This is a genomic window from Arthrobacter sp. FW306-07-I, from assembly GCF_021800405.1.
In the GTDB taxonomy this organism is placed as follows: Bacteria; Actinomycetota; Actinomycetes; order Actinomycetales; family Micrococcaceae; genus Arthrobacter.
In genome coordinates this window covers 2678683-2735811 of record NZ_CP084550.1, presented here as the reverse complement: position 1 = coordinate 2735811, position 57129 = coordinate 2678683, and the positions used below count along the sequence as shown (strand labels likewise).

Genomic DNA, 57129 nt, shown 5'->3' with positions numbered 1-57129 from the left:
GACACCGAGCCCGCGATGGCGGCCACTGCCGCCCGCAGGCACACCAGCGCTGTGGCGTCGTTGACCAGCGATTCGCCTTCCAGGATGTTGACGATCCGGCGCGGCATTCCCACTTTCCGGGCGATGGCGGTGGCCGCCACCGCATCCGGAGGCGCCACCACCGCGCCCAGGGCGAAGGCGGCCGCCAACGGGATCTCCGGAAACAGCCACCACACCACCAACCCCACGCCCAGGGTGCCGAAAATGACGTATCCCACGGACAGCAGCCCAATGGAGCGGCGGTTGGTCTTGAAGTCGAACAGCGACGTGCGGAAGGCGGCCGCGTACAGCAACGGCGGCAGCAGGCCAACCAGCACCAGCTCCGGGTTTAGCACAACCGGCGGAATGAGCGGCAGGAACGATCCCGCCACCCCGGCCAGGACCAACACCAGGGGAACCGGGATATTCAGTTTGCGGCCCAAGGCACTGCCGGCGCACACCACGGCAACGATCACCAGCAAACCCAACGCGATGTCCATTCCGTAAGTCTCGCACCCCGCGGAGCTGGCCCGCGGACTAGGCTGGCACCATGACTGCTCCGACACCTGGCCCGGCGCCGAGTTCCGGCCCAACGGCGGCCCTTTCCCTCCGTGGGCTGGCCAAACGGTTCGGCGGGAAAATCGCGGTGGACGGCATCAGCCTGGAGGTGCCTGCCGGTTCGTTTTTCGGCATCGTCGGACCCAACGGTGCAGGCAAGACCACCACGCTTTCCATGGCGACGGGCCTCCTGCGTCCGGACTTCGGCACCGCCGTGGTGCACGGCGTGGACGTGTGGCAGCACCCGCTGGAAGCCAAACGGCTCATGGGCATCCTGCCTGACGGCGTCCGCCTGTTCGACCGGCTCAGCGGAGAGCAGCTGATCACGTATGCCGGGCTGCTGCGGGGCATGGACAAGGCGGTGGTGGCGGCCCGGGTGGGCGAGCTGCTGGCAGCCATGGACCTTACCCAGGATGCCGGCACGCTGGTGGTGGACTACTCCGCAGGCATGACCAAGAAGATTGCCCTGGCGTCGGCCCTGATCCATGCGCCGCGGCTCCTGGTGCTGGACGAGCCCTTCGAAGCCGTCGATCCGGTATCGGCCGCGAACATCCGCTCCATCCTGGACCGGTATGTGGCCTCCGGCGGAACCGTCATTGTCTCCAGCCACGTGATGGACCTGGTGCAGCGCATGTGCGACCACGTCGCGGTGGTAGCCCGGGGCAGGCTCCTGGCCGCAGGAACCGTTGACGAAGTGCGCGCCGGCATGTCCCTTGAGGACCGGTTCGTGCAGCTGGTCGGCGGACACAGCCACACGGAGGGGCTGGAATGGTTGCGCACCTTCTGAGGCTCAAGCTCACGCTGCTGCGCAACGGACTGCGCCGCAGCCCCTGGCAGCTGGTGGGCATGGCCATCGCCGGGCTCTACGCGCTGGGAGTCGTGGCAACGCTGGTCCTTGCCCTGATCCTGCTCCGGGGCGCCGGACCAGCGACCGCCCATACGGCGGTGGTCCTGGGCGGTTCCGCAGCGGTGCTGGGCTGGGGTGTGGTTCCGGTGGTGGCCTCGGCCACGGACATGACCCTCGACCCGGCCCGCTTCACCACCTTCGCCATACCCATGAAGCAGCTGCTCGCCGGCCTGGCGCTTGGCGGGCTGATTGGCATCCCCGGCCTGGCCACCGCGGTCGTGGCCTTGTCCACCGTGGTCACCTGGTCCCGCGGGGTGCTGCCCGCGCTCGCAGCCCTGCTCGGCGCATGCCTTGGCGTCATGACCTGCGTGGTCCTCGCCAAGGTGGTGACCACAGCTACGGCAAGCCTGGCTGCTTCCCGCCGGTTCAAGGACATCAGCGCCATCGCGTTCATGGTGCCCCTGGTCCTGCTGGGCCCCATCGTGGCCGGCGTCGGGCGCGGCATCTCCGCATCCACGGGGTTCCTGCCGGAGTTCGCCCGGACCCTGTCCTGGACGCCGCTGGGCGCCCCGTGGGCGCTCGGCGGTGATATTGCGTCGGCCCGGCCCGCTGAGGCCGGGGTGAAACTGCTGCTTTCGGTGGCTGTCCTGGGTGCCCTCGCCTGGTGCTGGAAGCTGCTGCTTGAGCGCGCCCTGGTCACCCCGCCCTATGCCGGTGCAGGGAAGCGCAGGAGCGGCAGGCTGGGGCTGTTCGGTGTGCTGCCTGCCACCCCTGCCGGTGCCGTGATGGCAAGGTCGCTCACCTACTGGTTCCGGGACCCGCGCTACTCAGGTTCCCTGGTGGTAATCCCGCTGCTTCCCGTGGTGCTGGCGTTCCAAGGGACACAAACCGGAAGCTACGGCAGCCTGGCCTTCCTGGCGCCGCTGGCCGCCTTCATCCTGGCCTGGTCAATCTCAGCCGACGTCTCCTACGACAACACCGCTTTCGCGCTGCACCTGGCCACTGGCGTCCGCGGCGTGGCCGACAGGCTGGGCAGGGCATTGGCGTGCCTGGCGTTCGCCCTGCCGGTGGTGTTGGTGTTCTCGGTGGGCTACGCGGCGTTCACCGGCAATTGGGCGGCGTTGCCCGGGCAGCTGGGGCTCAGCCTGGGCATCCTCTTCACCGGCCTGGGCCTGTCCTCGGTGGTCTCTGCCCGTTATGCAGTCATCGTCCCGCTGCCCGGGGACAGCCCGTTCAAGAAGCCTCCCGGAAACGTGGGGCAGACCATGGCCGTGCAGTTCGTCGGCATGCTGGTCCTGATCGTTTTGGTCCTGCCCGAGGCCGCGCTGCTGGTGGCAAACGCTGTGACCGGGAACATCCTGTTCGGCTGGCTCACCCTGGCGGCAGGCATCGTCCTGGGCCTGGTCCTCTTCCTGGCCGGTGTCCGGCTGGGCGGCAAGTGGCTGGACGCGCGCGGACCCGAGCTTCTGGCACAAGTCACCGTCAACCGCTGACTTCAAGGAAAGGAACACCATGGAGATTGTGATCCTTGGCGGCAGCAGGCAGATCGGAAAGCTCGCTGCCGACGCCATTGAACAGCTGATCCGGAGAAAACCCGACGCTGTCCTGGGCCTGGCCACGGGCTCGTCACCGCTGCCCGTCTACAACGAGCTCGCGGCGCGGCATGACCAGGGCCTGGACTTCAGCAGGGCCTCGGCATATGCGCTGGACGAGTACGTGGGCCTGCCCGCCGGCCACCCCGAGTCCTACCGCGAGGTGGTCCGCCGGGAATTCACCAACCGGGTGAATATCGCGCCGGAGAACGTCCATGGCCCCGACGGAACCGCGGCCGACATCCCCGCTGCCTGCGAAGCCTATGAACAGGCCATCATCGCGGCAGGCGGAGTGGACCTGCAGTTGCTCGGCGTGGGCACCGACGGGCACATCGGCTTCAACGAACCGGCCTCTTCCTTCGCCTCCCGGACGCGGATCAAAAGCCTGATCGAGCAGACACGCCGGGACAACGCCCGGTTCTTCAACAGCCTTGCCGAAGTGCCCCACCACGTCATCACCCAGGGCCTGGCCACCATCATGGCGGCGCGCCACGTGGTCCTCGTGGCCACCGGCGCGCAGAAGGCCCAGGCCGTCCGCGACTTCGTGGAGGGGCCGGTGGCTGCCATCTGCCCGGCATCCGTGCTCCAGTTCCATCCGCATGCCACGGTCCTGTTGGACGAAGCCGCTGCCTCGGCCTTGAAACTGGCGGATTTCTACCGCCACACCTACGAAAACAAGCCCGCCTGGCAGGGACTGTAGCAACGCCTGCGGGTGCGCCGCCAGGGAGCAAAAAGTACGGCGGCGGCCGGTGCCGGACCCCGCTGCGGGCGTGCCGCCGTCGAACGTCCGGCCGACGGAACGGCTAAGATGGATGGCATGACTAGCATGACGGACCCTCTCGAAAACGACCCGATGCGCGAGCTTTCCGGGGCTGGAACGTCCACGGCCACCATTGAGCGCGAGGAACTGCGCCAGGAAGTGGAGCCGGGCGACCGGGAGCGCTTCGCACACTATGTGCGGAAGGAAAAGATCATGGAGTCCGCCATGACCGGGGAACCTGTCATTGCGCTGTGCGGCAAGGTTTGGACCCCGGGCCGGGACCCGAAGAAGTTCCCGGTCTGCCCCGAGTGCAAGGAAGTCTATGAAGGCCTCCGGCCGGGCAACGACGGCGGAAAGGGTCCGGGCGGCTCGGGCAACGACAAGTAGTGACGGAGACGCTCTTTGGCGGCCCCACCCTGCCTCCGGCCTACCCGGAACGTGCAGCCTGGGGAACCGCCCCGAAACTCCGTGCCTGGCAGCAGGAAGCCCTCGATGTCTACCTGAAGAACAGTCCCCGAGACTTCCTCGCGGTGGCAACCCCCGGTGCCGGTAAAACCACCTTTGCGCTGCGGATCGCTTCCACCCTGATCGATTCGGGTGCCGTGAACCGCGTGACCATCGTTGCGCCCACGGACCACCTGAAGCGCCAGTGGGCCGACGCGGCCGCCAAGGTGGGTATCGCCATCGACCCCAACTTCAAGAACTCCGACGGCCAGCACGGCCGTGGCTTCATCGGCGTCGCCGTCACCTATGCCCAGGTAGCCAGCAAGCCAATGCTGCACCGCGCCAAGACAGAGGCTGCCCGCACCCTGGTGATCCTGGACGAGATCCACCATGGCGGCGAAGCTCTGTCCTGGGGTGACGGACTGCGCGAAGCGTTCGATCCCGCCGTGCGCCGGCTGTCCCTGACCGGTACGCCGTTCCGCTCGGACACCTCGCCCATCCCGTTCGTGGAGTATGCGGAGGACCGGGACGGCATCCGGCGCTCCAAGGCCGACTACACCTATGGTTACGGCAACGCCCTCCGGGACCACGTGGTGCGTCCTGTGATGTTCATGGCCTACTCGGGCCAGATGCGCTGGCGCACCAGCGCCGGCGAGGAGATGGCGGCGTCGCTTGGCGAGGCGGCGGTAACCAAGGACATCACGTCCCATGCCTGGCGGACGGCGCTGAACCCCGCGGGGGAGTGGATTCCCGCCGTCCTGGCCGGCGCCGACAAACGGCTCAGCGAGGTACGACGTACCGTGCCCGACGCCGGCGGCCTGGTCATCGCCACCGACCACGAGGACGCCCGCGCCTATGCCGGGCAGCTGAAAAGGATCACCGGCGAATCACCCACCGTCATCCTCTCCGACGACGCCAAGGCGTCCAGCAAGATCGAGGAATTTTCCGCCGGCGACAAGCGCTGGATGGTGGCCGTGCGCATGGTGTCCGAAGGCGTTGATGTGCCCCGGCTCTCTGTCGGTGTTTACGCCACCTCGACGTCCACTCCGCTGTTCTTCGCCCAGGCCGTGGGCCGCTTCGTGCGTGCCCGCAAAAGGGGCGAGACGGCGTCGGTCTTCCTGCCTTCTGTCCCGCAGCTTATGGCGCTGGCCAACTCCATGGAGATGGAGCGGGACCACGCGCTGGACCGGCCGGAAAAGGAGGACGGCGACGGCCTGTTCAACCCGGAAGATTCGCTGATGGACGAGGCCAACCGGGAGGAGAAGGCCTCGGACAGCCTGACCAAGGGCAAGTTCGAGGCGCTCGACTCGCAGGCCTCCTTTGACCGGGTCCTGTTCGACGGCGGCGAGTTTGGCACCGGCGGCGAGGTGGGGTCCGACGACGAGATGGACTTCCTGGGCATCCCGGGGCTCCTGGACGCGGAGCAGGTGGGGATGCTCCTGCGCCAACGCCAGCACGAGCAGTTGAACCGGAGGAACCGGAAGGCTCCTGCCGCGGCCGCCGAGAGTTCGGTGCCGGCCGTGCCTGACCACAGGATGCTGATGGACCTGCGCAACGAGTTGGCCAAGAACGTGGCCGCCTGGTCTGCCCGGACCGGAACGCCACACGGCGTGGTGCATACCAAGCTACGGACCGTTTGCGGCGGCCCTCCCGTGGCCCAGGCCAACGAGGAACAGCTGAAGTCCCGGCTGCGCAAGCTTCAGGACTGGTTCGTGGGCCGCAAGTAGCGGCTCAGGCGATATCGGCCCCGCCGAGTTCCAGTTCGGCAACGGTGTCCTCCAGGTCCTCGGCGATGCCGGCGGTCAGCGACCGCACCACCGTGACGCCGTAGCCTGCCTGGACGGCGTCAAGGGCGGTGGCCTTGACGCAGTAGTCGGTGGCGATGCCAACCACCACCAGGTCCTCCACGTCGTGGCTCTGGAGCCAGTCATCAAGGCCGACGGCGTCGTCATCCGGCTCCAGCGACTCCGCGTCCATGTCAGCGGCGCCACCGGCCTTGCGCTCCCCGGTGGGGACGGCGTCTTCCGGAGCCAGCAGGCCCTCGAATCCTGAGTAGGCGGCAGCGAACTGGCCTTTCCGGAAGTACGCGTCCACATATTCGGTGTCCAGGTCCGGGTGGAGCTCCGCTCCGCGGCTGCCTGCCACGCAGTGCCGTGGCCAGCTGTCCTTGTAGTCCGGCGTCTCCGAGAAGTGGCTGCCGGGATCAATGTGCCAGTCCTGGGTGGCCACCACATAGTCGAATTCCCTGTGGTGGGAGTCCAGGTACTCGCTGATGGCCCCGGCGACGGCCGCCCCACCCGGAACAGCGAGCGAGCCACCCTCGCAGAAATCGTTCTGGACATCCACGATGATCAAAGCGCGGGCCATCAGTGCTCCTCAGTTGTCTTCATAGAGAGTGGGAATTGCGGCTTCGCCGCGCTGCAGGCGGTTGACCACGGGCGGCAGTTCCGCCATGGAGTCCTCATGGCGCTGCCGCGCGCGGAGCACGCCCTCGTGCCCGGTCCAGCCCGGAATCAGCTCGCCATTTTTCATGAACTGCTGCAGCAGTGGACGGTCGTTGCCGTCGTCCTCCGGGCGGTGGCCCACGCCCACCACCTCGGTGGTGGCCCTGCCGCGTTCGTCCAACTTCCGCAGTGCGTACTTGCGCCCGCCCACGCTTGCCTTGTTCTTGGCCGCTTTGGCCACGGACACGAAGTTGCCGTCATCGTCCGTGCGGCTGACAAGTTTGTAGACCATGCTGGCCGTGGGGGCGCCCGAACCGGTCACCAGCGAGGTGCCTACCCCATAGGAGTCCACGGGGGCTGACTGCAGCGCCGCGATGGCGTACTCATCCAGGTCGGAGGTGACCACGATCTTGGTGTGCTCGTTGCCGAGGTCGTCCAGCAGTCGGCGCACCCATTGCGCCTGGGCCACCAGGTCGCCCGAGTCCAGCCGGACGGCGCCCAGCCGCGGCCCTGCCAGGTCAACGGCCGTGCGGACTGCCTTTTCGACGTCGTACGTGTCCACCAGGAGGGACGTTCCCTCGCCCAGCGAGGCAATCTGGGCCTCGAACGCCTCCCGCTCGGTATCGTGCAGCAGGGTGAAGGAGTGGGCGGCGGTGCCCACGGTCTTCACGCCGTAGCGGATGCCCGCCTCAAGGTTGGAGGTGCTGTCAAAGCCCGCGATGATGGCGGCCCGCGCCGATGCGGTGGCGGCTTCCTCATGGGTGCGCCGTGAACCCATTTCGATGCAGGGCCGGCCACCCGCCGCGCTCACCATCCGCGAAGCGGCGGAGGCGATGGCGGTGTCGTGGTTGAGTACGGACAGCAGGTAGGTCTCCAGCATGCAGGCCTCCGCGAATGACGCCTCCACGATCAGGATGGGGGAGTTGGGGAAGTACGCGTCGCCTTCGGCATAGCCCCAGATGTCGCCGGAGAATTTGTAGTTGGCCAGGTAGTCCAGCGTCTCCCGGTTGACCACGTGCGTACGCTCCAGGAATTCCAGTTCGGCCTCGCCGAACCGGAAGTTGGCGATGCCCTCCAGGAGCCGCCCGGTGCCGGCGACGATGCCGTAGCGCCGGCCGTCGGGCAGCCGCCGCGCGAAAGCCTCGAACACGGACCTGCGGTGCGCGGCCCCCGAGTGGAGGGCTGCCTGCAGCATGGTCAGCTCATAGTGGTCGGTGTAAAAGGACGTGCGGGGATGGTCCCAGCCGGCTGAGGTGCTCACGAAAGTCACTCTAGTAGCCAGCCCCATAGAATGGACAGATGACCATAAGCGTTGCGCCCGGCCCTGATACACAGGAGGGCATCCGGACCGGCACAGCAGAGTCCACCGACTCCCTGACCGCGCCGGACATCCCCTGGAACCTGGTGATCTGGAACGATCCCGTCAATCTCATGAGCTACGTCAGCTACGTGTTCCAAAGCTACTTTGGCTACTCGGAGACCAAGGCGAACAAGCTGATGATGGAGGTCCACAAGAAGGGCAGGTCCATCGTCGCCTCGGGCAGCAAGGAACAGGTGGAGCGCCACGCCGTGGCCATGCACGGGTTTGGGCTTTGGGCCACGGTGGAAAAGGCCAGCGGAGGCTCCGGCGGCAACTCGGGCAGGTCCGGCGGTTCGGGCCAGGGTAAGGGGAAGCGTGGCTAAGGCATTCAAGTACGGACTCAAAGGCATCACCGGTTACCTGGAACCGGCCGAACGGGACCTGCTGCGCAGCCTGATTGACGATGTCATTTCCATGCTCCAGCCGGAGGACCGTGCCGGGCAGGACCCGCTGGCGGCCCTGATCGGACTCGACATGGACGTCGCGGAGCCCACCGACCGTGCCGTCAAGCGGCTGCTGCCCAACGTGGTGAAGGACGACGGCGGTGCGTCCCTTGAGTTCCGCCAGCTCACCGAGCGTTCACTGCGGGAAACAAAGATCGGGGCGCTGCGTGCGGCGGCGCTGGACCTGGACAAGGACGAGATCGTGCTGACGCCCGAGGGCGCAAGGCACTGGTCCATGGCGCTGAATGACGTCCGCCTTGTGCTGGCAGAGCGGCTGGATATCAGGGATGAGGCCGACGCCGAGCACGTCCACCGCATGCAGGACTGGTCCCAGGCCGAGGACGTGGAGAGCTACCTGGCGCTGGTGTACAACTTCACCACCTGGCTGCAGGAGTCCCTGGTCCAGGCCATGCTGCAATCGATGGAATCCCGCCGGTGAGCGACGGCGGCCAGGGGGAGGCCGTCCTTGTGACAGAGCAGACACGAGTCGCTGGACACAAGATGATGACTGACGCTTCCGGCACCGCCTATCCTCGAATAACCATGACAACAGCCTCGAGCGCGGACCCGTCGGCGGAAACACAGCCCGCGGCCGCCGCAAGTGACCTGCCGGCCGCCGCCCCCGAAGCCCGGCCCATCGGCGTCTTCGATTCCGGCGTTGGCGGCCTCACCGTGGCGCGCTCCATCATCGACCAGCTTCCAAACGAGTCGATCCTCTACGTGGGGGACACTGCGCACGGCCCTTACGGGCCGCTGCCCATCGCAGAGGTGCGGGCCAACGCCCTGGGTGTGATGGACGAACTCGTGGACTCCGGCGTCAAGTTGCTCACCATCGCCTGCAACTCGGCGTCGGCCGCTGTCCTGCGGGATGCCCGTGAGCGGTACACCGCCAAGTACGGCATTCCGGTCATCGAGGTCATCCAGCCCGCGGTGCGGCGCGCCGTTGCCGCCACCCGCAGCGGGAAAGTCGGCGTGATCGGAACCTCCGCAACTGTCGGCTCGCGGGCGTACGAGGACACCTTCGCAGCAGCTCCGGACCTGGACATCACCTCGGTGGCCTGCCCCGAGTTCGTCAGCTACGTGGAAGCCGGCATCACCACAGGACCGGCGCTGCTCGCCGTTGCGGAGGAATACCTGGCGCCGCTGAAGGCGGCCGGCGTGGACACCGTGGTGCTGGGTTGCACGCACTACCCCCTGCTGACAGGCGTTATCTCCTTCGTCATGGGCGCCGACGTCACCCTCGTCTCCAGCGCAGAGGAAACCGCCAAGGACGTCTACCGCGCCCTGGCCACCCACAACCTGCAGCGGACCTCTGATACCCCTCCCGAGCACCACTTCGTGGCCACCGGCGACGCCGGGCAGTTCGAGGCGCTCGCCCGGCGGTTCCTGGGCCCGGAGGTGCTGTCCGTACGCCACGTGGACCACGTCGCGGCGCAGTACCCCACCGGCAGCCTGGCCCGCATCACCCCGGAGATGATCGCCGCCGCGCAAAGCGCACGGAACCGGCCCAGGATCTCCAACTTCGTAGGCGGCGGATTTGCCAACGCGCGGCGCACCGGAGGTCCCGGCCTGTGAAGCTGACCATCGTGGGATGCACGGGCTCGTTCCCCGGGCCCGGCTCCCCGGCGTCGTGCTACCTCCTGACCGCCACCGACGGCGACCGGACCTGGAAGGTGGTGATGGACCTCGGCAGCGGTGCGCTGGGGGCGATCCAGCGCTACACGGACCTGGAGGACATCGACGCGATCTTCCTCACCCATTTGCACCCGGACCACTGCATGGACCTCTGCGGGCTGCACGTGGCCATCCGCTGGAAGCCCGGAGGCTGGGGCCGCGGCCGGATCCCCGTCTGGGGCCCCGCCGCCACGGCAGACCGGATGGCCACCGCCTACGGGCTTGAGCTGGACCCGGGCATGCACGAAGAGTTCGACTTCACCAACTGGACCGAACGCGAACCGGTGACCGTGGGCCCCTTCACCGTCACCCCATTCTCCGTCAACCATCCCATCGAGGAGGCCTACGCCCTCCGGGTGGAAGTGGTTGAACCCGGCAAGGACGGCACCCCGGTGTCCCGCGTCCTGACCTATTCCGGCGATACCGATTCCTGCGCGGGGCTTGAGGAAGCTGCCAAGGACGCAGACCTGTTCCTGTGCGAGGCAGCCTTCGAAGAGGGCCGGGACGACGGCATCAACGACGTCCACCTCACCGGCAAGCGGGCCGGCGAGGCGGCAGCAGCTGCCGGTGCGCGGCGGCTCCTGCTGACCCACATCCCGGTATGGACGTCGCAGACCACCGTCATGGCTGAAGCCCGCCCGGTGTTCCCGGGCGACGTTGCCGTCGCCGTGGCGGGCGTGCACTACACCATCTAGCTGCACCTGCCGTCTGTGTGCTGGGGACGTCCGGCGGAGCGGCACTCGATAAGCTAAAGGCATGACATCTGAAGCAACTGCAGTGCCCATCGTGCGCGCCGACGGCCGTGCCCCCGACCAGCTCCGGCCCATCAGCATCACCCGCGGATGGTCCAACCAGGCTGAAGGTTCGGCACTGATCGAATTCGGCAACACCAGGGTGCTCTGCACCGCATCGCTGACACCAGGCGTCCCGCGCTGGCTCAAGGGCGAGGGCAGAGGCTGGGTCACGGCGGAGTATGCCATGCTGCCCCGCGCAACCAACACCCGCTCCGACCGCGAGTCCGTCAAGGGCAAGATCGGCGGCCGCACGCACGAGATCTCGCGGCTGATCGGCCGTTCGCTGCGCTCCATCATCGACACCAAGGCCCTGGGCGAGAACACTATCGTTCTGGACTGCGACGTCCTGCAGGCCGACGGCGGCACCCGCACCGCAGCGATCACCGGCGCCTATGTTGCCCTGGCGGATTCCATCCGGTTTGCCCGCGACAACAAGCTCATCGCCCGGAACGCGCAGCCGCTGATCGATACCATCGCCGCCGTTTCCGTGGGCATCATCGACGGCGTCCCCATGCTGGACCTGCCGTACGTGGAGGATGTCCGGGCCGAGACCGACATGAACGTGGTGGTCACGGGCTCGGGCAAATTCGTGGAGGTGCAGGGAACCGCGGAGGGCGCCCCCTTCGACCGTGACGAGCTGAACCAGCTCCTGGACCTGGCGCTGTTGGGTACGGCCCAGCTCGCTGCCATCCAGCGCGAAACCCTGGCGGACACCCTGTGAGCAGCGTGGCGCCCCGCCTGGTGCTCGCCACGCACAACAAAGGCAAACTCCGGGAGCTCCGCGAACTGCTGCGCGGGCAGGTGCCAGGGCTCGACGTCGACACCCAGGTGGTGGATGCCGCCGCGGCAGGTGCGCCGGACGTCGTCGAAACCGGCGTGACGTTCGCCGAGAATTCGCTGCTGAAGGCGCGGGCGGTGGCCGGCGCCACCGGCCTGGTGGCCATCGCCGATGACTCCGGGCTGGCCGTGGACGTCATGGGCGGGGCCCCCGGCATCTTCTCCGCCCGGTGGGCCGGACGGCACGGTGACGATGCCGCCAACCTGGAACTCCTGTTGAACCAGCTGTCGGATGTCCCGGACGAACACCGTGGGGCCGCGTTCGTGTGCGCTGCCGCCCTGGCCCTGCCAGCGGACGCGGATGGCCCCGGCCGGGAAGTGGTGGAGTACGGGCAGCTGGAAGGCATCCTCTTGCGCGAACCGCGGGGAGCCGGCGGATTCGGTTACGATCCGGTGCTGCAGCCGGCCGGCGAGGACCGCAGCTGCGCCGAACTGTCTGCTGAGGAAAAGAACGCCATCAGCCACCGCGGCAAGGCGTTCCGGGCGCTGCTGCCGTCGATCGTGGCAGCTTTGGAAGCGGCGGGCTAGGAGAAACACGCAAAAAAGGTGCGCACCCGCGTGGGTGCGCACCTTTTTTGCTGCCGCTGGAGGCTGGAGCGTTGCTACTCCGGCCGGCTGCCGCGGATGTTGCGGGGCGTCTTCTGATCCTCTTCCGGGCCGTGTTCCTCGATGAACTCATCCACGGCATCGGTGCCGTAGGCCTGCGCCTGGCGCCTGGCGGACAGGCCGCGCAGGACTTCGATGCCGATGGGAATCACCGAGACCAGCACGATGGCGATGAAGATAATGTCCAGGTTGTCGCGGACCCACGGCACCTTGTCGCCCAGCAGGTAGCCGAGGAGGGTCACGCCGCCGCCCCACAGCACCGCGCCGATGACGTTGAACACGAAGAACTTCCGCTTGCTCATCTGGGCAACACCGACGATCACGGGAACAAAGGTGCGGATGATCGGCACGAACCGGGCCAGGATCAGCGCCTTGCCGCCGTGCTTTTCAAAGAAGGCGTGGGCGTTCTCCACGTTCTCCCGCTTGAACAGCCGGGAGTTTGGCTTGTTGAAGATGGCAGGGCCCGCCTTGGACCCGATGAGGTAACCGGTCTGGTTGCCGATGATGGCCGAGACCACGATCAGCAGGGCCAGGAGCCAGATGTTGAACTTGATGGTGTCCGTGGCCACCAGCAGGCCGGCGGTGAACAGCATGGAATCGCCCGGCAGGAAGAACCCCACCAGCAGGCCGGTCTCGGCGAAGACGATTCCGCATACCAGCAGGACCACCCAGGGGGCGAGGGCAGGATCGGCCAGGAAGACCTGGGGGTTCAGCCAATCGGGCAGGAACGACGCCATTTTCGGCTGGACCGGTCCCGCACCGCCCAGCATGGACACAGCGAGGTCATTCATCACAGGAAAGTTCACCCCTCAAGGGTACTTGACGGGCCTGTCCCGCCCAGGGTGGGGCGCGTGCGGCGGTAAGGTAGGGGCCGTGGGTTTGGACTTTACGGCGATCGACTTCGAAACGGCCAACGGCTTCCGCGGCTCCCCTTGCTCCGTGGGACTGACGAAGGTGAGGGGCGGCAGGATCGTCGAGGAGGCCTCCTGGCTGATGCGCCCACCCTCCGGGTACGACCACTTTGACCATCACAATGTCAGGATCCACGGGATCACTCCTGCCCACGTTGCCGGTATGCCCCGCTTCGGTGAGCTGTTTCCTGAGATCGGTGCCTTCATCGGCGGGGATGTACTGGCAGCCCACAACGCCGCGTTCGACCTGGGCGTGATCCGCTCGGCACTGGAAGTGTCCGGCCTGCCGGGCCCCGCCTATGACTATGTGTGCACCGTCATGCTGTCCCGCCGCTGCTACTCGCTGGTCTCCAATTCGCTCCCGTTTGCCGCCGAGGAAGCGGGCGTCCCGCTGGTCAACCACCATGACGCCACGGAGGACGCCCGTGCCTGCGCAGGCATCCTCATTGACATCGCCGCCCGCAACGGCGCCAACAGCATCGCCGAACTCTATCTCTCCCTGGGCCTGGACATGCCCCGCCAGCAGGCCTTCGATCCGGCCACGGGCGAGCTGTCCAAGCCCAGCCTCGCGGCCGTGGCCGGTGCTTCCGGGAACGGCGCCGCGCTGGTCCGCCGGTTCCAGTCCGGCTGGCCCGAGGAAGGGGCCAACCCCGAACCGAACGCGGACGCCGAGCCCGGCCACCCCCTGTACGCGCAGACGGTGGTGTTCACAGGGCAGCTCTCCATCGAACGCCCGGAGGCGAAGCTCCGCTCGGCCCGGTGCGGCGCCCGCACCGAAAGCCGCGTCACCGCCCGGACTACCGTCCTGGTGGTGGGGGACGGGTTCGTTGCCTCGGACCTGCGCTCGGGCAGGCTCACCGGCAAGGCGCGGCGCGTCCTGGAACTCCACGAGCGGGGACAGGCCATCGAGGTGCTCTCCGAGGGCGAGTTCCTCCAGATGGTGGGCGGGGACATTCCCGGCGGCCCGCAGGGTGCTGGCGCGGACAGCTGGAAGGGCGCTTTGGCACCTGCGGTCAGCGCCTGAGCCCCATGCCCTGACCTCAGGCCCCCTGAGCATCTGCCCTGACCCGTCATGCCCTCCGTTGCCCGCAGTCACGCGGCGCAACAAAGCTTGGCCGCCCGGGCAACAGGCTCCTAACCTTGCGTCATGTCCTCCCTGTTCGCTTTTCCCAATCCCGTCAATGAGTACGCCGCCAGGGTCACCGCCGCGCTGGTGGTGCTGCTCGCCGTCGTCACCGCCGTGGCAGGTTCCGCGTGGGGGCTGCTGGCCATTGCCATCGGGTTCTGGCTCCGGCTGCTTTTCGGCCCGCGGATTTCACCCCTGGCGTTGCTGTCAGTGAAGGTCATCACTCCCCGGCTGGGAAAGGTGCGGCTGGTTCCCGGGCCGCCCAAGCGCTTTGCCCAGGGGATCGGTGCGGCAGTGTCCACCGCCGCCCTGCTCCTGTTCGCTGCAGGCGCGGCACCGGCAGCCTGGACGCTCCTCGGCGTCCTGGTGGTCGCAGCGTCGCTGGAAGCCTTCGCCGGATTCTGCCTGGGCTGCACCATCTTCGGGTTCCTGCAGCGCCGTGGACTCATTCCGGAGGATGTCTGCGAAGCCTGCAACAACATCAGCCTTCGCCGGTCGTAACCTTTACCAACTGATCGGCCATGCCCCGGATGACCTCCGGTGCTTCGAGGTCATTAAGCCATTCCGCCGGCAGGCAGGCCTCCCCGTACAGGGCGCCCAGGATGTTTCCCGCCAGGGAGCCTGCCGTATCGCTTCCGCCGCTGTGGTTCACGGCCACTGCCAGGGCATCCCGGAAATGCTGGTCCGGCTGCCCGTCGGCAGCGCCGGCCGGGAGCGTGGCAAGGACGGCGTAAAGCGCGACGGCGAGGGCCTCCTCCGCGGTCCAGCCCCCGCCCAGTGCCTGGACCAGTTCCTCCGGGCCGGCCAGTTTCCCCACGGCACCAGGTGACTTCTCCGCCAGGCGGATGGCGGCCTCCAGGCGCTCCGGCAGTTCCGGTGCGGCCTCCGGAAGGGTGGCGGCGTGGGCAGCGACTGCGGCCGCAGCGTCCCGCAGTGGCTCCCCGGACACCAGCCGGTGGATCAGCAGGCTGAAGATTCCGGCGCTCTGGTGGGCCACGGGATGCCCGTGCGTCAGGGCGGCGGCATCGGCACTCAGTTTGTAGACGGCGTCGGGCGTGATGTGGGGAATCAGCCCAAAGGGCGCTGAACGCATCACCGTACCGGGGCCCTTTGCGCCGGCATTAACGGGGCGCACCGCGGTTCCCATTTCGCCGGTGGCCAGCCCGCTGATGCAGTCCCTATCGGGGTGCCGGCGCTGCCGGAGCACCTCGTTGCCGTCGATCCAGCGGGGCTGGGGTGCCGGCGCAGACGCCCCGGCGTCCTCGCCCTGCGTCGCCAGCCAGCGCAGGTAGGCCAGCCAAAGGCAGGCGTTCACGTCCGCGCCAACCCCCGCGTTGGCCCATTCCAGTGCCTCCACCAGGCCGTCAACGGTGTAGAGCGTCAATTGCGTGTCATCCGAAAAGTGGCGGGGGCCGGACAGCTCGCCAAGCCCGGTCAGCCCCCGGGCACCGAAGCGTTCCCGGATGTCGTCGATGGAATCAAACTCCACGGCGTAGCCCAGCGAATCTCCCAGCGCCCCGCCCAGCAGGCAGCCGTGGATCCGGGATTTGAGGGTGGGCGCGGGAATACCGCGGTCAGTGCTCATGCTGTCAATGTACCGTCCCCCGCACAAACTCCGCCCAACCCAAGGAGTCCCGGCGCACCGCCAACAGCTGGTGCCCAGCAAACGTACAGCCTGGGCTGGAATACTGCTCGGGTTGCCGTGGCCAGACGGCCAGCACGCACCTGCCTCCCACACGTAAGGTTTCCCCATGAGCACCCCAGCACCAGCCCGCGACGCACTGCAGCCCGGCGGTACTGACACCGCCCCCGGCTTGCTGCCCCGCCTGGTGGCCGAGGCCTTCGGCAGCCTCTTCCTCGCCGTGGCCGGGCTGGGTGTGCCGCTGTTCAGCATTCCGCAGTCCAGCCCAGTTCCTGCCGCGCTTGCTGCCGGCCTGGCCATCACCGCCGCCATGCTCGCCTTCGGGCATGTCTCCGGCGGCCACTTCAACCCGGCCATCACCCTGGGGCACCTCCTCGCCGGCCGGATCCGTGCCGGTGCCGCCGCGGCATACGCCGCCGCCCAGGTGGTGGGTGCCCTGGTAGGCGCCCTTGCCCTGTTCGGGATCCTCCGGACGCTTCCCAGCATCCCGGACAGCCGCACGGCCTTCGACACCGTGGCAGCCGGTTTCGCTGCGCACTCCATCATCCAGGCGCCGCTGGCCGCCGTCGTGCTCCTGGAACTGCTGGGCGCCGCGATCATCGTGGCAGTCTTCCTCGGCGCAGCCGGCCGCAGCGGCAACCGCACCGTGGCCGCCGTCGCCGTCGGCCTGTCCTTCGCGGCCCTGCTCCAGGTGGGCCAGTCGGTGGGAAACCTGCCGTTCAACCCCGCCCGTGCCGTGGCCTCAGCCGTTTTCAGCTCGGGCTGGGCCATGGAGCAGCTGTGGGTCTTCCTGGTGGCGCCGCTGGCCGGCGCTGCCATCGCCGGCCTGGCGTTCCGGATCACCTCGGGCGCTGAGCCTGCCGCGGCCGCTGCGCACCGGGCCTCCGACGACGGCAAGGCCGGTGGCAACCGGAAAGGCACCGACGTGACGGAGGCGGGCCACGTAGACGCCGGTGGCCTCGACGCCGACGGTGTAAACCCGGACGGCCTGGACGGGGACCTCGCGCGCAATGACGACGACGGCGCCGCGGCCCCCAAGGCAGGTGCGGGTACGCCCGCCACGGCCCAGCGCCAGGCCAGCGCGCGGCAGCAGGAAAGGATCCGCGTCAGCGAGGCCCAGGAATTCTTTGACGGTAAACAGCCCTGAAGGCTGCACCGCCACACTGCGTCGCGGCTATTTTCTGAAGTGTCAGTGGCTGCCGATAGCTTAGTAACATGCGGTTACTTCACACCTCGGACTGGCATCTTGGCCGTTCGTTCCACGGCGTTGGCATGCTGGACGCCCAGCGTGCCTTTGTTGACCAGCTGGTGGCAGCGGTCCAGCGCGACGGCGTCGACGTCGTCCTGATTGCCGGGGACGTATACGACCGCGCCCTCCCGGGCGTGGACGTGGTCCACCTGCTTGACGACGCGCTGGTCCGGCTCACTGCCGCAGGTGCCAAAGTGGTCCTCACCAGCGGCAACCACGACTCCGCCATCCGGCTCGGCTTCGCGTCCCGGCTGCTGGAGCGTGGGGGAGTGCACCTGCGCACCAGGGTGGAAGATTTGGCCCAGCCTCTCCTGCTTCCGCTGGGAACCGATGCGGCCGGCAAGGACGCCGTGCTGGCGCTCTACGGTATTCCGTGGCTGGAGCCCCGGCTCGTCAGTGAGCAGCTCGGGGTGGAGACGGCGAGCCATTTCGAGGTCACCCGTGCAGCAACCTCCCGGATCCGGGAGGACATTGCCCGCCGGTCGGAGTCCGCCATCGTCCACTCGGTGGTCCTGGCCCACACGTTCGCCAGCGGAGGCATCAGTTCGGACAGCGAACGGGACCTCAGCATCGGTGGGGTCGGCGCAGTGCCGCTGGACCTGTTTGACGGCTTCAGCTACACGGCGCTGGGTCACCTGCACGGCCGGCAGGAACTGTCCGGCTCCGTCAGGTATTCGGGCTCTCCGCTGGCCTATTCCTTCTCCGAGTCCACCCACCGGAAGGGGGCATGGCTCGTTGACATCGGTCCGGAAGGAGTCGCCGCTGTGTCGGAGGTCCAATGGGAAGCCCCGCGCGCCCTGGCTGTACTGCGGGGAGAGCTGGAGGACCTCCTGGCTGAACCCGCCCACACCTGGGCCGAAGCCGCCTATTGCCAGATCACCCTGACCGACGCCCAGCGTCCCGCCCGCGCGATGGAACGGCTCCGCACCAGGTTTCCGGACACGCTGGTCCTGGCATTCGATCCGCAGGGCGGGGCGGCCACCGCGCAGGCCAGCTATAGCAGCAGGCTTGCCGGGGCACCGGATGACCTGTCTCTCTGCTGCGGCTTCCTGGAACACGTACGGGGACGGAGCGCGGACCAGGCGGAAAAGGCTGCGCTTGCCGCCGCCCTGGAAAACGTCAGGCTGCAGGAGGCATCGCGGTGAGGATCCACCATCTGCGCATTTCGGGGTTCGGCCCTTTCGCGGGCACCGAGGACGTCGACTTCGACCGGCTTAGTGCCCATGGTCTTTTCCTGCTGAACGGGCCTACGGGTGCGGGAAAGACCAGCGTGCTGGATGCCATCTGCTTTGCACTGTACGGGTCTGTTCCCGGGGCCCGGCAGGACGGCAAGCGGTTGCGCAGCGATCACGCAGAGCCCGGGCAGGAACCGGCCGTCACGTGTGAGTTTTCCGCGCAGGGCCGCCGCTTCGAGGTGACACGCTCCCCGGCCTGGGAGAAGCCCAGTGCCAGGGGTAGGAACGGCTTCACGGTTCAACAGGCCAAAACACTGCTCCGGGAGCGGGTGGACGGAACGTGGGTGGAAAAGTCGGCCCGCAACGATGAAGCGGGTGCCGAAATCATGGCGCTCCTGGGCATGGACCGTGAACAGTTCACCCGCGTGGTAATGCTGCCCCAGGGTGACTTCGCTGCCTTCCTCCGCTCCAAGGCTGCCGACCGACTGGACCTGCTGCAGAAGCTTTTTGGTACCCAGCGGTTTGAGGCCCTGGAACAGGAACTGTCCCGCCAGTCCGCTGCCGCCCGCGAGGACGTGGCGGCACTGTCCGGGCAACTCGGACTCCTGGCCTCCCGGGCGGAAACCGAAGCCGCCCCGTTGCAGCTTCCGGAGGACGACGCACCGCCCGCCGAAGATGTTCCCCGCCGCCTTGCATGGCTGCAGGCTTCCGCCGCGCGGCGCCTTGAGGAACTGAGGGACCGCGCCGCTGCCGCGGAGGCCGCAAGCCAGGACCGCCGCAACCAGGCGGATCAGGAGGCCGCGCGGCAGGGGAGGAACCGGAAACTCCAAGCTGCCATGGAGCGGCAGGAGGCCGTGAAGGAAGGGGCCCAACGGCAGGAGGAGCTTCTGTCCCGGCTCAGGCGCCACCGCCAGGCCGAAGTCCTCCAGGGACAGCTGCAGGTGGTGGACGCCGCATCGGCCAAGGTGCGCAGTGCTGCAGCCGGCGCCGAATCCGCCATGACGCTGCTCCGGCTCGCCGTTGGCGATGGCGGGGAACTGGCCCAGCTCGGCCTGGAAACGGCGGCGGAAGCTGCCGATGCGGTGCTGGAGTCCTTCACTTCCGCCGAAACCGCCGGAGCCGGTGAATGTGGCGATGCCGCCAAGGACGGCATGCCCGGGGCCGCGGAAGAACTCGGCCGGCTGCGTTCGCTGCTGGCGGTGGTCGAGGCGCGGCTGCCGGACGAGGACAAGCTCCGGGACCTCCGAAAGCGGCACCAGGCACTGTCCGGGAAGCAGGCAGAACTCCAGCAGGCCGCGGAGACGCTGGGCAACACCGTCTCGCAGCTGCTGGTGGAACGCGAACAGCTGGTGGACGGCATGGACCGGCTGGAAACCCGGTCCACCGATGCCGCACTTCGCCGCAAGGAAGCTGCCGCCGCCGCGGAACTGCTGGACGTGGTCCGGCGCCACGGTTCCGCCGTTAGGGCCCTGGGCCTCGTCAGGGGCCGTCACGGAGACTCGCGGGAGAACCTGTTGGAGGCCAAGCGCCGCTGGTTGGACGTGAGGGAGGCACGCCTGGCCAATGCGGCATCCGAACTGGCCGCGAAGCTGGTTGATGGAGAACCCTGCGCCGTCTGCGGCAGCGGCCACCATCCCAGCCCCGCAGATGCCGGCAGCGGAGGCCCCGGCCTGGCCCAGGAAGAGGAGAAAGCCCACGACATTTACGAGGCTGCGGAGGCAGCCCACGCCTCGGTTACCGCCGAACTTACCCAGGCTGAGCAGGCGGTGGCTGTCCTCGCCGGACAAGGCGGAAACACCCCCGAGGCAGAAGCCCGCGCTGCCGCGGACGGTGCCCTCGCTGCGGCAAACGACGCCGAGCAGGCAACGGAGGAACTCCAGGGCAGGCGGCAACGGCTCGAAGTACTGGATGCGGGCATTGGTCAGGCCCGGTCCGGCATGGCCGAAGCCGAGGCGGACCTCTCCCGGGTCGCTGCCTCCCTTGCCGAACTGGCTGAACAGGCTGCTTCATTGGACAAAGGCCTGGCAGGGCTGCGCGGCGGCCACCTTAGCCTGGACCGCCGGTTGCGGGTACTTGAGGAAGCCGTAGCGGTCCTCGATAAAGCGGTCGAAGCGCAGGCGCGGCTGGATGCTGCACTGCTGCAGGCTGCTGAAGCGCGCGAACACCTTGAGCGTGCCCTGCCGGAGGCCGGCTTCGCCACAATCGCCGACGTCCGTGGCCAGCTCCTCGGAGCCTCTGAAGCCGCGGCCCTGGACGCCGCAATCCGTGCTTTCCAGGACGAAGCCGCCCGGGTGGCCGGATTGTTCGAGTCCGAGGACATCGTGTTGGCAATGGCTGAAGCCGCGGAGGGCTTCCAGATGGACGAGGAACGGCTGGCAGAAATGCGTGCGGGAGCGGCGGCTGCCCAGAACGACGCACGGGAGGCGGATTTGGCGGCGGGTCTGGCGGACCGTTGCCTGGCCTCGCTGACGTCAATTGCTGCTGAATACGAGACTCTGGTCTGCTCGTCACGGGAGCCCGCGGAGAAGGCACAAATGCTCGCCGGACTGGCTGATGCGGCGTCCGGTCGGGGCGAGAACACCTACCGGATGAGCCTCAACAGCTACGTCCTGGCCGCCCGGCTGGAACAGGTGGCCCTCGCCGCGTCGGAACGGCTGGTGGCCATGAGCGATGGTCGCTACCTGCTCCAGCACACGGACGCCAAAGCCGCCCGCGGTGCCAAGTCAGGGCTGGGGCTTGAAGTGGTGGACCAGTGGACGGGCTTCCGCCGGGATACGTCCACCCTGTCCGGCGGCGAGTCCTTTATGGCGTCGCTGTCCCTGGCCCTGGGCCTGGCGGACGTTGTCCAGCAGGAGGCCGGAGGAGTTGAAATCGAGACCCTGTTCGTGGATGAGGGCTTTGGAAGCCTGGACGAACAATCGCTGGAACAGGTGATGGATGCCCTTGAAGGGCTTCGCGACGGCGGCAGGGTAGTGGGCCTTGTCAGCCATGTAGCCGAGATGAAACAGCGGATCGGCACGCAGCTGCAGGTACTCAAGAGCCGGAACGGCTCCACGCTCCGGATCTCCGAAAGCCTGGACGCGCTCGTCTGACCGGGGCCGATATACTGTAACGCGTTACCGGGTTGCGCGCATCGGGAGGAGGGACGGTGCGCACCGACTGAACGAGCCCGGAATTGACCACACAATCTACTCCTTCAAGCACCAGCGACACCCCTGCCCGCGTCACCGCCGCGAACCCGGCGGATGGGAAATCGCGCGGACGCTTTTCGCGCCTCCCGCAGCTGGCAGGCCGGAGCTTCATCCCCCTGGGACTCTTCGCCCGGCTTCCCCTGGCGATGCTCACCATGGGCACACTCACCCTCGTCACTTCCGTCAGCGGCTCCGTTGCCGCGGGCGGAACAGCCGCAGGCGCGGTGGGCATCGGCTCGGCGCTTGGCGCGCCGCTGCTGGGATCCTTGGCAGACAGGAGGGGACAGCGTCCAGTCCTGTTGCTCGCAGCTGCGCTTAATACCCTGGCGGTACTGGCCCTGGTGCTCGCCGCCAATGCCTCTGCGGCAGCCGAAGGTTTTCCGCTTGCTGTGCTGGCAGTTGCCTTCGCAGCCGGCGCCACCAGTCCCCAGGTGGGCCCCCTGGCGCGGGTGCGGTGGATGTCCCTGACGGCCACCGCGGACGCTACGGCTCCGCGCCCCGATCCTGTCCGTGACCTGGATACGGCACTCTCCTACGAAAGCACCGCGGACGAGGTGACGTTCGTCCTGGGACCGGCACTGGTGGGAATCCTGGCCAGCCTCGTTGCGCCCTGGCTTCCGCTGGCACTGGCCGCGGCCATGACCATCACGCTTGTACCGGCCTTCGCAGTCCATCCCACCCACCGGGCGGTTCCGGCCGCCCGCCGGTACCGCCGTGGGCAGCGCCATGCTGAAACGGGCCGGGGCGCAGCAAAGCTGCCGTGGGTGGTGGCCCTGCCCGTCTTTGCCATGGTGTGCATGGGGACCTTCTTTGGCTCTACCCAGACTGCCCTCAGCGCCTTCTCCGCTGGGCTCGCCGGCACCGAAATCGCGGGGCTGCTGTACGCCGTCATGGGGCTCAGCTCGGCTGCCGCGGCACTCTCGGTTGCCTATTGGCCGCGCCGCGCCGGGCTCGCGCTGCGCTGGGTGCTCTGTGCTGTCCTGATGGCGGGACTGGCCGTCCTGCTGCTGGTGCCGTCGTCGCTTTCCATGATGGCGGCGGTCCTGCTGCTTCTCGGGCTGCCCGTGGGCCCGGTGATGGTCACGGTCTTTGCCGTGGGCGGAAGGGTGGCTCCCGCCGGCATGCTGGGCACCGTCATGACCGCGCTGGCCAGCGGGATTGTCGCCGGAACCGCCCTTGGGTCCTCTGTTGGCGGGCAGTTGGCGCAGCTGCACGGGCACGGTGCCGCGTTCCTTGTCCCGGTCGGCGCCGCGCTGGCGCTGGCGCTGCTGGGTGCGGCAGCCGCCGTCGTGCTCCGCCGAAAGGCCTGACAGCACACCCGGCACGGCGCATCCCGGCCCGTCCGGCCGCTGGTTCGACCTGTTCTGCTACGCGAGCTGGCTCTCGATCCGTGCCGCGCTTTCGGCGATGGCCGCGCCCACGGCTTCCGGGTCCTGGGCGGAACGGATATAGACGACGGCGAGTGCGGCCGGACGTCCGCCGGGCACCCGGACCGGGGCTGCGAGTGAGGAGACCCCGGCAATGACCTCGTCGTGGCTGGCCGAGTAGCCCTTCCTCCGCGCTTCCACCGCCTCCGGCCGGTACGGGATCCCCGTGTCCAGCCGGTCCCACTCCGGCTCGGTAAGGGCCGATTGGATGGCAATACCGGGCGCCCCGGCGTTGATGGGGTGGCGCGTGCCGGGACGCTGGGCCACGCTGGCCCCCGAGTGCCTCGGTTCGACCGTAACGAGCGTGATGCAATCGTGGTGGTCCCACACCGCCACGAAAGCCGTCATGTCCAGCGAGTTTGCCAGCTGGGTGAGCTCCGGGAGGGCGGCGCTCTGAAGGTTGCGGGAGACGCCGCGGGCCAGGACCGCCAGACCGGGTCCAGGCTGGACCCGGCCGGCGTCGTCGCGGACCAGGAGGGAATGGTCTTCGAGAGTGCGCAGGATCCGGTATGCCACCGAACGGTGGACGCCCATGGCCTCGGCCAGCTCGGCGATGGTCAGCGGTCCGGAGGCAGCTGCAAGGATTTCCAGCGCACGGATGCCGCGCGACAAAGTCTGGGAGGGCGAAGCCTGCGGCACCGCTCCGGCCTGTGCTGCGGCTGCTGGAGGAGTCATGTGTCCATCCTAGGTTGCGGGGCCACCGGGTGACCCTTGTCTCACTTCGCGTGAAGCGGTAGTGTCCTGTATACGAACTCGCAGTTCAAATATAGAACATCTATTTCGAGTGCGCATGCCTCGTAGAAATCCCCGGAGTTCGTGTTCCGCATCACAATTTCGTAGTACCCTACTAACTAACTGACCGTTCTGTCGGTAATTCTGAAGGCGTCCGGGTGGCATTGCTGCCCAATAAACAATGGAGTTTCAATGACCACACCTTCCAAGGTGGATACCCTCGCTGGTCCCAGCAGCCGGCGTGAGGAGCGCAAGGTCCTCGCCGGCACCCTGGTCGGCACCACTATCGAGTGGTACGACTTCTTCATCTTTGCCCAGCTGACCGCAACGCTGCTGTCACCGCTGTTCCTCGCACCCTTGAACGAATCAAACCCCGGCCTGGCCCAGATTCTCTCCTTCGCCCTCATCGGCATCAGCTTCCTGTTCCGCCCCCTCGGCGCCGTCATCGCAGGGCACCTGGGCGACCGCCTGGGCAGGAAGGCCATGCTGGTCTTCACCCTGGTAATGATGGGCGCGGCCACTGCCCTCATCGGCATGCTGCCCACCTATGCGCAGATCGGCGCCTGGGCTCCTGTGCTGCTGATCCTGCTGCGGGTCATCCAGGGCTTCTCCGCCGGCGGTGAATGGGGCGGTGCAGCCCTCATGGCCGTGGAGCACGCACCAATCAACCGTCGTGGCCTGTTTGGCGCCTACCCACAGATTGGCGTGCCCGTGGGCATGATCCTGGCCACCGGCCTGCTGTTCTTCCTCAACACGGGCATGTCCAAGGAAGACTTCGCGGCCTGGGGCTGGCGCGTGCCGTTCCTGCTCTCCATCGTCCTGATCGTGGTTGGCTACCTGATCCGCCGGGCCGTCGCCGAGAGCCCGGTCTTCCAGGAAATGGCCCTGCGCAAGAAGGAGAGCAAGGCGCCCCTGGGCGAGCTGATCCGGAACCACAAGCTGCCGGTGCTGTACTCCACCCTGATCTTCATCGGCAACAACGCGGCAGGCTACCTGCTTATTGCGTTCTTCATCTCCTACGCCACCAAGACCCTGAAGATGCCCACCCCGCAGATCCTCCTGGCCACCACGCTGGCGTCCTTCGGTTGGCTGATCTTCACGCTGGTGGGCGGATGGCTGTCCGACCGCATTGGCCGCGTCAAGACCTTCCTGATCGGCTACGCCATCGTCTTCGCATGGATGATTCCGATGTTCGCCTTGATCGACACCAAGAACATCATGCTCTACGGCATCGCCCTGTTCGTCCTGACCGTGGGCCTGGGCCTTTCCTACGGACCCATGTCCGCCATGTACGCAGAGATGTTCCCCGCCAACGTGCGCTACTCCGGCATCTCCATCGGGTACGCCTTCGGCGCCATCCTGGGCGGAGCCTTCGCGGCCACCATCGCGGAATCGCTGCTGCAGGCCACCAGGTGGACCGGCTCGATCGGCATCTACATCATGATCCTCTGCGTCATCTCCGCCGTCGGCGTGGTGCTGGCCAAGGAAACCAAGGGCCGTCCGCTGGGGGTCAGCAGCCACCACTAGTCCCCGCCGTCCCCAACTGAAGCAGACCCGGACCCCTTTGGGTCCGGGCCTGCTTCGTATCCTGATCGGTCAGGTAGCCAGCAGCCTGACCGCGTCGGCGTCGCTCAGTTGCGGAAAGTGCCGGTAGTAGCTGCCCACGGCCCGGAACTTGCCGGGCAGGTGCAGGCAGATCACCGCGTCGCACACCCGCTCAAGCGATGCCTGTGCGTCAACCGAACCCACGGGGGCGGCAGCAACCACCGCAGCAGCACCGCCTTCCCGCAGGGCCTCGACGGCGGCGCGCATCGTAGCGCCAGTGGCCAGGCCGTCATCCACCAGGAGCACGGTCTTGCCCGCCACGTCCATGCCGGCTCTCGGGTACAGCTCCGCCCGGCGAAGCAGTTCGGCCCGCTCGCGGTCTTCCACGGCGTCCAGCGCTTCCTGGCGAACCCCGTGTTCAAGGACCCGCTCCAGCAGCGGCTTGTTGATCAGCCGGACCGTGCGGCCTCGAGCCAAGGCCAGGGCACCGTACGCGGTTTCCTCGTGCCCGGGGATCCCCAGCTTCCGCACCAGGACCGTGCCCTGGGGCAGGCGCAGCTCCGTTGCCGCGGCCGCCGCGACGGCAATGCCCCCGCGGGCCAGGCCCAGGACCGCGGTGTCAGGGCGTTCCCGGAACTGGGCCAGGGCAGCGGCAAGGCGTTGTCCGGCCTCCGTACGGTCTTCGAAACGCGTCCCCATGTGTCCTTTCCGGCGCTCTGTCCCTCACCGCTGCGGCCTGCCGTCGGCGTACCGTTCCCAAGGCCGCCGTCGGCAGCCCGCGTGCCGCTTAGGCAGCCAGGAACGAAATCGCGGCCTGCTTGAAGGCCCGGCTGGTGATGGCGTTGGTGTGGTTCCGGCCCGGGAGGATCACTTGCTCAGCCGTCGCCCCTGCACCGCGGGCCAGTTCGGCAAGCTTGGGCAACGTGGCAGCGCGTTCGTCCTTGTCTCCCGCAACCAGCAGCATCGGAACACGCGGGACCGCTTCGGCCGGGTCATAGGGCTCCGCCTTGATGGCCTCCACGAGGGACAGGAGCGCGAAGACGTTGTTGCTGGGCAGCAGCAGCGCCATCTTGAGCAGCTGGGCGGTGGACTCGTCCTTGATCGGAGTGCCGTCGGCGAGGTAGTCCTGGGCGGCTACCAGGTCGAAGGCCGCCAGCGGATCAGAATCGTTGGGGCCGCCGAGCACCAGCCGGTGCACCAGTTCGGGCTGGGTTGCGGCGAACTCCCAAGCGAGCCGGGAACCCAGGGAATAGCCCACCACGTCCAGCCCGCTGGAAGGATCCCCGTCCTGCAAGGGGCGCGCGCCGGCGTCGAAGGCTGCCTGCAACAGGTCCGCGCGGATCCGGCTGGGGGAGTAGGAATCCATGTCCTCGGGGGCACCGCTGCGGCCGTGGCCCGGCAGGTCGACGGTGATCACGCGGCGTCCGGCGTCGAGCAGGGCAGAGACCCATCCCGTGTCCTCCCAGTTGCGCTTGGACGAGGAGGAAAAGCCGTGCAGCAGCAGGACCGGTCGGAGGCCTGCGTCAGCCGCGGGTTCATGGACCGCCACATACAATTGCGGGTCGGTGCCTTCGACGGTGTGCGCCTGCTGCTGGCCGCTGTGCCTGCCGGTCATGGTGTCAGTTCCCCAATCAGGTACGGCGCCTGGGCGGGCCCGGCGCATCGGTGCGTCTTCTGTGGAAAGGTAGGCACCACTCTACCTGTTGACGGCCTGCTTCCTGCCGGTCAGGCGGGCGCCTGCGGCGCAGGCCAGTGCGATGCCGGCGATCAGGGCGAAGGTGCTGAAGAGCTGCACGCGGCTGGCGTCAGCACTGAACCCGACGGCGAAGATGACTCCCAGCAGCACCAGCCCCAGGATGGTCAGGCCGGGAAAGCCCTTCATCCGCAAGGGCAGCGGGGTCCCGTCCCGGTCCGCCCGCCGCCGGAGGACCAGCTGGGACACCAGGGCGCTGCCCCAGACCACCAGGCACGTCGATCCCACCAGCTGGAACAATGCGGGCAGGATACGGTCCGGGAACAGGAGTTCCAGGACGGTGGCCACGAAGCCGAAGGCCACGGAGACCGCCACCGCGGGCACGGGCACGCCGGCACGGTTGAGCCGGGTCAGGACGCGGGGGGCCTCGCCCCGCTGGGACAGGGAGTAAACCATGCGGGAGGCGCCGTAAAGGTTCGCGTTCAGCGCCGAAAGAAGTGCGACGACGGCCACCAGGGTGATGGCCGTGGAGGCGCCAGGGATCCGGGCGGCATCCAGAACGCCGGCGAAGGGGGAAGCAAGGCTCTTGGAAGTGGCGGGAAGGACGGCGGCGATGACGAAGACGGAGCCGATGTAGAAGACCAGGATCCGCCACACCACCGTGCGGATGGCCCTGCCCACGCTGCGTTCCGGATCCTCGGTCTCGGCTGCCGCCACCGACACAATCTCCGTGCCGCCAAACGCGAAGATCACCACAAACAGGGCCGCAGCAACGCCGCCCAGGCCCTGCGGCGCGAAGTTGCCCGTGAGGTTTTGCGCGCCGGGGGAGTCGACGCCGGGGAGCAGGCCCAGGAGCAGCGCTGCACCAACTCCAAGGAACAGGATGATGGCGGCCACCTTGAGGATGGCGAACCAGAACTCGAACTCGCCAAAGTTCCGGACCCCGGCCAGGTTGATGGCGGTGAAGACCACCATGAACAGCAGCGCCAGGGCCCAGACCGGGACCACCGGCCAGACGGAGAACAGCAGCCCGGCCGCGCCCAGGGCCTCGGCTGCGATCACCACCACCAGCTGCAGCCACCACAGCCAGCCGATGGTGGCACCTGCCGTGCGGCCCAGCGCGCGCTGCGCATAGACGGAGAAGGCTCCGCTGTTCGGATGTGCCGCCGCCATCTCGCCGAGGGCCCACATGACCAGGATGATCAGCGTTCCGGCCACCAGGTAGGAGATGAGGACTGCCGGCCCTGCCGCCTGGACACCCGCGCCCGACCCCAGGAACAACCCGGCCCCGATGGCACTGCCGAGCCCCATCATGGTCAGCTGGCGGGGCTTCATGCTGTGGACGGCCGAGGCCTTGGATGGGGGGCTGGATGTGGTGGTCGATGGCGTGTGGGCAGACTTCATCGTCATGGGCAGGTGCACCTTCTGGGGTGGTTGGGTCCGGGGGGAGGCCCGGGGGTCCTTTTGGGACCTATTGAATTTACCGCTTCTGAAAGGCTGCCCGGAAACCGGAGGGCGAAGTCCGCAGCCGGCGGCCCGCGCCCGTTGCAGCAGTCCAAGCGCGGCCGGCACCTGATGTGAAGGCTCCATGCCCGGGGTGGCTTGGAAATGTGCGGGCAGAAACATTTCCCTTTCGGGGACGCCCGGCCGTAGAATTAGTTTTGGTCAAGATGACCATAACTAGCGATGACCGCCTCCAAAGCGGGCAGTCGAGGATGACGGAAGGCGGTGGGACGGGTGTACTACAGCTCGGCTAATGTTTCCGAGCGGCAGGCCGCGCCGCCGTCGTTGGCCATCTCCACGGTGATCTTCGCCCTCCGGCCCAGCGCCACCTCTGGCCGTCCCACCCTGTGGCTTCCCCTGGTGCGCCGCATCCGGGAACCGTTCAAGGGGTTGTGGGCCCTCCCGGGAGGCCCGCTCAGCCACGACGAGTCACTCCAGGACGCCGCCGCCAGGAATCTGCGGGAAACCACTGGCCTTGCACCGAGCTACCTTGAGCAGCTGTACGCCTTCGGCGGCCTCCACCGTTCACCCACCCAGCGCGTGGTCTCCATCGTCTACTGGGCCCTGGTCCAGCCCACGGAAGCAGCGCTCGCGGACGAGTCCGAAAACGTGAAGTGGTTCCGCGCGGACCGCCTGGGCGAGCTGGCCTTCGACCACAACGCCATCGTGGACTACGCGCTCTGGCGCCTGCGCAACAAGCTGGCGTACGGCTCGGTGGCGTACCACCTGCTGGGGGAATACTTCACACTGGCCCAGGTCCGCGAAGTCTACGAAGCCGTCCTCGACCGCCAACTGGATCCCGCCAACTTCCGGCGGCAACTCAAAGCCACCCCGGAAATCGAAGAAACCGGGGAATACCTCCAGGGCGGCAAGCACCGCCCGCCACGCCTCTACCGCTTTACCGGCCGGCCAGGCCTTGACCCAGACAACAGGAGCACACCATGAGCAGCGTCAACACGGCAATCCAGCTGATCACGCGCGAACAGGCCGAAAAAGGCGCAGCCGCTGAACGCAGCACCTGCAGCCCGGCGCTGGCCAAGGGCCCGTGGGATTACGACCTGGCCGAGGCGCTCGCAGGGGTCCCGGCCTATGGCCCGGGTGCATCCAGCGCCGATCCGGCACCGGCCACCACACCGCGCCAGGGCCAGCTGCCGGAAGAGTACAAGCTGGCCAGCGAGGTCGAGCTCGGGGAGCGCATCAAAGCTGCCAAGGCCGCCCTGGGAGACCGGGCGGTGATCCTGGGCCACTTCTACCAGCGGGATGAAGTCATCCAGTACGCGGACTTCGTGGGCGACTCCTTCCAGTTGGCCAACGCCGCGCTCACCCGCCCGGACGCGGAGGCGATTATCTTCTGCGGCGTCCACTTCATGGCTGAAACGGCAGACATTCTCTCCACACCGGAGCAGGCCGTGATCCTGCCCAACCTCGCCGCCGGCTGTTCCATGGCCGACATGGCGGACTCGGACTCGGTGGAGGAATGCTGGGAGCAGCTCGAAGACATCTTCGGGACAGAGCCCGACGCCGAAGGCCGGGTTCCGGTCATCCCCGTCACCTACATGAATTCCTCCGCAGCCCTCAAGGCGTTCTGCGGCGAACACGGCGGCATTGTCTGTACCTCCTCCAACGCGAAAACGGTGCTGGAGTGGGCCTTCCAGCGGGCCCAGCGCGTGCTGTTCTTCCCGGACCAGCACCTTGGACGCAATACCGCCAAGGCCATGGGTGTGCCGCTGGAGCAGATGCCCATGTGGAACCCGCGCAAGGACCTGGGCGGCAATGACGAACAGGCGCTGTTGGGCTCCCGGGTGATCCTCTGGCACGGGTTCTGCTCCGTGCACAAGCGCTTCAGCGTGGCGCAGATCCAGAAGGCCCGGGCGGAGTTCCCCGGCGTCCAGGTCATCGTCCACCCCGAGTGCCCCATGGAGGTGGTGGACGCAGCGGATTCCGCGGGTTCCACGGACTTCATCAAGAAGGCCATCGCCGCCGCCACCGAGCCCACCACGTTCGCCATCGGCACCGAGATCAACATGGTGAACCGGCTTGCCGCCGAGTACCCGCAGCACACCATTTTCTGCCTGGACCCGGTGATCTGCCCATGCTCCACCATGTACCGCATCCACCCCGGCTACCTGGCCTGGGTGCTGGAGGAACTGGTGGCCGGCCGCGTGGTCAACCGCATCACAGTTGACGACGAGGTACAGGCCAACGCCAGGATTGCGCTCGAACGCATGCTCGCGGCGAGGCCCTGATGGCAAGCCGCCTCGCTGTCATCGGAAGCGGCATCGCCGGCCTGTACGCAGCGCTCCTCGCCGCCGATGCCGGCGCTGACGTGGTGCTCCTGACCAAAGGCGCGCTGGACCAGAGCAACACCTGGTACGCGCAGGGCGGCATTTCCGCTGTACTGGCCACGCCCGCGCCCGGGGACACCGTGGCTGCGCACATCGCGGACACGCTCCGTGCCGGTGCGGGACACTGCAACGAAGCCGCCGTCCGGCTGATGTGCACGGAAGCTCGCCGCGATATCGAGGGCCTCCAGCGCTACGGGGTCGCCTTCGATGCAGGGCAGGCGGGGGCAACGCAGGCTGAAGCAACGAACGACGGCGGCCCGGCCCTTGGGCTCGAAGCGGCCCACAGTGCCCCGCGCATCCTGCATGCAGGGGGAGACGCCACGGGTGCGCGGGTCGCCGGCGCGCTGATCCAGGCAGTGCTGTCCCGGCGGGACGAAGGAAAGCTCACCCTCCTCGCACATGCCCGCGCCACCTCCCTCGTCACCCACCGCGGAAGGGTGACCGGACTGGAGTACCTGCAGGACGGCCGGACCAGCAGGCTGGACGCGGACGCCGTCCTGCTCGCCACCGGGGGAGCGGGCCAGCTGTTCGCCCAAACCACCAACCCCGCCGTGGCCACCGCCGACGGACTGGCGCTCGCCGTCCGCGCCGGGGCAGCCACCGCAGACCTGGAATTCTTCCAGTTCCACCCCACCTGCCTGGTCAGCTCCGCCACCGCCCGCCCTGACCGGTTGGACGGCCCGCTGCTCATCTCCGAAGCGGTGCGCGGCGAAGGCGCCATCCTGTGTGACTCCGGCGGCCGCCGCTTCATGCAGGCCTACCACCCCGATGCCGAGCTGGCGCCCCGCGATGTCGTCTCCCGCAGCATCGCCCTCCACCTGGCCAAGCTCGGCGACCCCACAGGCCACGTCTACCTCGACGCCCGCGTCATCGAGCAGGCCAGGGGGGAAGGCTTCCTGCAGCAGCGGTTCCCCACCCTCACCCGCAAGACCCTCGACGCCGGCATCGACTGGACCCGCGAACTGGTCCCCGTCGCCCCCGCCGCCCACTACTGGATGGGCGGGGTACGCACCGACCTCTCCGCCCGCACCACCGTTCCCGGCCTCTACGCCGCCGGGGAAGCTGCCTGCACGGGCGTCCAGGGGGCAAACAGGCTGGCCAGCAACTCCCTCCTCGAGGGACTCGTCTTCGGCCGCCGCGCTGTTGAATCTTTCCTGCAGGGCAGCTCCGCAAGTCCCTCGGCGCCTGCACTCGCGACTCGCACCGGCGATCGCCTCGCAAGCTCGGCGGCCGGTGCGGCCGCTCACGCAACAACGGCGCTTTCGGGACCTCCGGAGCTACCAAACGCTTCCGCGTCCCTGCCGCGAAACACGAGTGCGCCCGTCACCGTCCCTGCTTCTTTGGAAGGCGCGACGGACGGACTGGACCTAACCCGCGGGAGTTGGCCGTCCAGCTTCGGTGGGGGAGGGGAAGCCGGGGAACCTTTCTCACGGGAGGCGCTCCGTTCCCTCATGACGTCGCATGCCGGGGTGCTGCGCTCAGGGGGGCTGCTGCTTGAGGCGGCTGCCACGCTCGACCGGTGGGCCGGCGTCGTCCGTCCGCTCTCCTCTGCTGACCCCTCCCCTGTTGACCCTGGGGTTCTTGAGGACCGAAACCTTTTGCTGGCTGCGCGGCTGCTTGTGGCCGCTGCCCTCAACCGCCGTGAATCCCTGGGGGCGCACTACCGCGATGACGGCCCCGACCAGACTGAACCTTCCTACCCTCCGCGCCTGAAAGCGAGCCTGCTCCATGACTGAATCCGCCGTGATCGACCTCGCTGCCGCCGCGCGTCCGGCACTGGACCTCACGCTCCCGTCGGCCCCCGTCCGGGAGATCCTCGAACGGGCCTTCGCCGAGGATGCGCCAGGCGGCGACATCACCTCGCAGTTGCTTATACCGACGCATGCCCGTGCCACTGCCGTCCTCAACGCCCGTGTCCCCGGTGTCCTTAGTGGCGCCACCGTGTTCCGCGACGCCATGCAGCTGGTGGACCCCGACACCCGGGTGGAGCTCCTGGTGGCGGACGGAGAAAGGTTCGACGCCGGCACGCACCTCGCCCGGGTCAGCGGCGCCGCACGCTCTGTACTGATGGCAGAGCGGGTGGCGCTGAACCTGGTCCAGCGGATGTCCGCCATCGCCACGAAGACTGCAGAGTTCGTGCGGCTCACCGAGGGCACAAGGGCCCGCATCACCGACACCCGCAAAACTACCCCCGGCCTGCGCATCCTGGAACGCCTCGCGGTCAGGTGCGGCGGCGGAGCAAACCACCGCTACAGCCTCTCCGACGCCGTCCTGGCCAAGGACAACCACCTCGCTGTGATGACCGGGGGAGACCCTGCAAAGCTCACGGAGCTTCTGCTGGCGGCCAAGGCGCAGCTGGGCCACACCACGCACTTTGAGGTGGAAGTGGACCGCATGGACCAGATCGAACCCGTGCTGGCCGCGGGAGTGGACACCATCATGCTGGACAACTTTTCGGTGCCGGAGCTGAAGGACGGCGTTGCGCTCGTGGCCGGACGTGCCCGCGTGGAAGCCAGCGGCAACGTCAACCTGAACACGGTTGCCGCCATTGCCGCGGCAGGCGTGGATGTCATCTCCGTGGGCGCGCTCACCCACACTGTGGCCGCCCTCGATCTGGGCCTTGACGTTGAATTGACCGCCGGGTGAGGCTGCCGTGATCTTCCTTGACGCCGCCGCCACCACCCCCGTCCGCCGGGAAGTGCTGGACGCCATGTGGCCCCACCTCACCGGCGGGTTCGGGAACCCGTCCAGCCACCACACCCTCGGTGAGTCGGCCGCCGCGGCGCTTGCGGGGGCGCGGTCAACCGTGGCGGGGGTCCTTGGCTGCCGGCAGGGCGAGGTGGTGTTTACCTCCGGCGGTACCGAGGCGGACAACCTGGCCGTCAAGGGAATCGCCCTGGCCCGGCAGGCGAAAAACCCGCAGCTGGACCGGGTGGTGATCAGCGCCGTCGAGCATCCTGCCGTGGAGGAATCCGCGCGGTACCTGGAACGCTTCCACGGCTTTACCGTGGACGTGGTGCCGGTGGACGCCGCCGGCCGTGTCACGCCGGAGGCCTTGGCAGCCGTGTTGCGTCCGGAAACCGCCCTGGTGAGCATCATGTACGCCAACAACGAGGTGGGAACCGTCCAGCCCATCCCCGCGCTAACGGAACTCGCCCATGTCCGGGGCATCCCGTTCCATACCGACGCCGTCCAGGCCGCCGGATGGCTGCCGCTGGACACCAGATTCCTGGGCGTGGACGCCATGAGCATCTCCGGGCACAAGCTCGGCGCACCGAAAGGCTGCGGCGCACTGTTTGTCCGGAGCCGCACCCGGCTGGAACCGGTCATCCACGGCGGCGGCCAGGAGCGGGGCCGCCGTTCCGGCACCGAAAATGTGGCAGGGGCGGTGGGGCTGGCTACTGCCCTCACGCTTGCCCAGGACCGCCAAGCGGAGCAGCAGGCACGGGTGGAAGCACTGCGTGACGGGTTCATCGGCGCCGTGCTGGCAGGAGTGCCCGACGCCGTCCTCACCGGCCACCACTCGGAACGCCTCCCGTCGGTGGCCTCGTTCTGCTTTCCCGGAACCAGCGGTGAGTCGGTTCTCCTGGAACTGGAACGGCGCGGCGTGGTCTGCTCCAGCGGCTCGGCCTGCGCTGCCGGGTCCGATGCGCCGTCGCCCGTACTCACCGCCATGGGGATTTCCGCCGAGGTGGCCCAGACCGCTGTCCGATTCAGTTTCGATGCTTCAGTGACGCAGGAGGACCTGGACGCTGCAGCGGTTGCCGTCCAGGCGGCAGTCGGCAGCGTCAAGACCCTGGGCACGGGCCAGCGCTCCTGACCGTCCCGGCCTCCGGGTCAGCGGTGCCGTGCAATCAGCGGTGCCGTGCCCGGCGGAAGATCCAGTGCCGCAGCATGCTGAACCGCACCGCCGTGGCCAGGAACCCGGACAGCGTGGTGGCCACGAGTTCGTCCCCTACCGTGGCGGCCGGGTTGAACCAGTGCAGTACGCCCAGGCTGCTGCCGGTGATTACCAGGGCCACGCCGATCACCACCAGGCCGTTGAGGTGATCCCGCGTGCGGCGTTGCTGGCCCGCGATCTTGAAGGTCAGCCGCCGGTTCAGTGCCGTGTTCAGCAGGGATGTGAGGATCAGCGCCACCGCGTTGGCCAGCTGGGCGCCAAGCCAGGGCCGCAGCAGCGCGTAGATCCCCAGGGATGCGGCCGTGCAGATGACGCCTACACCGGAGAACCGGATCAGCTGGCGGACGACCGGAAAGCGCAGGATCCCCCGGTAGTGCCTGGTGGCGGGAAGGCGCCGGGTGGTGGTCTCCGGTCCTGGGGGTGCTGACGTTTCCTCCCTCACGCGGCCGCACCCGCAGCATGGTCAGTGCAGCAGGCCGTGAACGCGGACGGATGGCGCGCAGGGCGCAGGGAAAGACCCGCCACAGGTCAGTACAGCTCGCCCACGGGGATGTCCACTGCCAGCCGGTTGGACGGTCCGGGCAGGGGACAGGCCCATGCCTCGTTGTAGGCGCAGGATGGGTTGTAGGCGAAATTGAAGTCCAGGACGAAGGTGGCGTCGGGACCGCTGCCGTTGACACCGTGGAAGGCACCCTTGATGGTGTCCAGCAGGTAGCGGCCGGCCCCGTAACTTCCGCCCGGCTGCCCGGCCGTGGCATCCCGGAACGGAACGAAGATGCCGCCGCCGTAGCCGTGGATCTTCCATACCCCCAGCTGGCCCATTTCCGGAAGATCGAAGGTGCCCAGACGGACAAGGTGGACCACGCCGTCGGTCCCCGTGTCCACGCTCAATTCCCGGCCGGCGCCTTCCTTGGTCAACGGGACGTGGAAGCGGTAGATGGGATCGTAGTCGGCAGTCTTCAGGCCGGAGAACCGTGCCTTGTCCGCGGCAGTCAGCGCGGATGCGGGGTGCGTGGCGAACATCAGGTCCCGCTGGTGGCGCCAGTATGAGTGCGCCTCGGACGGGCTCTCCGCGGAGATCCGGCGGACGGCGTCGTACAGCGCAAAGGTCCGCAGACGCCAGTCGGCGACGTCCACGGCGGACATGTTCAGGGCGGAGGTGTCCGCGGGATTGTCTTCAGCTGCGCCGTTCTGCTCTTCCGCCATAGCTTCCAGCCTAGTCCCAGCCCGGGGTGGTAAATGTCCGACGGCGGCACGCCGGGCAGGTGCCAGGGCTGGGGGCTGCCCAGGTGGTTGGCGGAGGGGGGCGCCAGCAATGCGAAAAACACCCCCGCGTATGCGCAGGGAAGCGGACGGAGCGCCGCTAGGCTGGCTTTCATGACAGGCAAGGCAGCGTCCACCCTTCTTTCCGGCGCATCACTTGTTGCCGCCGCAATCCTGCTGGCGGCCTGCTCCGGGACACCGGCCGGAAGTCCTGGCTGGACAGCGCAGCCGGCATCATCGGGAGCGGCTGCGAACGGGGCGGCGACGCCGGGCAGCCCAACGCAGGAAGCGGCACCCGGAGCAAGCGGCAGCAGCCCCTCATCCACCTCCGCAACGTCTGCCGGGCCGCAGGGCGCTGCCACCGCCGCTGCCTGGAAGACGTTCTCCGATTCCGCCAAGACAGTCAGCTTCGACCTGCCGGCGGACTGGATCGCCCAGTCCGTACCACCGGAGGAGGGCGTCCTTCCCGGCGGCCTGAAGGTTGACGTGAAGAAGCCCGACGGAACATTCGTTGCCGCGCTCAGAACGGGACTCCCGCCGTCGTCCGGTGACTGCCCGGACAGCGCAAAGCACCCGTATACGGTGATCAGCAGCGTACCCTTCGAGCTCGCCGCGCAGGGCGGGGAGGGAACCATCCCGCCGCGGATGGTCTACCGGGTGATCCAGGGCTACCGCTACTTCGGCTCCTATGGCATCACCAACCTGGTGGGCGGAGCGGACGGGAAGGCCTGCGAGCTGCGAAATGTGGTGCGCGGCCCCGCAGGCAAGGGAGACTACTCCTTCGGCGACCTGGTGGCGCTTAAGGCCTTCGCTCCGGACGAGAAGGTGGCTCCGGCCAAGGCCTTCGACACCCTGGGCCAGGCCGCACAGTACGTCAACGAGAGCAGTGACTTCGCCAACGTGCAGCGGATGCTAATGTCGCTGAAGGTCAAGAACTAGTCCCGCTGCCCGCACTTACCAGGTGCCGGGGCAGGCGACTTTCCGTCCGCCCCCAACACCCCTGGAGAGACATGGAACGCTCTGTTTCCGCACGCCTGGTTTTCAGGACCATCGCCAACACCAAGGTGGCCATGGCCATCGCCGTAGCGAGGAACAGCGGCTACTCGTCATTCGAGGAATCACTGTCCGTGACTGCAGGCGGAGCGGACGTTCCGCTCACGGATGTTTCGGACCACCACGGCGGCCGGTTCCACTACATGGAGTTCGCCGAGCCCACCGATGTCACGGTGGAATACTCCGCCACGGTGACCGGGCGGGGCGTGCCGGAAGAGGCCAGCCTGGCAGACCGGATCCGGTACGTGCGGCCAAGCCGCTACGCCGAATCGGACCGGCTCCTGCCCACGTCGTACGCCGAGTTCGAGGGCGTTCAGGGCGCGGACCTGGTCCACGCCGTCCGCAACTGGGTCAACGGTGAACTGCGGTACATCAGCGGCTCCTCCCGCGGCACCGACGGTGCGGTGGAAACCCTGCTCAGCAGGCGTGGTGTCTGCCGGGACTTCGCCCACCTCGCCATCGCGCTGCTCCGTTCCAAGGACATCCCCGCCCGCTTGGCGGCCGTCTACGCCCCCGGCCTGAATCCCATGGATTTCCATGCCGTGGCGGAAGCCTATGTGGAGGGCGCCTGGCACATCATCGACCCCACGGGGCTGGCCCCGCGGGAGTCGATGCTGCGCATCACTGCCGGCCGCGACTCGTCGGACACGGCCTTCCTGTCCACGGTGAGCGGCAGCCTGGTGCTGAACCAGCTGCGCGTCACCGCGGTGGTCAACGGTGACCTGCCGGCCGAGGATCCCGCCCGGCTGGTCCAGCTCGGCTAGCGCTTCCGCGGCAGAGGCCCCAGAGAGTTCCGCAGTTTGTCCGTAAGCCGCATCAGTTCCTTTTGCTCGGCGGCCGTCAGGGCGGGACCCACCAGCGCCGAGATGTCCCGCACGTGCTCGCGGCCGATCTCCTTCTGCAGCTCCCGCCCTTCGTCGGTCAGCTTCAGCAGTACGCCCCGGCCGTCCTCCGGCGCGGGCATCCTGGCTACCAGCCCCCGCTTTTCGAGCCGCTCCACCAGCCTGCTCAGGCTGGACTGGCTCAACAGGACGTTGTCGTTGAGCTCGTTTAGCCGCAGCCAGCCGGACGGGCAGCGGGAGAGCGTAAACAGGACGTCGTACTCATTGAGTGCCACCTTCCGGAATGCCGGTGCGGACTGCAGCTTCCGCATCACGGCAACCTGGGCCCGGAACAGTGATTCCCAGGCTTCGGCCGCAAGCCGCACCGGTGATTCCGTTCCTCCCGCGGCCATTACGCCTCCGAGGTGGCTTCTGCGGCATCCTGCGATGCCAGCAGGGCCGCCACGCGGCCGGCGTGGGTGGGCGGCTCCGGGACGTGTGCGGGCTTGAGGGCCGCGTACTCCTTGCGCAGGACGGGCAGGACTTCCTCGCCGAACAGGTCCAGCTGTTCCAGCACGGTTTTCAGCGGCAGGCCGGCATGGTCGATCAGGAACAGCTGGCGCTGGTAGTCACCGAAGTACTCGCGGAACGTCAGGGTCTTTTCGATGACCTCCTGGGGGCTGCCCACGGTCAGCGGGGTCTGCGAGGTGAAGTCCTCCAGGGACGGCCCGTGGCCGTAGACGGGGGCGTTGTCGAAGTACGGCCGGAATTCCTTCACGGCGTCCTGGGAGTTCTTCCGCATAAAGAACTGGCCCCCGAGGCCCACAATGGCCTGGTCCGCCTTGCCGTGGCCGTAGTGTTCGTACCGCTCGCGGTACAGGCCGATCAGCTGCTGGTAGTGCTCCTTGGGCCAGAAGATGTTGTTGGCGAAGAAACCGTCACCAAAGTAGGCCGCAACCTCGGCAATCTGCGGGGTGCGGATGGAACCGTGCCATACGAAGGGCGCCACGCCGTCCAGCGGCCGGGGCGTCGAGGTGAAGTTCTGCAGCGGGGTGCGGAACTTGCCGGACCAGTTGACGGTGTCCTCATCCCAGAGCTTGCGCAGGAGGCTGTAGTTTTCGATGGCCAACTCCACGCCGTCCTGGATGTTCTTGCCGAACCAGGGGTACACGGGGGCGGTGTTGCCGCGGCCCAGGACCAGGTCCACGCGCCCGTCCGCGAGGTGCTGGAGCATGGCGAAGTCCTCGGCGATCTTCACGGGGTCGTTCGTGGTGATCAGCGTGGTGGCCGTGGAGAGGATGATCCGCTCGGTCTGTGCTGCGATATAGGCCAGGGTGGTGGTGGGGGAGGAGGAGAAGAAGGGCCGGTTATGGTGCTCGCCCAGGGCGTAGACATCCATGCCGATTTCCTCGACCTTTTTGGCGATGGCCACCGAGGCCTTGATACGTTCGTGCTCGGTGGGGGTGCGGCCCGTGGTGGGGTCCGTGGTGATGTCGCTGACGCTGAAAACACCGATCTGCATGACAATGCCTTTCCGTTCCTGGACTTGCTGGCTTGGTTCCACTCTAGACCAATTTAGATGCATTTGCATCTATCGCCTTCTGTAACGCCAAGCGGCGGTGATTATTCCCGGCCCAGGTCCAGCATCGGATCCTTTGTTAAAGAGCGATGCCCGCACCGCAGGGCGGTACGGGCATGCCTTGGCGGGACGGGGCCCTATTCGGCGCCGCCGGGGGCCGCGCGGCGGCCGCTGACCTTGGGAACCTGGCCGGTGGTCCAGTCCCGGAACTCCGCGTCGACGTCGGAACCCGGGCCCGTCTTCACGCTGGCCTCCGGACGGGCCTGCAGGTCCTTCAGCAGTGCCTTCTTCTCCCGCCGCCCCTCCACCAGGCGGTACAGCACGGGGACCAGGATCAGGGTCAGGGCGGTGGAGGACACCAGGCCGCCGATGACCACCACCGCCAGCGGCTGCGAGATGAAGCCGCCACCGCCGGTGAGGCCCAAGGCCATGGGGGTCAGGGCGAACACGGTGGCCAGCGCCGTCATCAGGATGGGCCGCAGGCGTTGCCTTGCTCCGTTGGTGATGGCATCCGCCACGTTCATGCCGGGCCGGCCGTCGCGCGGCTGACGGTACTGGTTGATCAGGTCGATCAGCACGATCGCGTTGGTGACCACGATGCCCACCAGCATCAGCATGCCGATCAGTGACGGCAGTCCCAGGGGCACTCCGGTGAGCAGGAGCAGGGCCACGGCACCGGTGGCCGCGAACGGAACCGAGACCAGCAGGATCAGCGGCTGGATGAGGGACTTGAAGGTGGCCACCATGATCACGTACACAATGGCGATGGCGGCCAGCAGGGCCAGGCCCAGCTGCCGGAAGGATTCGGCCTGCTGGGTGGTGGCGCCTCCGATCGTGGCGGTGACCCCCGGCGGCAGCTGGACATCGGCCAGGCGCTTCTGGACTTCGCCGTTCACGGCGCCCAGGTTGGAGCCCGACGGCGTGATGGACACCTTGGCGGTGCGCTCACCGTTGCTGGCGGTGATGGAGACGGGGACGTCCACCTGCTCCACGGTGGCGATGCTGCCCAGCGTCACCGGACGGCCGCCGGCAGGCAACGGGATGTTCCGGACCGCGTCAATGCTGGTGAACTTGGTGCCCTGGCCGATCCGGACGGGGAAGTCGTTGGTGTCGATCCGCACGGTCCCGGCCGGGATGGGGCTGATGGTGGATGCCAGGACCCCGGCCACCTGTTCCTCGTTCAGGCCGGCGGCCGTGGCTTTGGCCCGGTCCACCTTGACCTGTACCACGGGGTTGCTGGCGGCAAGGTTGCTGGCCACTTCGCTGGTGCCGGGCACTCCGGTCATGGCGGCGACCATGGTGTCGCTGGCGGCCCGCAGGTCGCCGCTGGTGGCAGCCTTCAGGGTGATGTCCACGGTGGAGGAGGTGCCGAAGCCGCCCTGCTGGGTGCCTACGGAGACCTTGCCGGCGTCGGGCACCTTGGCAAGCTCCGAGCGCACGGTGTCCTGGAGCCGTTCCTGGTCGGCCTTTTCATCCGTGACCACGGTGAAGGTGGAGTTGGAGGATCCAGTGGAGGTGAGGGCAGCGAAGCCGGCCTGGGCGTTGCCCGAGGTCACCTGGACGTCCTTGATGCCGTCGATGCCGCGCAGCACCTCCTCGAGGCGGATGGCGGCGGCACTCGTGTCCGCGAGGCTCGTTCCGGCCGGCAGCACCTGGCGGACCGTCAGGCTGTTCTGCCCGGAACTGCCCAGCAGGTTTGTGGCCAGCAGCGGGGTCATGGCAGCGGTGGCACCGAGTACCAGGACAGCGGCAACCAGGGTGATGACCGGGTGCTTCTGGGTTGACCGAAGGATGGGAAGGTAGCCGCGCTGCAGGCGGCTGCGCTGTTCGGCGTCGTGGGCCTTTGCCTTCGCCTCTTCCGCGATCCGCCGGGCGTCCGCGGAACCTGCGGGCGCCCAGCCGGTCTTGGGGTTTTTGAGGAACCAGTAGGCGAGCACCGGAACGATGGTGAGGGAAACCAGCAGCGAGGCCAGCAGCGCCATGGTCACCGTCAGGGCAAACGGCCGGAACAGCTCGCCGGCAAGCTCGCCGACGAAGGCGATGGGCAGGAAGACCGCCACCGTGGTCAGGGTGGACGCCGTGATGGCGCCGGCCACCTCCCGGATGGCGGTGAGGATCGCCGTCGACTTTTCCTCACCGTAGCTAAGGTGCCGCTTGATATTTTCGATGACCACGATCGAGTCGTCCACCACGCGGCCGATCGCGATGGTCAGCGCGCCCAGCGTCAGGATGTTCAGGGAGTAGCCTGTGCCCGACAGCCCGATAAAGGTGATCAGCAGGGACAACGGGATGGACACTGCCGTGACCAGCGTGGAGCGGGCGGACATCAGGAACAGCAGGATGACCGCGACGGCGAACCCGAGACCCAGCAGGCCTTCGGTGGTGAGGTCCTTGATGGACTTTTCGATGAAGGGTGCCTGGTCGAAGACGGGGGTGAACTTGGCGTTGGAGCCCAGTTCCGCTTCCAGCTCGTTCAGCGAGTCACGCACCGCGTGCGAAATTGCCACCGTGTCGCCCTCGGGCTTCTTGGTGACGGAGACAGCCAGGGTCTCTGCCCCGTTGGTGCGGGTGATGGAGGTGCGTTCGTCGTCCTTGATCGAGACGTCGGCCACCGAGCCGATGGTCGCGGCATTTTTGGCGCCGGCCAAGGGCAGCGCCTTGATGGCATCCAGGGAATCCACCGGGCTGCCGATCTGCAGCGAGAGGGTCTTGCCCTGGTCCTCGAGGGTGCCCGCAGGAATCAGCGCGCCGTTGTTGGACAGGGCATCCCGGATGGCGGTGAGGGTTGTCCCTGCCGCCGCCATGGCGTCAGCCCGGGGGAGGATCTCGATGTGCTGGGTGGCGCCACCGGTCACATCGGCGCTGCGGACACCGTCGATCTTCTGCAGCCGGGGCACGCTGAGGCGCTGCAGGTCCGCGTTCAGGTCGCTGAGCGGCTTGTCCGAGGAGACGGCCAGGAAGACGATGGGGAAGTCGCTGATGCTGCCGGCGATGGCCTGCGGCTGGACGTCGCTGGGCAGGGTCCGCTTTGCGTTCGAGATGGCCCGGTCGATCTGGTTCCGGGCCCGGTCCAGGTTCGATCCGTAGGTGAACACCATGGTGATCTGGGAGACGCCGGTGCGCGACGTGGAGGAGGTGGATTCCAGCCCCTCCACACCGTTCAGCGCCTTCTCGAGCGGGCCGCTGACCTGCTTGTCCACCACTTCGGGGGATGCGCCCGGCATGGAGCTGAGCACCGTGATCTGCGGGAACTCAATTGAGGGGATGAGCTCCTGCTTCAGCGATGACATCGTGATCACGCCGAAGACCGAGGCGAAGACGGTGATCAGCGCGATCAGGGCCCGGTTCGCCAGGGAAAGCTGTGCCAGCCGGAACATGGGTGGTCTCCTGGGGGTCTAAGTGACTGGTACATGCCCTGGGGGTGCCAGCCACTGGCCCCGGCAGGGTCAGTGGCTGGCGGAAACGCTCTCCAGCTGGAGGGACTTGGCCGTGGCCCGTTCCAGCTCCGCGGCGAGGTCCGGATTCTCATCCAGCTTCACCCCGTAGCCGGGCATCATGTCCTTGAGCTTGGACTGCCAGCCCTTGAAGTTCCGGGGGAACGTCTTCTGGAGCAGCTCGATCATGATGGGGACAGCGGTCGAGGCTCCGGGCGAAGCGCCCAGGAGCGCGCCGATGGAGCCGTCGCGGCCGGCGATCACTTCGGTTCCGAACTGAAGGATGCCGCCCTTTTGCGGGTCTTTCTTGATGATCTGTACACGCTGGCCGGCGGTGATGAGTTCCCAATCCCCGCCCTTTGCCTCCGGGTAGTACTCGCGAAGCGCTTCAACCTTCTGGTCGTGCTTTTTAACCACTTCCTTCACCAGGTACGCGGTGAGGTCCATGTTGTCCTTCGCTACGGCAAGCATCGGGATGATGTTGCCCGGGCGGATGGACAGGGGCAGGTCCAGGTAGGAACCGTTCTTGAGGAAGTTGGTGGAGAAGCCCGCGTACGGTCCGAACAGGAGGGAGCGCTTGCCGTTGACATAGCGGGTGTCCAGGTGCGGAATGGACATGGGGGGAGCGCCCACCGATGCCTGGCCGTACACCTTGGCGCTGTGCTGGGCGGCGATGGCCTCATCGGTGCAGCGGAAGAACTGGCCGGAGACGGGGAATCCGCCGTAGCCCTTGCTCTCGGGGATGCCGGAGGCCTGGAGCAGGTGCAGGGCACCGCCGCCGGCGCCGACGAAGACGAACTTGGCGTGGATCTTGCCGTGTTCTCCGGACTTGGGGTGCTTCAGCGTCAGGTCCCAGCCGCCGTCGGACGCGCGGGTGATGCCGGTGACGTCGTGGCCGTAGTTGATCTCGACGCCGTTGTTCCCCATGTAGGTGATCAGTTCGCGGGTCAGCGCGCCGAAGTCCACGTCGGTACCCTCGGCTGCGCGGGTGGCGGCGATGCGCTGCTGGGGGTCGCGCCCCTTGACGATCAGCGGGGCCCACTTGGCGATCTGCGCGTGGTCCTCGGAGAACTCCATGCTCCGGAACAGGGTGTGCGGCTTGAGTGCCTCGTAGCGGGTCTTCAGGAACCGGCTGTGGTCCTCGCCGATCACGAAGCTCATGTGCGGGACCGTGTTGATGAAGCCCTTGGGTGACCCGATGAGGTTGTTGTCCACCAGGTGGGACCAGAACTGGCGGGAGAGCTGGAACTGTTCGTTGATGAGCAGTGCTTTGGCGGGGTTGACCGAGCCGTCCTTGGCTGCGGGGGAGTAGTTGAGCTCGCAGAGGGCGGCGTGGCCCGTTCCTGCGTTGTTCCAGGGATCCGAGCTTTCGAGCCCCGGCTGGTCCAGCCGCTCGAACAGGGAGATGGTCCAGTCCGGCTCCAGCTGCTTGAGGAATGCCCCCAGCGTGGCGCTCATGATGCCGCCGCCTATCAGGACAACGTCGGCGTGTGGGGTCTTGGAAATGAAGGTCACGATCAGTCTCCGATTGCAGCGGCTCTGGCTGTCACAGAATATCCCCGCGCGGGCCGCATACTGAAATTGGCCCGGCCCGTCAAGACTTCAGCTGGACCTTGGTAAAAACTTCGTTTAAGACCGGGGATGCCGGGTAGCTCTGCACCCGGTCCGAGAGGGCCAGCGCGGAAATGGGGAAGGCGACGGGAACGGCCGGTACGGTCGCCGCTATCTGGGCATTGATGGTGTGATAAAGGTCATCCCGCTCCTTGCCGTCGGGCAGTCCACGGGCGCGGTTGATCTTGGAAAAGACCTGTGGATCCTGGTACCCGAACTCGCCGTTTTTCTCCCCGAAAAGCGGGCCCACGAAGTTGTCCGCGTCCGAGTAGGAGCCGTTCCAGCCGAGGATGTGGAATGCGTGGTCGCCGGCGGACTGGACCTTCTGCAGGTACCCGTCGGACCAGTCCACCGGGACGGGCCGGATGTTGAAGCCGACGGCGGTGAGCTGGCGGCTGAGTTCGGCGTAGACCTTCTCGGGGGTGGGCAGGTACGGCCGGGTGACGTTCAGGGGGTAGTAGAACTTCAGTTCCTCGCCCGCGTACCCCCCTTCCTTCAGATAGTCCTTGGCCCTTACCGGGTCGTGGCCCAGTGCCGGAGCTTCGTTGTTGAAGCCGCTGATCTTGGGCGGGACGAACTGTGTGGCCTTGGCGGTGTTGTCGATGAAGAACTTCCGGATCAGGGTTTCCTTGTCGATGGCAAGCTCCACCGCCTGCCGGATCTTCTGGTTCTGGAGTACCGGGATGTCCTGGTTCATGCCCACATACATCACCGAGAACGGGTCGCGCTGGACAATTTGCTTGCCGCGCTTCACCAGCTGGTCGAAGTTGCCGACGGTCACGGCGTCGTAGCCGTCGATCGTGCCATCCAGCAGCGCCTGGAGCCGGGTCTGCGGGTGGTTGTAGGCCAGGAAGTTGATGGTGGCGATCTGCCCGCGGTCGCCCCAGTAGTTCCGGTTGCTGGACAGGGTCACGTTGTCATTGCCCCAGGCAGCGAGGGTGAAGGGGCCCGTGCCCACGGGTTTTGTGGCGAATGCTGACATGGCCTGGCCGCCGCGGTTCTGGTCCAGGACATCGGCCTTTCCGGACGCAAGGGCCGCAGGCGATGCGATGGCAAAAGCCGGCAGTGTCAGTGCCTGGAGGAACGCGGTGAAGCGCTGGGTGAGGTCGATCTGCACGGTGTCCGGGGCAGGCGCCGTGCAGCTCTTGAAGATGGAGAGGCCGGGCTCGTCCGAGTGTGCCTTGAACACGCCCTTGAAGGAACTGCCCGGTGCCTGCTTCCGCAGTGCCACGGGGAAATTGAACCAGCGGTTGAAGTTGGTGCAGACGGCGTCGGCGTTGAAGGGGGTGCCGTCCTGGAAGGTGACTCCCGTGCGGAGTTTGAACGTGTAGGTTCGGCCGTCGTTGGACTCATTCCACTCGGTGGCCAGCAGCGGGGTGGGCTTGCCGGTGGTCTGGTCCACGCCCACCAGGCCTTCGAAGATCTGCCGGGTGATCCGCTGCGACTCCACGTCGTTGGACAGCGCCGGGTCCAGGCCCAGGGGCTGGGCGGCCGTACCGAAGTTGAAGGTTGCTGCAGGTTCTGCAGCCTTGGTGCTGGGCGTGCCGGAGGTGGGGGAGGGTGACGGCATGCCTGTGCATGACGTCACGCCCAGCGCCATGAGGACGGCACCGGCCTTGATGACCGTACGCCGCGAAGTACTGCTGGGCACTCGTTTATCACCTCTGGATGCTGCCGGCTCCGCCGCGTGCGGGCCGGGATCCAGTCTAGGGGACACGAGCCGGAGCCGGTCCCGGAAGGACACCCGGCGCGCCAAAGCCGGGTCCGCTGTTGCCAGCGGACCCGGCCTGGTGTTGGGGGGCCGTAAGGGGGCTTACTTGGGCATGAGGACCGAGTCGACCAGGTAGACCGTTGCGTTCTTGGTCTTGACGCCACCGCAGATCACGTTGGCGTTGTCCACCTTGAGGTTGTCACCGCTGCCGGTCACAGTCACTGAACCACCCTGGACCGTGGCATGGGTGCCGGCGATCTTGTCAGGGGTGATCTGGCCGGGGACCACGTGGTAGGTCAGGATCTTGCTCAGCAGGGCATCGTCCGTCTTCAGGGTCTCGATCGTGGCGGGATCGATCTTCTTGAAGGCGTCGTCCACCGGAGCGAAGACGGTGAATTCGCCACCGTTGAGGGTGTCCACCAGGTTGACCTTCGGGTTCAGCTTGCCGGAGACCGCCGCAGTCAGGGTGGTCAGGATGGGGTTGTTGGACGCTGCCACGGCCACCGGGTCAAGGGCCATGCCCTCCACCGAGCCTGCACCGGTGGGAACCTGCTTGGCATAGGCGGCGCAGCCGGGCCCAACCAGGTTGGCTGCCGGGTCCATCATGCCGGCCGAGGAGCTGGCGGAGGGGGACGCCATGGCGGAGCTGGACGGGGATGCCATGCTGGAGCTGGGGGCGGATGACATCGGCGCCGACGACGCCGAGGATCCTGAGGTGCTGCCCGAGCCGCCGCATGCGGTGAGGCTGAGCAGAGCGGCCGCTGCAACGCCTGCGACGGTGAAAGTGGTGCGCTTAAAGGTCTGCATTTCAGTTCTCCTTGATCGTTTGCCTGCCGCGGTCCGACATCGTGCTGTCGGCATGCGGTCTGCCTTGCGGTAAGCACCTGCCCTTGGCTGGTGTCTCAATGGCTATTCGGCCGATGGGCAGCGGCGGATGGGTGGATCTTTGGAGTTTTTCGAATCGAAGCAGGAACCGGCGCAAAACCGGCGGCTGCTTAACGCAGGAATCCCCCGGCCGGGGCCGGGGGATTCCTCAGGTGCGCAAGGGGGGACTTGAACCCCCACGCCCGAAGGCACAGGAACCTAAATCCTGCGTGTCTGCCAATTTCACCACTCGCGCGCGTCATCGGTCGTGTCAAAAGTACGACGGCGGATGACAGATCCCATTGTAGCGTCGCCCCGGCGGTGGCCGGGGCAGCCGGGGCCGGGTCAGGCGTCCAGGTTGAGGTCCCGCCTTAGCTTCGCCACGTGGCCCGTGGCCCGCACGTTGTACTGGGCCAGGGCCACCTTTCCTTCCGGATCCACCACGATGGTGGACCGGATCAGGCCCTCGTAGGTCTTGCCGTAGTTCTTCTTTTCGCCCCAGGCGCCGTATGCCTCGGCCACCGCGTGGTCCGCATCGGAGAGCAGCGGAAACGTCAGGGACTCTTTCTCAACAAACTTTGCGAGCTTTTCAACGGGGTCGGGTGAGATACCCAGGACATCGAAGCCGGCGGCCTGCAGGGACGCCAGGCTGTCGCGGAAATCGCAAGCCTCCTTGGTGCAGCCGGGAGTGGAGGCGGCCGGGTAGAAGTAGACAATGGTGGAGCGTCCCGGCCGGGGGGCCAGGCTGACGTCCTTGCCGGTTGAATCCTGCAGCGTGAAAGCGGGTGCATTGTCGCCGGTAACGAGTCTTTCAGCCATTGTTTTTCTCCTTGTTGCGGGCGGGACACAACAGCCTAGTAAGCAGGTGGAGCGAGTGCTAATCGGCACTTGGTTATACTTGCTGCTATGCCTGATATGGATCACTGGCCCACAGGGCGCCTTCTGTCCACTGCTGCGCGCCTCGTCGAACACTCATGGAACGAAAAACTTGGCGCCATCGGACTCACCCACGCCGGTGTTATCGCCATCGAAGTCCTTGCCGCGCAGGGACCCATGACCCAGGCCCAACTAGCCCAATACGTCCGCGTCCAGGCCCAGACCATGGGCAAGACGCTCAGCCGGCTTGAGTCCCACGGCCACATCGCCAGGGTTCGCAGCACCTCGGACCGCAGGAGCCATGTGGTGTCGCTGACCGAGCAGGGCAAGGAAGCGGTTGCCCAGGCCGTGGAGATGGAGCGTTCAGTGCTGGCATCGGCGTCGATCGACCCTGAGCTGCTGCGCCAGGAACTCAAAGCCGTCGTGCGTGAACTCGCCAGCCAGTTCTCCACCACCCCCAGCAACGCCGGAGCCCTGATGGACAACATGGCAAAGTAGCCGCTGCCGCATTCGGCAGCCTAAGCGCGGACCTGGTCTCAATGACCGGGCCGCGCTTTTTTGTGCCCCGCAGCCGCCCGCCGTCGTACTTTTCCACCCCACCACCATCGATTGCTCCGTAGTTGTCGTTCTGAGGCGTGAAAACGACAGGTACTCAGCAATCGATAAGGGGGCGGGCAAAACAAAACAGCCCCGGTTTGTGTTTCCACAAACCGGGGCTGTTTTCCCAGTGGTGCACCCCCCGGGACTTGAACCCGGAACCCATTGATTAAGAGTCAATTGCTCTGCCAATTGAGCTAGAGGTGCATCTTCTTTGCTTCCATCTTCGGGCTTTTTCTTTCCCGTTGATCTCCGCAACGACATGAAACTCTACACGAACTTTTGGTGCAAGTGAAATCGGCCCCGCCGGAGGTCTCCGTGTCACCTCGAAGGCCCCAAAACCAGCACGAAATCAGGGTTTTCGTTGTTCGTCAGCAACCAAAAGCCACCCTCCGGAGCGCGGATTACGTCCCGGATCCGCCCGTACTGCCATGTGAAATAGGCCACAGGAACTCCTGCTTCTGTCCCCGACAGCGGCACCACCCATAACCTCTCGCCACGGAGGGCTCCCAGGTAGGCGACGCCATCAACGATTTCCAGCCCACTGGGGGAGGACTCGCGGGTGGAGGGCCATACGACCTTTGCGTCCTGGAAGCCGGAGCGGTGAGGTGCGCCGGTGACTTCAGGCCAGCCGTAGTTGGCACCCGGCAGGATCAGGTTCAGTTCGTCGTCCACATCCGGTCCGAACTCGCTGGCCCACAGCCTGCCGGCGCTGTCCCAGGCCAGGCCCTGCACGTTGCGGTGGCCCAGGCTGTAGACGGCGTTGCCGAACGGATTGCCCGGTGCGGGACCGCCCTCGGGCGTGAGCCGAAGTATCTTCCCGCCCAAGGCATTGCGGTCCTGGGGTTGGTCGCGGCGCTGGGCGTCGCCGGTGCCCACATAGAGGAACCCGTCTGGACCGAAGCGGATCCTGCCGCCGTTGTGGGTGCTGGCTTTGGGTATTCCCGGGAACACCGTTTGGGGTTGGCCAAGTACTGGGGAGCCGTCGGGAGCACTGTCGAGGACAAGCCGGACAATTCGGTTGTCCTCCTGGCCGGTCAGGTATGCGTACAGGTAGCGGTCCGAGGCAAAGCGCGGGGAGAGCGCCAGGCCCAGGAGGCCGCCTTCGCCGCCGGCCACCACGCCAGGGACCTTCCCGATGGCAGTGGCCTTCCCGTCCCGAACGGCTTTCAGCAGTGCTGTACCGCGCTCGGAGATGACGGCTGTGCCGTCCGGGAGGAAGACGGCAGCCCAGGGTGTGTCCAGCTCCACGTCAAGGCGCTCTTGGACTGCCGGCGCAGGAGCGGGCGCACCAGGTGGAGTGGGGACGACGGCGGTTCCCGCCGGAGTGCCGGTGCCGGCGGGGCTTGTGGCAGGCCCCGGCGCCGGGGGTCCTGTACAGGCAGCCACCACAAGGCAGGTCACCAGCCAGGAAAGGCCCGCCGCAAAGCGACGGGCCTTTGTCCTGCTAGAGCCGCTTGCGCCGGGGGGTGCGGAAGCCTGCGGCCTCGGCGTGGGCAGCGGATTCAAACCAGACTTCCGCCGTGGCCTGCTCATAGTCGGGGTGTCCTTCTTCGTAGTAGACCATCGCGGAGGCGTCACCCTTGACCGTGTAGTCCTCGGGGCCGCTCCCGTCGGGACCCGGTGCTGCTGAGCCGGCACCGTAGGGCTCGTCGGCTGCGAGGTGTCCGGAAGGTTCCGGGACGGCCGTGTACTGCCCTGGGGTGCTTGTCGATTCCTGCCCCTGGCCGGAGGGCTGGTGGTCGGCCCCGTTCTCTACCAGTGCGGAAGAATGTGCTCGTTCCAGCGTTTCCGCCGCGCCGGTGCCGCCTGGGGCCGCGCCGGAGGAGGTTGGCTCAGCAGCCCCGCCCTGTGGGCCTGCTGAGCCGGAGGTGTCTGCCCGGTGCTGGGGTGCCTGCCCGCCGGCGGGTCCGGCAGCCGGTGTGCCGCCGTCGTCCACGCTTTCCACAGCTGCCGTTTCCGCGCCCGGAAGCGTGGGGGCGTGGGGCGCCGTGTATTCGTCATGGTGCACGGGGCGTGCCGTGGCGGGGGAGGGCTGGGCTGCGGGAGCCTCTGCCGCTGCACCCTGACGTGCGGGCGTTTCCGGGCCGGTGGTACCTGGGGAGGAGGGCGGCGTTGCCGTCCCGCTTGTGGTGGAGGAGCCGGAGCGGGATCCGGTCCCGGCCTCGGACCACTGGGTTTCCCACTCCGCCTTGTCGGCGGCAAGGTCAGCGGCCTCGTCCTGGCGCCGGTGTTCTTCCCGCCCGGCGCTGCTGCCCGAAGTGCCCTCGCTGGCCGTGGCGCGGTCCGCGGATCCTGCGGCGCCTGCCGCCGTTTCAGGCGTGGACGTGGCCGCGGAGTCCGCCGGCTCCTGGGCTGTTGTAGGGGCTGCCGGTTCAGCCGGCCGGCCGAATCCCGCTGCAGTGGGGATGCCGGTGGTTCCAGCGGCCTGGGCGGACGCCGCGGCGCTGCCGCCCCCAAGGGCCCCGTCGGTCCGGGTCCCGCCTGTCCCGGCTCCGGCTGACGGTCCGCCGGGCGGGTTGGCTTTTCTGTTGCGGTTCAGCAGCCACAGAATGATGGCGGCGACGATGACGATGAGGATGATCCAGAAAATAATGTCCATTGCAGGCCTTTCGGTCCAAGGTGTATAGGTGTCCTGCCCCGACGCTACGTCGGGTCACCACCGCTGTCCAGAGACGCCGCGCGGAGCAGTGATACACGTGCCGGCCGCCGCTGCCGCCGGGCAAGCGGGCGGGCTGGAAACAACCTTCGTCTCGAAATATGAGACGAACGTCCACTAGTTGGGCACCGATCCGCCGCGTTTTCGCGAAAATGTGGCCGCCGCTGTCGTTTCCGCCACTGCCCGAGCCCTAGACTTTCCCGTATGAGTGAGAGCCGGTTCGCAACCGATACCAAGCCTGACATCAAGCCCCGCAGCCGCGTCGTAACTGACGGAATCCACGCAGCCCCCGCGCGGGGCATGTTCCGGGCCGTCGGCATGGGTGATGACGACTTCGCCAAGCCCCAGGTGGGTGTCGCGAGCTCGTGGAATGAGATCACCCCCTGCAACCTTTCCCTTAACCGGCTTGCCCAGGGCGCCAAGGAAGGCGTCCACGCAGGCGGTGGCTTTCCCATGCAGTTCGGCACGATTTCCGTGTCCGACGGCATCTCCATGGGCCACGAAGGCATGCACTTCTCCCTGGTCTCGCGCGAAGTCATCGCCGACTCCGTCGAGACCGTGATGCAGGCCGAGCGGATCGACGGTTCCGTCCTGCTGGCCGGCTGTGACAAGTCCCTGCCAGGCATGCTGATGGCTGCGGCCCGGCTAAACCTTGCCAGCGTCTTCCTCTACGCGGGGTCCATCATGCCCGGCTGGGTCAAGCTCGAGGACGGTTCCGAAAAGGAAGTCACCCTCATCGACGCATTCGAAGCCGTCGGCGCCTGCGCGGCGGGCAAGATGAGCATGGAGGACCTGACCCGCATTGAAAAGGCCATCTGCCCGGGCGAAGGCGCCTGCGGCGGCATGTACACGGCCAATACGATGGCCTGCATCGGCGAGGCCCTGGGCATGTCCCTCCCCGGCTCCGCAGCCCCTCCCTCGGCAGACCGCCGTCGTGATGAATTCGCCCGCAAGTCCGGCGAAGCGGTGGTTAACCTGCTGCGTCTGGGCATCACCGCCCGCGACATCATGACGCGGGAAGCCTTTGAGAACGCCATTGCCGTCACCATGGCCTTCGGCGGCTCCACCAATGCCGTCCTGCACCTGCTGGCCATCGCCCGCGAAGCCGAGGTGGAACTGACCCTCGACGACTTCAACCGCGTCGGGGACAGGATTCCGCACCTGGGCGACCTCAAGCCCTTCGGACGGTACGTCATGACCGACGTGGACCGCATCGGCGGCGTGCCGGTGATCATGAAGGCACTGCTCGACGCCGGCCTGCTGCACGGCGACTGCCTCACCGTCACGGGCAAGACGGTCGCGGAAAACCTCGCCGCCATCAACCCGCCGGACGTCGACGGCAAGATCCTGCGCGCCCTGGACAACCCCATCCACAAGACGGGCGGCATCACCATCCTGCACGGTTCCATGGCTCCCGAAGGCGCCGTGGTCAAGAGCGCCGGATTCGACGCTGATGTCTTCGAAGGAACAGCCCGGGTCTTCGAGCGCGAACAGGGCGCGCTGGACGCCCTCGACAACGGCCAGATCCACGCCGGTGATGTCGTGGTGATCCGTTATGAAGGTCCCAAGGGCGGCCCGGGCATGCGCGAAATGCTTGCGATTACCGGCGCCATCAAGGGTGCCGGCCTGGGCAAGGACGTCCTGCTCCTCACCGACGGTCGGTTCTCCGGCGGCACCACGGGCCTGTGCATCGGGCACGTTGCGCCGGAAGCGGTCGACGGCGGCCCTATCGCCTTCGTGAAGGACGGGGACAGGATCCGGGTGGACATCGCCGCACGCACCTTCGACCTGCTGGTGGACGAAGCGGAGCTCGAGGCCCGCAAGGTGGGCTGGGAGCCGCTGCCTGCCAGGTACACCAAGGGCGTGCTCGCAAAGTACGCCAAGCTGGTGCACAGCGCGAGCCAGGGCGCCTGGACCGGCTGATTTTAGGTCCTCAGGCCGCCCGTCGGGAACTTGCCCGCTTGAGGCGGCAGGGCTTAATAAGGGGTGACCCGAGGGGCCCCGGGCTAACGGCGCTCGCGCCGGAAGTTTGGGGTAGGGTCATTCCGTGGACAATGACGTCCACATGGTGAGATAGGGTTGTCTCTCGTTGACACCCATCTTGCCAAGAGGGAAAACTGAACGCATGACTTTCGTTACCGCCGGCACCGTCGTCGTCCTTAGCAAGCGCGTGGCACATTAGCCCCCTGGTAACGAACCGTCACGCGCAAACCCCTCAAACGCCGCCAGGCCGAGGGGTTTTTTTATTCCCACCGCTTTACCAGTTCCAAAACCAGAGAAGATCCACAAGGAAGAGTCCGATGAGCAAAGGATCGCCCATCAGCCCCTCGCTGATGGCCACCAAGTCCGCTGGAGCCGCCAAGGCTCCGGAACGCGCCGACCGGACGGCTGACCATGCCGCCGTCGTCGCCGACCTTGCTGCCGTCTCTCCTGTCCTTGGGCCGAACAACGTCGTACCCCCGACGGTGATGACCGGCTCGCAAGCAATCGTCCGCTCGCTCGAAGAACTCGGCGTCGACGACATTTTCGGTTTGCCTGGTGGCGCGATCCTGCCCACCTACGACCCCTTGATGGCCTCCACCATGAACCACGTGCTGGTCCGTCACGAACAGGGAGCCGGCCACGCCGCGCAAGGCTACGCCATGGTCACCGGGCGGGTGGGCGTCTGCATCGCCACCTCCGGACCCGGTGCCACCAACCTCGTCACCGCCATCATGGATGCCCATATGGACTCCGTTCCCCTGGTGGCCATCACCGGCCAGGTATCCAGCGGCGTCATCGGCACCGATGCCTTCCAGGAAGCAGACATCGTGGGCATCACGATGCCCATCACCAAGCACTCCTTCCTGGTGACCGACCCCAACGACATCCCGCACGTGATGGCCGAAGCCTTCCACCTGGCCTCCACGGGCCGTCCCGGCCCCGTTCTCGTGGACGTCGCAAAGGACGCCCAGGTGGGCCAGATGACCTTTTCCTGGCCGCCAAAGATCGACCTGCCCGGCTACCGCCCGGTGACCCGCGGCCACAACAAGCAGGTGCGGGAAGCTGCGAAGCTCATTGCCGCTTCGACCAAACCGGTCCTGTACGTGGGCGGCGGCGTGGTCAAAGCCCACGCCTCGGCCGAACTGTTCGCCCTCGCCGAAGCAACCGGCGCACCCGTGGTGACCACCCTGATGGCCAAGGGCGCGTTCCCGGATTCGCACCCGCAGCACGTGGGCATGCCCGGCATGCACGGCAGCGTTTCCGCCGTCACGGCCCTGCAGCAGTCCGACCTGCTGATCACCCTCGGTGCCCGCTTCGACGACCGCGTCACCGGCGTGCTGAAGACCTTTGCGCCGAATGCCAAGGTCATCCACGCTGACATCGACCCCGCCGAAATCTCCAAGAACCGCACCGCTGATGTGCCCATCGTGGGGTCCGTCAAGGAGATCATCCCGGAGCTGACCGAGGCCGTGCGCAGCCAATTCGAGGCATCGGGCACCCCGGACCTCACCACGTGGTGGGCGTTCCTCAACAACCTCAAGGAAACCTACCCGCTGGGCTGGACCGAGCCGGACGACGGCCTGATCGCCCCGCAGAAGGTCATCAAGCGGATCGGCGAGCTGACCGGTCCCGAGGGCGTGTACGTGGCGGGCGTTGGCCAGCACCAGATGTGGGCCGCGCAGTTCATCAAGTACGAGCGCCCGCACGCCTGGCTGAACTCCGGTGGCGCCGGAACCATGGGCTACGCCGTCCCGGCGGCCATGGGCGCCAAGGTGGGCGAGCCGGACCGTGTGGTCTGGGCCATCGATGGCGACGGCTGCTTCCAGATGACCAACCAGGAGCTGGCCACCTGCGCCATCAACAACATCCCCATCAAGGTTGCTGTTATCAACAACTCCTCCCTGGGCATGGTGCGGCAGTGGCAGACCCTGTTCTACGAGGGCCGCTACTCCAACACCGACCTCAACACCGGCCATGACACCGTCCGCATCCCGGACTTCGTCAAGCTGGGGGAGGCCTACGGCTGCGCTTCCTTCCGCGTTGAACGCGAAGAAGACATCGACGCCACCATCCAGAAGGCCCTCGAGATCAACGACCGTCCCGTGGTCATCGATTTCGTGGTGAGCCCCAACTCCATGGTGTGGCCGATGGTGCCCGCCGGCGTGAGCAACGACCAGATCCAGGTTGCCCGCAACATGACCCCGGAATGGGAAGAGGAAGACTGAGCATGACCCGCCATACACTTTCCGTCCTGGTTGAGGACAAGCCCGGCGTCCTGACCCGCGTGGCCAGCCTGTTCGCCCGCCGCGCCTTCAACATCAACTCCCTGGCCGTTGGCCCCACCGAAGTTCCGGGTGTTTCCCGCATGACCGTGGTGGTCGACGCCGACGGCGACCTCATCGAGCAGGTCACCAAGCAGCTCAACAAGTTGGTCAACGTCATCAAGATCGTTGAGCTCACCCCCGAATCTTCCGTACAGCGCGACCACATCCTGGTCAAGGTACGTGCGGATGCCGCAACACGCCTGCAGGTAACCCAGGCCGCAGACCTGTTCCGCGCCTCAGTGGTTGACGTATCCACCGACTCCGTCGTCATTGAGGCCACCGGCCATCCCGAAAAACTCACAGCCCTGCTTTCAGTGCTGGAGCCCTTCGGCATCCGCGAAATTGTGCAGTCCGGCACCCTGGCCGTTGGACGGGGATCCCGCTCCATGAGTGACCGGGCGCTCCGCTCCGCCTAGGCGTCAAGCCCGCGGCGGCACCCGCGCCCGTAACCGCAGCACCGCAAGACCACTATCTACACACCACTCAAGAGGAGTTACGCAAGTGACTGAAATGTTCTACGACGACGACGCCGATCTCTCGATCATCCAGGGCCGCAAGGTTGCCATCGTTGGCTACGGTTCCCAGGGCCACGCCCACGCGCTCAACCTGCGCGATTCCGGCGTCGAGGTCGTCATCGCGCTGAAGGAAGGCTCCAAGTCCATCGCCAAGGCCGAGGACGCCGGCTTCCAGGTCAAGAACGTTGCCGACGCCGCCGAATGGGCCGACGTCATTATGATCCTCGCGCCGGACCAGCACCAGCGCTCGATCTACAACGACTCCATCAAGGACAACCTGAAGCCGGGCAAGGCCCTCGCATTCGCCCACGGCTTCAACATCCGCTTCGGCTACATCCAGGCACCGGAAGGCGTTGACGTCATCCTCGTCGCGCCGAAGGCTCCCGGCCACACCGTGCGCCGCGAATTCGAAGCCGGCCGCGGCATCCCGGACATCATCGCCGTCGAGCAGGACGCCACCGGTTCCGCCTGGGAGCTGGCCAAGTCCTACGCCAAGGCCATCGGCGGCACCCGCGCCGGCGTCATCAAGACCACCTTCACCGAAGAGACCGAAACCGACCTCTTCGGCGAGCAGGCTGTCCTCTGCGGTGGCGTGTCCCAGCTGGTCCAGTACGGCTTCGAAACCCTGACCGAAGCCGGCTACCAGCCGCAGATCGCCTACTTCGAGGTCCTCCACGAGCTCAAGCTCATCGTTGACCTCATGTGGGAAGGCGGCATTGCCAAGCAGCGCTGGAGTGTTTCCGACACCGCCGAGTACGGCGACTACGTCTCCGGTCCGCGCGTCATCACCCCCGAGGTGAAGGAAAACATGAAGGCCGTCCTGGCCGACATCCAGTCCGGCGCTTTCGCCAAGCGCTTCATCGAGGACCAGGACAATGGCGGCGTGGAGTTCAAGGAACTGCGCGCCAAGGCAGAGCAGCACCCCATCGAGGCTGTGGGCCGCGAACTGCGCTCCCTGTTCTCCTGGCAGCAGCAGGACGTCGACTACGTGGAAGGTTCCGCTGCCCGCTAAAGCTGGCCGC

The 57129-nt window shown here is 67.1% G+C and carries 50 protein-coding genes and 2 tRNA genes (1 of these 52 only partly in view); 30 read left to right on the top strand and 22 right to left on the bottom strand.

Features of this window, described 5'->3' with window-relative positions:
* Nucleotides 1–518 carry the beginning of a Na+/H+ antiporter gene (locus tag LFT46_RS12655; RefSeq protein ID WP_236819943.1) on the bottom strand. The gene continues 1357 nt to the left of window position 1, outside the view, so 518 of the gene's 1875 nt are visible here — the first part of the coding sequence; the start codon lies at nucleotides 516–518; its stop codon lies beyond the left edge, outside the window.
* 50 nt (nucleotides 519–568) lie between these two features.
* Between LFT46_RS12655 and LFT46_RS12650 the strand changes: the two genes are divergently transcribed.
* The 5 genes from LFT46_RS12650 (at nucleotide 569) to LFT46_RS12630 (ending at nucleotide 5946) form a co-directional block, all read left to right on the top strand.
* On the top strand, nucleotides 569–1363 hold the full coding sequence (locus LFT46_RS12650) for an ABC transporter ATP-binding protein (RefSeq protein ID WP_236798755.1): 795 nt from the start codon (nucleotides 569–571) through the stop codon (nucleotides 1361–1363).
* A complete protein-coding gene (locus LFT46_RS12645) occupies nucleotides 1345–2916 on the top strand; it encodes a transporter (protein WP_236819941.1) in 1572 nt (523 codons plus the stop codon). The genes LFT46_RS12650 and LFT46_RS12645 overlap by 19 nt, the downstream gene beginning before the upstream one ends.
* 19 nt (nucleotides 2917–2935) lie before the next feature.
* Nucleotides 2936–3715, top strand: a complete 780-nt coding sequence (gene nagB, locus LFT46_RS12640) for a glucosamine-6-phosphate deaminase (protein WP_236819939.1) — start codon at nucleotides 2936–2938, stop codon at nucleotides 3713–3715.
* 108 nt (nucleotides 3716–3823) lie between these two features.
* Complete coding sequence (locus LFT46_RS12635; protein WP_236798752.1) at nucleotides 3824–4162, top strand: DUF3039 domain-containing protein; 339 nt, start codon at nucleotides 3824–3826, stop codon at nucleotides 4160–4162.
* Complete coding sequence (locus LFT46_RS12630; protein WP_236798750.1) at nucleotides 4162–5946, top strand: DEAD/DEAH box helicase; 1785 nt, start codon at nucleotides 4162–4164, stop codon at nucleotides 5944–5946. The genes LFT46_RS12635 and LFT46_RS12630 overlap by 1 nt, the downstream gene beginning before the upstream one ends.
* Before the next feature lie 4 nt (nucleotides 5947–5950).
* On the opposite strand, the gene LFT46_RS12625 is transcribed toward LFT46_RS12630, so the two are convergent.
* Nucleotides 5951–6586: an isochorismatase family protein gene (locus LFT46_RS12625; RefSeq protein WP_236819932.1), complete on the bottom strand. Its 636-nt coding sequence runs from the start codon at nucleotides 6584–6586 to the stop codon at nucleotides 5951–5953.
* Nucleotides 6587–6595: 9 nt separating this feature from the next.
* Complete coding sequence (locus tag LFT46_RS12620; protein ID WP_236819930.1) at nucleotides 6596–7924, bottom strand: nicotinate phosphoribosyltransferase; 1329 nt, start codon at nucleotides 7922–7924, stop codon at nucleotides 6596–6598.
* A gap of 38 nt (nucleotides 7925–7962) precedes the next feature.
* Between LFT46_RS12620 and clpS the strand changes: the two genes are divergently transcribed.
* From clpS to rdgB, 6 genes are all read left to right on the top strand, one after another.
* The gene (gene clpS, locus LFT46_RS12615) at nucleotides 7963–8346 is read left to right on the top strand and encodes an ATP-dependent Clp protease adapter ClpS (protein WP_236798747.1); all 384 of its coding nucleotides are present in this window, start codon (nucleotides 7963–7965) and stop codon (nucleotides 8344–8346) included.
* Complete coding sequence (locus LFT46_RS12610) at nucleotides 8339–8905, top strand: DUF2017 domain-containing protein (RefSeq protein WP_236798746.1); 567 nt, start codon at nucleotides 8339–8341, stop codon at nucleotides 8903–8905. Before clpS ends, LFT46_RS12610 begins: the two co-directional genes overlap by 8 nt.
* Before the next feature lie 65 nt (nucleotides 8906–8970).
* Nucleotides 8971–10041, top strand: coding sequence for a glutamate racemase (murI, locus tag LFT46_RS12605; RefSeq protein ID WP_373462122.1), 1071 nt, complete (start codon nucleotides 8971–8973; stop codon nucleotides 10039–10041).
* Nucleotides 10038–10835, top strand: a complete 798-nt coding sequence (locus LFT46_RS12600) for an MBL fold metallo-hydrolase (RefSeq protein WP_236819928.1) — start codon at nucleotides 10038–10040, stop codon at nucleotides 10833–10835. Before murI ends, LFT46_RS12600 begins: the two co-directional genes overlap by 4 nt.
* 61 nt (nucleotides 10836–10896) lie before the next feature.
* Nucleotides 10897–11655: a ribonuclease PH gene (rph, locus tag LFT46_RS12595; protein WP_272910796.1), complete on the top strand. Its 759-nt coding sequence runs from the start codon at nucleotides 10897–10899 to the stop codon at nucleotides 11653–11655.
* Complete coding sequence (gene rdgB / locus LFT46_RS12590) at nucleotides 11652–12299, top strand: RdgB/HAM1 family non-canonical purine NTP pyrophosphatase (protein ID WP_236798743.1); 648 nt, start codon at nucleotides 11652–11654, stop codon at nucleotides 12297–12299. The genes rph and rdgB overlap by 4 nt, the downstream gene beginning before the upstream one ends.
* Nucleotides 12300–12373: 74 nt before the next feature.
* Here the strand turns inward: rdgB and LFT46_RS12585 are convergent, their stop codons facing one another.
* Entirely contained in the window at nucleotides 12374–13168 is a 795-nt protein-coding gene (locus LFT46_RS12585; RefSeq protein WP_236802886.1) for a DedA family protein, read from the bottom strand.
* 82 nt (nucleotides 13169–13250) lie between these two features.
* On the opposite strand from LFT46_RS12585, the gene LFT46_RS12580 reads away from it, so the two are divergent.
* A complete protein-coding gene (locus LFT46_RS12580; protein WP_236819926.1) occupies nucleotides 13251–14312 on the top strand; it encodes an exonuclease domain-containing protein in 1062 nt (353 codons plus the stop codon).
* A 123-nt stretch (nucleotides 14313–14435) separates the two neighbouring features.
* A complete protein-coding gene (locus LFT46_RS12575) occupies nucleotides 14436–14915 on the top strand; it encodes a DUF4395 domain-containing protein (protein WP_236798736.1) in 480 nt (159 codons plus the stop codon).
* Here LFT46_RS12575 and LFT46_RS12570 read toward each other — a convergent pair.
* Entirely contained in the window at nucleotides 14896–15999 is a 1104-nt protein-coding gene (locus LFT46_RS12570) for an ADP-ribosylglycohydrolase family protein (protein WP_236819924.1), read from the bottom strand. The genes LFT46_RS12575 and LFT46_RS12570 overlap by 20 nt on opposite strands.
* Before the next feature lie 166 nt (nucleotides 16000–16165).
* On the opposite strand from LFT46_RS12570, the gene LFT46_RS12565 reads away from it, so the two are divergent.
* From LFT46_RS12565 to LFT46_RS12550, 4 genes are all read left to right on the top strand, one after another.
* The gene (locus LFT46_RS12565) at nucleotides 16166–17203 is read left to right on the top strand and encodes an aquaporin (protein ID WP_236819922.1); all 1038 of its coding nucleotides are present in this window, start codon (nucleotides 16166–16168) and stop codon (nucleotides 17201–17203) included.
* A 68-nt stretch (nucleotides 17204–17271) separates the two neighbouring features.
* On the top strand, nucleotides 17272–18450 hold the full coding sequence (locus LFT46_RS12560) for an exonuclease SbcCD subunit D (protein ID WP_236819920.1): 1179 nt from the start codon (nucleotides 17272–17274) through the stop codon (nucleotides 18448–18450).
* Nucleotides 18447–21572, top strand: coding sequence for an AAA family ATPase (locus LFT46_RS12555; protein WP_236819918.1), 3126 nt, complete (start codon nucleotides 18447–18449; stop codon nucleotides 21570–21572). The genes LFT46_RS12560 and LFT46_RS12555 overlap by 4 nt, the downstream gene beginning before the upstream one ends.
* Before the next feature lie 83 nt (nucleotides 21573–21655).
* Nucleotides 21656–22981, top strand: a complete 1326-nt coding sequence (locus LFT46_RS12550; RefSeq protein ID WP_442863646.1) for an MFS transporter — start codon at nucleotides 21656–21658, stop codon at nucleotides 22979–22981.
* 57 nt (nucleotides 22982–23038) lie between these two features.
* On the opposite strand, the gene LFT46_RS12545 is transcribed toward LFT46_RS12550, so the two are convergent.
* Nucleotides 23039–23773, bottom strand: a complete 735-nt coding sequence (locus LFT46_RS12545) for an IclR family transcriptional regulator (RefSeq protein WP_236798729.1) — start codon at nucleotides 23771–23773, stop codon at nucleotides 23039–23041.
* A gap of 249 nt (nucleotides 23774–24022) precedes the next feature.
* Here LFT46_RS12545 and LFT46_RS12540 point away from each other — a divergent pair, with 249 nt between their 5' ends.
* Nucleotides 24023–25357: an MFS transporter gene (locus LFT46_RS12540; protein ID WP_236819917.1), complete on the top strand. Its 1335-nt coding sequence runs from the start codon at nucleotides 24023–24025 to the stop codon at nucleotides 25355–25357.
* Between the two features lie 69 nt (nucleotides 25358–25426).
* Here LFT46_RS12540 and LFT46_RS12535 read toward each other — a convergent pair whose 3' ends face one another.
* From LFT46_RS12535 to LFT46_RS12525, 3 genes are all read right to left on the bottom strand, one after another.
* On the bottom strand, nucleotides 25427–26074 hold the full coding sequence (locus LFT46_RS12535; RefSeq protein ID WP_236819915.1) for a phosphoribosyltransferase: 648 nt from the start codon (nucleotides 26072–26074) through the stop codon (nucleotides 25427–25429).
* A gap of 88 nt (nucleotides 26075–26162) precedes the next feature.
* Nucleotides 26163–26990, bottom strand: a complete 828-nt coding sequence (locus LFT46_RS12530; protein ID WP_236819913.1) for an alpha/beta fold hydrolase — start codon at nucleotides 26988–26990, stop codon at nucleotides 26163–26165.
* An 81-nt stretch (nucleotides 26991–27071) separates the two neighbouring features.
* Entirely contained in the window at nucleotides 27072–28478 is a 1407-nt protein-coding gene (locus tag LFT46_RS12525; RefSeq protein WP_442863645.1) for an amino acid permease, read from the bottom strand.
* A gap of 327 nt (nucleotides 28479–28805) precedes the next feature.
* Here LFT46_RS12525 and LFT46_RS12520 point away from each other — a divergent pair, with 327 nt between their 5' ends.
* Genes LFT46_RS12520 through LFT46_RS12500 form a run of 5 tightly spaced genes read left to right on the top strand, consistent with a single transcriptional unit; the run spans nucleotide 28806 to nucleotide 34736 of the window.
* Nucleotides 28806–29516 carry an NUDIX hydrolase gene (locus LFT46_RS12520; RefSeq protein ID WP_236798721.1) on the top strand — a complete coding sequence of 237 codons (711 nt, stop codon included), beginning with the start codon at nucleotides 28806–28808 and terminating at the stop codon, nucleotides 29514–29516.
* Nucleotides 29513–30817 carry a quinolinate synthase NadA gene (gene nadA / locus LFT46_RS12515; protein ID WP_236819910.1) on the top strand — a complete coding sequence of 435 codons (1305 nt, stop codon included), beginning with the start codon at nucleotides 29513–29515 and terminating at the stop codon, nucleotides 30815–30817. The genes LFT46_RS12520 and nadA overlap by 4 nt, the downstream gene beginning before the upstream one ends.
* Nucleotides 30817–32652, top strand: coding sequence for an L-aspartate oxidase (locus tag LFT46_RS12510; RefSeq protein ID WP_236819908.1), 1836 nt, complete (start codon nucleotides 30817–30819; stop codon nucleotides 32650–32652). The genes nadA and LFT46_RS12510 overlap by 1 nt, the downstream gene beginning before the upstream one ends.
* Nucleotides 32645–33562, top strand: coding sequence for a carboxylating nicotinate-nucleotide diphosphorylase (gene nadC / locus LFT46_RS12505; RefSeq protein ID WP_236798714.1), 918 nt, complete (start codon nucleotides 32645–32647; stop codon nucleotides 33560–33562). The genes LFT46_RS12510 and nadC overlap by 8 nt, the downstream gene beginning before the upstream one ends.
* A 7-nt stretch (nucleotides 33563–33569) precedes the next feature.
* A complete protein-coding gene (locus LFT46_RS12500) occupies nucleotides 33570–34736 on the top strand; it encodes a cysteine desulfurase family protein (protein WP_236798713.1) in 1167 nt (388 codons plus the stop codon).
* Nucleotides 34737–34770: 34 nt separating this feature from the next.
* On the opposite strand, the gene LFT46_RS12495 is transcribed toward LFT46_RS12500, so the two are convergent.
* Both LFT46_RS12495 and LFT46_RS12490 read right to left on the bottom strand, forming a co-directional pair.
* A complete protein-coding gene (locus LFT46_RS12495) occupies nucleotides 34771–35259 on the bottom strand; it encodes a GtrA family protein (RefSeq protein WP_236798712.1) in 489 nt (162 codons plus the stop codon).
* 86 nt (nucleotides 35260–35345) lie between these two features.
* On the bottom strand, nucleotides 35346–36023 hold the full coding sequence (locus LFT46_RS12490) for a DUF1684 domain-containing protein (protein ID WP_236798710.1): 678 nt from the start codon (nucleotides 36021–36023) through the stop codon (nucleotides 35346–35348).
* A gap of 171 nt (nucleotides 36024–36194) precedes the next feature.
* Here LFT46_RS12490 and LFT46_RS12485 point away from each other — a divergent pair, with 171 nt between their 5' ends.
* Together LFT46_RS12485 and LFT46_RS12480 are read left to right on the top strand one after the other, a co-directional pair.
* Nucleotides 36195–37019, top strand: a complete 825-nt coding sequence (locus tag LFT46_RS12485; protein ID WP_236819906.1) for a hypothetical protein — start codon at nucleotides 36195–36197, stop codon at nucleotides 37017–37019.
* A gap of 71 nt (nucleotides 37020–37090) precedes the next feature.
* Nucleotides 37091–37897 (top strand): transglutaminase-like domain-containing protein, encoded by an 807-nt coding sequence (locus LFT46_RS12480; RefSeq protein WP_236819904.1) that lies wholly within the window; start codon nucleotides 37091–37093, stop codon nucleotides 37895–37897.
* On the opposite strand, the gene LFT46_RS12475 is transcribed toward LFT46_RS12480, so the two are convergent.
* The 8 genes from LFT46_RS12475 to bcp form a co-directional block, all read right to left on the bottom strand.
* Nucleotides 37894–38367: a MarR family winged helix-turn-helix transcriptional regulator gene (locus LFT46_RS12475; RefSeq protein WP_236798705.1), complete on the bottom strand. Its 474-nt coding sequence runs from the start codon at nucleotides 38365–38367 to the stop codon at nucleotides 37894–37896. The two genes, LFT46_RS12480 and LFT46_RS12475, sit on opposite strands and share 4 nt — an antisense overlap.
* Complete coding sequence (locus LFT46_RS12470) at nucleotides 38367–39476, bottom strand: LLM class flavin-dependent oxidoreductase (RefSeq protein WP_142133480.1); 1110 nt, start codon at nucleotides 39474–39476, stop codon at nucleotides 38367–38369. The genes LFT46_RS12475 and LFT46_RS12470 overlap by 1 nt, the downstream gene beginning before the upstream one ends.
* A 194-nt stretch (nucleotides 39477–39670) precedes the next feature.
* Nucleotides 39671–42910, bottom strand: a complete 3240-nt coding sequence (locus LFT46_RS12465) for an efflux RND transporter permease subunit (protein WP_236798704.1) — start codon at nucleotides 42908–42910, stop codon at nucleotides 39671–39673.
* Between the two features lie 69 nt (nucleotides 42911–42979).
* Nucleotides 42980–44482 carry a malate:quinone oxidoreductase gene (locus LFT46_RS12460; RefSeq protein ID WP_236819902.1) on the bottom strand — a complete coding sequence of 501 codons (1503 nt, stop codon included), beginning with the start codon at nucleotides 44480–44482 and terminating at the stop codon, nucleotides 42980–42982.
* Nucleotides 44483–44561: 79 nt separating this feature from the next.
* A complete protein-coding gene (locus tag LFT46_RS12455) occupies nucleotides 44562–46229 on the bottom strand; it encodes an ABC transporter substrate-binding protein (RefSeq protein WP_236819900.1) in 1668 nt (555 codons plus the stop codon).
* A gap of 162 nt (nucleotides 46230–46391) precedes the next feature.
* A complete protein-coding gene (locus LFT46_RS12450) occupies nucleotides 46392–47096 on the bottom strand; it encodes a fasciclin domain-containing protein (RefSeq protein ID WP_236798701.1) in 705 nt (234 codons plus the stop codon).
* A 231-nt stretch (nucleotides 47097–47327) separates the two neighbouring features.
* Nucleotides 47328–47409, bottom strand: a tRNA-Leu gene (locus LFT46_RS12445).
* Nucleotides 47410–47498: 89 nt separating this feature from the next.
* Nucleotides 47499–47972, bottom strand: coding sequence for a thioredoxin-dependent thiol peroxidase (gene bcp, locus LFT46_RS12440; protein WP_236798700.1), 474 nt, complete (start codon nucleotides 47970–47972; stop codon nucleotides 47499–47501).
* A gap of 96 nt (nucleotides 47973–48068) precedes the next feature.
* On the opposite strand from bcp, the gene LFT46_RS12435 reads away from it, so the two are divergent.
* On the top strand, nucleotides 48069–48527 hold the full coding sequence (locus LFT46_RS12435; RefSeq protein WP_236802884.1) for a MarR family winged helix-turn-helix transcriptional regulator: 459 nt from the start codon (nucleotides 48069–48071) through the stop codon (nucleotides 48525–48527).
* 230 nt (nucleotides 48528–48757) lie between these two features.
* Here LFT46_RS12435 and LFT46_RS12430 read toward each other — a convergent pair.
* From LFT46_RS12430 to LFT46_RS12420, 3 genes are all read right to left on the bottom strand, one after another.
* A tRNA-Lys gene (locus tag LFT46_RS12430) sits at nucleotides 48758–48833 on the bottom strand.
* A gap of 114 nt (nucleotides 48834–48947) precedes the next feature.
* Complete coding sequence (locus LFT46_RS12425) at nucleotides 48948–50030, bottom strand: PQQ-dependent sugar dehydrogenase (protein WP_236798699.1); 1083 nt, start codon at nucleotides 50028–50030, stop codon at nucleotides 48948–48950.
* A 43-nt stretch (nucleotides 50031–50073) separates the two neighbouring features.
* Nucleotides 50074–51228, bottom strand: a complete 1155-nt coding sequence (locus LFT46_RS12420) for a sunset domain-containing protein (RefSeq protein ID WP_236819898.1) — start codon at nucleotides 51226–51228, stop codon at nucleotides 50074–50076.
* A 261-nt stretch (nucleotides 51229–51489) separates the two neighbouring features.
* On the opposite strand from LFT46_RS12420, the gene ilvD reads away from it, so the two are divergent.
* From ilvD to ilvC, 4 genes are all read left to right on the top strand, one after another.
* Entirely contained in the window at nucleotides 51490–53208 is a 1719-nt protein-coding gene (ilvD, locus tag LFT46_RS12415) for a dihydroxy-acid dehydratase (protein WP_236798697.1), read from the top strand.
* Between the two features lie 377 nt (nucleotides 53209–53585).
* Nucleotides 53586–55493, top strand: coding sequence for an acetolactate synthase large subunit (locus tag LFT46_RS12410; protein WP_236798696.1), 1908 nt, complete (start codon nucleotides 53586–53588; stop codon nucleotides 55491–55493).
* Between the two features lie 2 nt (nucleotides 55494–55495).
* Nucleotides 55496–56008 (top strand): acetolactate synthase small subunit, encoded by a 513-nt coding sequence (gene ilvN / locus LFT46_RS12405; protein WP_141160110.1) that lies wholly within the window; start codon nucleotides 55496–55498, stop codon nucleotides 56006–56008.
* Between the two features lie 85 nt (nucleotides 56009–56093).
* The gene (ilvC, locus tag LFT46_RS12400) at nucleotides 56094–57119 is read left to right on the top strand and encodes a ketol-acid reductoisomerase (RefSeq protein ID WP_236798695.1); all 1026 of its coding nucleotides are present in this window, start codon (nucleotides 56094–56096) and stop codon (nucleotides 57117–57119) included.
* Nucleotides 57120–57129 lie beyond the last annotated feature (10 nt).

Excerpts from the sequence above, each read along its gene's own strand:
- LFT46_RS12650 (WP_236798755.1), top strand. The coding sequence starts at position 569 with ATGACTGCTCCGACACCTGGCCCGGCGCCGAGTTCCGGCCCAACGGCG.
- LFT46_RS12645 (WP_236819941.1), top strand. The coding sequence starts at position 1,345 with ATGGTTGCGCACCTTCTGAGGCTCAAGCTCACGCTGCTGCGCAACGGA.
- nagB (WP_236819939.1), top strand. The coding sequence starts at position 2,936 with ATGGAGATTGTGATCCTTGGCGGCAGCAGGCAGATCGGAAAGCTCGCT.
- LFT46_RS12635 (WP_236798752.1), top strand. The coding sequence starts at position 3,824 with ATGGATGGCATGACTAGCATGACGGACCCTCTCGAAAACGACCCGATG.
- LFT46_RS12625 (WP_236819932.1), bottom strand. The coding sequence starts at position 6,586 with ATGGCCCGCGCTTTGATCATCGTGGATGTCCAGAACGATTTCTGCGAG.
- clpS (WP_236798747.1), top strand. The coding sequence starts at position 7,963 with ATGACCATAAGCGTTGCGCCCGGCCCTGATACACAGGAGGGCATCCGG.
- murI (WP_373462122.1), top strand. The coding sequence starts at position 8,971 with ATGACTGACGCTTCCGGCACCGCCTATCCTCGAATAACCATGACAACA.
- rph (WP_272910796.1), top strand. The coding sequence starts at position 10,897 with ATGACATCTGAAGCAACTGCAGTGCCCATCGTGCGCGCCGACGGCCGT.
- LFT46_RS12585 (WP_236802886.1), bottom strand. The coding sequence starts at position 13,168 with ATGAATGACCTCGCTGTGTCCATGCTGGGCGGTGCGGGACCGGTCCAG.
- LFT46_RS12575 (WP_236798736.1), top strand. The coding sequence starts at position 14,436 with ATGTCCTCCCTGTTCGCTTTTCCCAATCCCGTCAATGAGTACGCCGCC.
- LFT46_RS12570 (WP_236819924.1), bottom strand. The coding sequence starts at position 15,999 with ATGAGCACTGACCGCGGTATTCCCGCGCCCACCCTCAAATCCCGGATC.
- LFT46_RS12565 (WP_236819922.1), top strand. The coding sequence starts at position 16,166 with ATGAGCACCCCAGCACCAGCCCGCGACGCACTGCAGCCCGGCGGTACT.
- LFT46_RS12560 (WP_236819920.1), top strand. The coding sequence starts at position 17,272 with ATGCGGTTACTTCACACCTCGGACTGGCATCTTGGCCGTTCGTTCCAC.
- LFT46_RS12545 (WP_236798729.1), bottom strand. The coding sequence starts at position 23,773 with ATGACTCCTCCAGCAGCCGCAGCACAGGCCGGAGCGGTGCCGCAGGCT.
- LFT46_RS12540 (WP_236819917.1), top strand. The coding sequence starts at position 24,023 with ATGACCACACCTTCCAAGGTGGATACCCTCGCTGGTCCCAGCAGCCGG.
- LFT46_RS12535 (WP_236819915.1), bottom strand. The coding sequence starts at position 26,074 with ATGGGGACGCGTTTCGAAGACCGTACGGAGGCCGGACAACGCCTTGCC.
- LFT46_RS12530 (WP_236819913.1), bottom strand. The coding sequence starts at position 26,990 with ATGACCGGCAGGCACAGCGGCCAGCAGCAGGCGCACACCGTCGAAGGC.
- LFT46_RS12525 (WP_442863645.1), bottom strand. The coding sequence starts at position 28,478 with ATGACGATGAAGTCTGCCCACACGCCATCGACCACCACATCCAGCCCC.
- nadA (WP_236819910.1), top strand. The coding sequence starts at position 29,513 with ATGAGCAGCGTCAACACGGCAATCCAGCTGATCACGCGCGAACAGGCC.
- LFT46_RS12510 (WP_236819908.1), top strand. The coding sequence starts at position 30,817 with ATGGCAAGCCGCCTCGCTGTCATCGGAAGCGGCATCGCCGGCCTGTAC.
- nadC (WP_236798714.1), top strand. The coding sequence starts at position 32,645 with ATGACTGAATCCGCCGTGATCGACCTCGCTGCCGCCGCGCGTCCGGCA.
- LFT46_RS12490 (WP_236798710.1), bottom strand. The coding sequence starts at position 36,023 with ATGGCGGAAGAGCAGAACGGCGCAGCTGAAGACAATCCCGCGGACACC.
- LFT46_RS12485 (WP_236819906.1), top strand. The coding sequence starts at position 36,195 with ATGACAGGCAAGGCAGCGTCCACCCTTCTTTCCGGCGCATCACTTGTT.
- LFT46_RS12480 (WP_236819904.1), top strand. The coding sequence starts at position 37,091 with ATGGAACGCTCTGTTTCCGCACGCCTGGTTTTCAGGACCATCGCCAAC.
- LFT46_RS12475 (WP_236798705.1), bottom strand. The coding sequence starts at position 38,367 with ATGGCCGCGGGAGGAACGGAATCACCGGTGCGGCTTGCGGCCGAAGCC.
- LFT46_RS12470 (WP_142133480.1), bottom strand. The coding sequence starts at position 39,476 with ATGCAGATCGGTGTTTTCAGCGTCAGCGACATCACCACGGACCCCACC.
- LFT46_RS12465 (WP_236798704.1), bottom strand. The coding sequence starts at position 42,910 with ATGTTCCGGCTGGCACAGCTTTCCCTGGCGAACCGGGCCCTGATCGCG.
- LFT46_RS12450 (WP_236798701.1), bottom strand. The coding sequence starts at position 47,096 with ATGCAGACCTTTAAGCGCACCACTTTCACCGTCGCAGGCGTTGCAGCG.
- bcp (WP_236798700.1), bottom strand. The coding sequence starts at position 47,972 with ATGGCTGAAAGACTCGTTACCGGCGACAATGCACCCGCTTTCACGCTG.
- LFT46_RS12435 (WP_236802884.1), top strand. The coding sequence starts at position 48,069 with ATGGATCACTGGCCCACAGGGCGCCTTCTGTCCACTGCTGCGCGCCTC.
- LFT46_RS12420 (WP_236819898.1), bottom strand. The coding sequence starts at position 51,228 with ATGGACATTATTTTCTGGATCATCCTCATCGTCATCGTCGCCGCCATC.
- ilvD (WP_236798697.1), top strand. The coding sequence starts at position 51,490 with ATGAGTGAGAGCCGGTTCGCAACCGATACCAAGCCTGACATCAAGCCC.
- LFT46_RS12410 (WP_236798696.1), top strand. The coding sequence starts at position 53,586 with ATGAGCAAAGGATCGCCCATCAGCCCCTCGCTGATGGCCACCAAGTCC.
- ilvN (WP_141160110.1), top strand. The coding sequence starts at position 55,496 with ATGACCCGCCATACACTTTCCGTCCTGGTTGAGGACAAGCCCGGCGTC.